Below are 56,996 nucleotides of genomic sequence, written 5' to 3' on the forward strand. Positions count from 1 at the left end.
GCTGATCCTCGTGGAGGACGACGGCCAGGGCATCCCGCGCGAAGAATTGCCGGTGGCCCTGCGGCGCCACGCCACCAGCAAGATCGCCTCGCTGCAGGACCTCGAAGCCGTGGGCACCATGGGCTTTCGGGGTGAGGCGCTGGCCGCCATCAACTCGATTGCCGACATGAGCCTGCTGTCAAGAACACTTGACGGAGCCAGCGGGAACGCCGGCGAAGCCGCCCATGCCTGGCAACTCGATGGCCGCACCGGCGAGTTGAAGCCGGCCGCGCGCTCCCGCGGCACCAGCGTGGAAGTGCGCGAACTCTTTTATGCCACCCCGGCGCGCCGCAAGTTTTTGAAAACCGACGCCACCGAACTGGCCCATTGCATTGAAGCCGTGCGCCGCCATGCGCTGGTGCGGCCAGACGTCGGCTTTGCCATCTGGCACGAGGGCAAGCTGGTGGAGCAATGGCGCGCCTGCCCTGGTGAACCGGCTGCGGCCCACACGCAGCGTCTGGCCGATGTGCTGGGCAGCGACTTTGTCGAGCAATCCGTCGCGGTCTATTACGAAAGCGCGGCGCGGCGGACCGACGGGCTGCCCGCAGTGCGCGTGTGGGGCCGCGCCGGCATTCCGGATGCTGCGCGCTCGCGCGCCGACCAGCAGTTTGCCTATGTCAATGGCCGCTATGTACGCGACAAGGTGCTGACCCACGCGGCACGCAGCGCCTATGAAGACGTGCTGCACGGCCATCGCCAGCCGGTGTATGCGCTGTATGTCGAGATGGACCCGGCCCGCGTCGACGTGAACGTGCACCCGACCAAAATCGAAGTGCGCTTTCGCGACAGCCGCGAGGTGCACCAGGCAGTGCGCCACGCCACCGAAAACGCACTGGCCACGCCTCGCTCGGCCGCTGCGGCCAGCCCCGACGGTGCTGCAGCCGACACTGCCGCCCCCCTGATTTCCAGCGAATTTTCAGCATCAAATACCGGCTTTACCCAGAAAACCTGGGGGCAGCCAACGATCAACTTCGCAGCAAATGGTGGCCACCGGGCGTCGGACTTCGAGGCGATGTGGCCGGTACCGGTGCAGCCTGGCAGGCCAGCGGCAAGCGACGGCTTTTCACCCTCGCCAAGCCTCCCCCAAGGCGCCTCCTCCGCCGGCCCGGCAGACAGCCTGCCGCCCGGCGACTGGCCGCTGGGCCGCGCCATCGCCCAACTGCAGGGCATTTACGTACTGGCCGAGAACGCGCAGGGCCTGGTCATCGTGGACATGCACGCGGCCCACGAGCGCATCGTCTATGAACGCCTGAAAAGCCAGATGGACAGCAGCGAAGGCGCGCACATTGCCAGCCAGCCCCTGCTGATTCCGGCCACCTTTGCCGCCAGCCCGCAGGAAGTGGCCACCGCCGAGGCTTGCATTGAAACGCTGGCCACCCTGGGCCTGGAAATCACGCCGTTTTCCCCCAGGACCCTGGCGGTGCGCGCCGTGCCGACCAGCCTGGCACAGGGGGACGCGGTGGAACTGGCGCGTAGCGTGCTGGCCGAGCTGGCCCAGCACGACGCCAGCACCGTGATCCAGCGGGCCCAGAATGAGCTGCTCTCTACCATGGCCTGCCATGGCGCCGTGCGGGCCAACCGCAAGCTCACGATTGACGAGATGAACGCCCTGCTGCGCCAGATGGAAGCCACCGAGCGCTCCGACCAGTGCAACCACGGGCGGCCCACCTGGCGGCAGGTGAGCATCCGGGAGCTGGACGCCCTGTTTCTGCGCGGGCGCTGAACTTTCCGCCCGCCCGCGTATCACTTATCTGCATGAAACGCTGGCACCTCTTCACTTCCTTCTGCGCGGCGCTGGCCTTGATGGCGGGTTGCGCCACGCTCGACGAAAAGCAGCGCGACTGGATCTTCCAGCCCAGCGACCGCACCTGGAGCGGAGGCGCCGCAGCCGCCGAGGGCATGGAGGACGTCTGGATCAAGTTCAATTCCAGAATCAACGACCAGAACATCCGCCTTCATGGGCTCTGGTTGCCCGCCGACACAGACAGGGACAGGCCGCAAGCCGGCAAGGCGCCCGTCATGCTTTACCTGCACGGTGCGCGTTACAACGTCACCGGTTCCGCCCCGCGCATGCGGCGCATGCAGGAACTGGGCTTTTCGGTGCTGGCCATCGACTACCGCGGCTTTGGCAAAAGCACCCACGAGCTGCCTTCGGAGGCCTCGGCCTATGAAGACGCCCGCGTCGCCTGGGACTGGCTGGCACAGAAGTATCCCAACCGGCCGCGCTATATCTTCGGCCACTCGCTGGGCGGGCCGATTGCCATCAACCTGGCCAACGAGGTCGCTGACGAAAGCGGCACCATCGTCGAAGGCACCTTCACCTCGATAGCCGACGTGGTGAGCACGTCCAAATGGGGCTGGATGCCGCTGTCGCTGCTGATCACCCAGCGCTTTGAAGCCGTGCACAAGGTGGCGACGATTGGTTCACCTCTTCTGGTCGTCCATGGCGGCGAAGACCGCCTGATCCTGCCCGACCTGGGGCGCAAGCTGTTTGACGCAGCGACCCAGCCCAAGCTGTTCATGCTGGTCGAGGGCGGCTCGCACCACAATACCAACCTGGTCGGCCAGCCGCAGTACCGGCAGGCGCTGGCGCAGCTTTTCCAGCTGAAATAAGTCAGCCGCGCGCCCAGGCTGCCGTGCCTTTGCCACGCCTTGGTGGCGGGCAATCTGATACCCTCGAACGGATGCCCATCTCCTCCCAAAAACTGTCTTCCGAGGCTGCGCCGGCCGGCGCCGTCGTGGTACCGCCATCGATGTCGGCTGGCCTGATCGTGCTGATCCTGTCGATGCTGCTGGGCATCCAGCCGGTCACCACCGACCTCTACCTGCCCGCGCTGCCGGCGCTGACCGAAGGCTTTGCTGCCCCGATGTCGCAGGCGCAGCTCACGCTGAGTGCGCTGCTGCTGGCTTTCGGCGTCTCCCAGCTGATCTGGGGCCCGCTGTCCGACCGCTTTGGCCGGCGTCCCATCCTGTTGTGGGGCCTGGCCACTTACACGCTGGCCTCGATCGGCAGCACGCTGGCCCCCTCCATGGCGCTGCTGATCGTCTGGCGCATTGTGCAGGGCGCGGCCATGGGCGCGGTCGTGATGTGCGCACGCGCCATCGTGCGCGACCTGTACCACCCGGTTGAAGGCGCCCGCATCATGTCCAAGGGCCTGAGCGGCCTGGGCGTTCTGGCCTGCATCAGTGCCCCGCTGGGCGGCTTGCTGTCGGAGTTTTGGGGCTGGCGCGTCGCGCTGATGGCCCTGGCCGTATTTGGCGGCTGCACCCTGGCGCTGGTCGCGCTGCGTTTTGAAGAAACCCTGCGGCAGAAAAACCCGCAGGCGCTGCATCCGGCCACGCTGCTGCGCACCTGGATCCATATCCTCGGCAATCCCACCTTCCTGGTGTTCTCGGCGCTGGCCGCGGCGTCGTATGGCGGGCTGTTTACCTTTCTCGCCACGTCGTCGTTTGTGTTCATCAAGGTGCTGGGGCTGAGCAAAACACAGTACGGCCTGGTGATGTTTTCCATGTGCTTTTGCTACCTGACGGGCACCTTTATCTGCCGCCGCCTGCTGCCGCGTTTTGGCGTGCGCAAGTCGGTGGCGATTGCTGCAGGCCTGAGCGTTGCCGGCGGCACGCTGATGGGCATCTTCGCCTGGGCCGGCCTGAGCAACGTCTGGGCCATCATGCTGCCCTACTACCTCTTCATGCTGGCCCACGGCGTGCACCAGCCCTGCGGCCAGAGCGGTGCGGTGGGGCCCTTTCCGCACGCGGCAGGCGCGGCCTCGGCCATGAACGGCTTCCTGATGATGGTCCTGGCCTTTGGCATGGGCGGCTGGCTGGGCACGCAAATGGATGGCACCGTCCTGCCGCTGACCAACGGCGTATGGTTCTGGAGCGTGCTGGTGGCCGCCACCGCCTGGACCGTGGTGCAGAAATACGGAGAGCCTGCCCATGAGGCCGCCACCAAACCCTGACGTGAAGCCGGAGACAAGCGTGGGAAGGCAATTTTCCGCCGGGCCGCCCCAAGGAAAATTAGCCCCCTCGGGGCTGGAGCCTGCGGCTCCAAGTCTGCTTGAGCAGGCTTGGACAGGCGACAGAGGCGAAGCATCTGGCGAGCCGCGGCCTGCAAGGCCTCGCGCATGAACGAAGTGAAAAGCGTGGGGGCCAAGTACATTGCACTCACCGGGCCAACAGCGTCGGGCAAGACGGCTGCGGCCATGGCCATCGCGCAGCAGCATGACGTCGAGATCATCAGCGTCGATTCAGCGCTGGTCTACCGCGGCATGGACATCGGCACCGCCAAACCCACGGTCGATGAACTCGCGGCCGTGCCGCATCACCTGATCAACATCCGCGACCCGCTGCAGGCCTACAGTGCGGCCGAATTCGTGGCCGATGCCCAGCGGCTGATCGACGACATCGCCGCGCGCGGCAAGCTGCCGCTGCTGGTGGGCGGCACCATGCTGTATTTCAAGGCTCTCTTTTACGGCCTGGACGACATGCCCAAAGCCGACCCGGCGGTGCGAGCCGAGCTGGCCAGCGAAGCCGCCGCCAAAGGCTGGCCTGCGCTGCATGCCGAGCTGGCAACCGTTGACCCGGTCACCGCCGCCCGGCTGGCACCCCATGATTCACAACGCATCTCGCGCGCGCTGGAAGTGTTCCGGGTGTCCGGGCAGCCGCTGTCGTTCTTTCACCAGCAAAACGCTGCAAAAACCATAGCTGATGACGGTCGGGAAGAAAGGACTGAAATCCTTATTTCCCTTGAGCCTCAAGAGCGCAGCTGGCTGCACCACCGCATTGCCGAGCGCTTTGACGCGATGCTGGCGGCCGGCTTTGTCGAGGAAGTCAAAACCCTGCGCGCGCGCGGGGACCTGACGCCGGACTTGCCGTCCATGCGCTGCGTTGGCTACCGCCAGGCCTGGGAACTGCTTGACGCGCAGGAGGCGCGCAGCCCCGGCGGCAGCTTCCCGATGGACGAGCTGCGCGACAAGGGCATCATTGCCACGCGCCAGTTGGCCAAGCGCCAGGTCACCTGGCTGCGCTCCATGCCGCAGCGCCAGATCATCACCTGCGATACCGACCAGGCGCTGCCGCTGGTTCTGCAGGCAGTGGCTCAACACATCGAAAAGTCCAGCCGATAGCCGGCTTGCTTGTGGTGACCGCCGGTGCCAGAATGGGGCGCGCGTGCGGCGCGCGAGTCTTGCCTGCCTCAAGTTATAACAACCAAGGAGCGCGCATCATGGACCTGTCAACCTTCGTCACCTCGCTGCAAGCCAGCCTGGGCGCGAATCTCCCCAAAGTCCTCGGCGCTGTCGCCATCCTGGCCCTGGGCTGGCTGCTGGCTGTTGCGGCGCGCGCGGGCATGCGCAGGCTGCTGCGGCTGCTCCAGGTCAATACCCGCGTCGAGGAAAGCACGGGCGTGCAACTGGATGCTGAATCGCCGGTGGCGGTGGGCGTGTTCTGGCTAATCCTGCTGGCCACGCTGGTCGCCGTGCTCAATGTGCTGGACCTCTCACTGCTGACCAACCCCTTCGCCGCCATGATGGGCGACATCATCGGTTATCTGCCCAAGCTGCTCGCTGGAGCCGTGCTGTCATTGGTAACCTGGTTGCTCGCCACCGTGCTGCGCGCGCTGGCCGCCCGGGCGCTTGCCGCCACGACACTCGACGAAAAACTCTCCACCGAGGCCGGCATGGCGCCCATGAGCCAGAACGTGGGCAATGTGCTGTTCTGGCTTGTGATTCTCATGCTGCTGCCGGCCATCCTGAACGCCTTCCAGCTCAATGCCCTGCTCGAACCGGTGATCGGCATGCTCAACAAGCTGCTGGCCATGGTGCCCAACATGTTCGCGGCCCTGCTGATCGGCGGCGTGGGCTACATCGTGGCCCGCGTGCTGCGCGGCCTGGTGACCAACCTGCTGGCAGCGGCCGGCGCCGACAGCCTGAACCAGCGGGTCGGGCTCGATAGCTCCATTCGCCTGTCGGCCCTGGCGGGCACAGTGGTCTTTATCTTCGTGTTCGTGCCCTCGCTGATCGCTGCGCTCGACGCGCTCAAGATCAATGCCGTGTCGCGTCCGGCCTCGCAAATGCTCGACCTGATGTTTGCCGCCGTGCCGCACATCGTGGCGGCGTCAGTGATCCTGCTGCTGACCTGGTACATCGCGCGCTTCGCCTCGCGCCTGCTGGCCAGCTTGATGGAAAGCGCCGGGGCCGACAATCTACCGCAAAAAATGGGCATACAGCATGTGCTGTCGGGTGCCGCCCGGCCCTCGCGCCTGGCCTCGGCGCTCCTGATGTTCTTTGCCATGCTGTTTGCCGCTACCGAGGCCGCCAGCCAGCTCGGTTTCGGCCAGATGCGGAACATGGTGTCCTCCTTCATCGGGTTCGCTGCGGATGTGCTGCTGGGCGGCGCCATCCTGGCCGTCGGGTTCTGGATTTCCAACCTGGCCTATGACGCCATCCACAAGGCCGGCGGCAAACACGCGGCCGGCCTCGCAGAGATTGCCCGCATTGGCATCCTGGGCCTGGTGATCGCCATGGGGCTGCGCGCCATGGGCCTTGCCAACGAAATCGTGCAACTGGCCTTCGGCCTGACGCTGGGCGCGGTGGCCGTTGCCGTGGCGCTGTCGTTCGGGCTGGGTGGCCGCGAGGCCGCAGGCAAGCTGGCAACGCGTTGGCTGGAGCGCTGGTATAAGGATTAGCCCCCACGTTCGCTCACTTCGTGTAGCTCTCTGCCCCCCGAGGGGGCGCTGCGCCTGCGGCCCGGCGAAGCCGGTTCCGCGGCCCCTGTTGGTGGAAGCGCTCTCACCCCGGTTCACTGCGCTTAGCCCCCACGTTCGCTCACTTCGTGTAGCTCTTTGGCCCCGAGGGGGCGCTGCGCCTGCGGCCCGGCGAAGCCGGTTCCGCGGCCCCGGCTGGTGGAAGAGCTCTCACCCCGGTTCACTGCGGGTAGCATAGGGCGATGCTGCAGGTCCGCAATCTCGCCAAACGGTATGTCGAAACCCCGGTGTTCACCGGCGTTTCGTTCGATGTCGCACCCGGCGAGTTTGTCGCCATCATCGGCGAATCGGGTGTGGGCAAATCCACGCTGCTGAACTGCATGGCCGGGCTGGACACCTGGGATGACGGTTCGGTGTGGCTCAATGGCACGGATCTGGGCACGCTGACCGATGACCAGCGCGCACTGCTGCGTCGCAAACACGTGGGTTTTGTGTTCCAGGCCTTTCATGTGCTGCCGCACCTGGACGTGGCGCAAAACGTCGCACTGCCGCTGCTGTTGCTGGGCCAGCCCGATGACGCCCGGGTGCAGGCCATGCTTGATGCGGTCGGCCTTGCTGGCCTGGGCAAGCGACTGCCGCAGCAACTGAGCGGCGGGCAACTTCAGCGCGTGGCAATTGCCCGGGCGCTGGTGCACCGCCCCACCCTGCTGCTGGCCGATGAGCCCACCGGCAACCTCGACCCCACAACCGCTGCGAAAGTAATGGATGCGCTGATTGCGCAAACCCGCCAGCATGGCGCCTCGCTGGTCCTGGTCACCCATTCGGAGGCAGCCGCCGCACGGGCCGACCGCCGGCTGCACCTGAGCGCCGGCGGCATCGGGGCCTGATGGCCGCCGGGGGAGAAAGTTGCGCAAGTTTGCGTTGACCTTGCGCGGATCAACACGCACTTCCCGTGCGCGGTGGCTCAGGGGTCCGTCAGCGCTCAGCGTGCAGCCAGCAGCTCCGCGTAGCGCGCCAGGTCGACATTGCCGCCGCTCACGATGACGCCAACACGCCTGCCCTTGAGGGCCGCGTCCGCTTCAAGCGCCGCGCAGGCCCCGGCAAACGCCAGGCAACCGGTAGGCTCAACCACCATCTTCATGCGCTCGGCAAAAAAGCGCATGGCCTCGACCAGCTGCGCGTCGCTCACCGTGAGGATGTCATCAACATCGCGTCGAATGATGCCGAAGGTGTACTGACCCAGATGCTGGGTTTGCGCACCGTCGGCAATGGTCTTGGGCGTTTCGATATGAACAATCCGGCCCGCGCGCAGCGACTGCTGGCCATCGTTGCCGGCTTCGGGCTCCACGCCATACACCTTGCATTGCGGCGCCAGGGCCCGCGCGGCCAGCGCCGAGCCGCTGGTCAGCCCGCCACCGCCCAGGCAGACATACAGGCGGTCGAGCGGACCGGTCTCTTCAAGCAGTTCCTTGGCGGCCGTGCCCTGGCCGGCAATCACGTCGGGATGGTCATAGGGCGGAATCAGGGTCATACCCCGCTCGGCCGCCAGCCGCTGCGTGAGCGCCTCGCGGTCTTCGCTGAAGCGGTCGTACAGCACCACCTCGGCGCCGTAGCCACGCGTCGCGGCCAGCTTGGCAGCCGGTGCGTCCTGCGGCATCACGATCAACGCGGGCATGCCGAGCAGCCGCGCCGACAGCGCCACCGCCTGTGCATGGTTGCCCGACGAAAACGCGATCGCCCCGGCCCGGCGCTGGCCCGCGTCGAACTTTGACAGCGCATTGAACGCTCCACGGAACTTAAACGCCCCCATGCGCTGGAAGTTTTCGCACTTGAAGAAAAACTGGGAACCCCAGCGGGCATCGGCCGTGGCGGAGGTCAGTACCGGCGTGCGGTGCGCGTGGCCCTCAAGCCGCGCGGCTGCGGCGAGGACGTCGTCGTAAACGGGAAGTTGCAGCATGGCAGAAAGCGCTTTCGTTCGGATAAGGCGGGAAGAGCCACCAGGAAAAGCCAAAAGGAAAAAACAACAGCGTACCTTAAGGCAAAAAGCGGTGACGTTTCCACCGTAAGGCCGCATTGAAATTTCGCGGGAGCTCTGTTCCGCCAAATACTTGAAATCACCTCCGGGATGCTGCGCCTCGTCACTCGGCGTTGGCAAGCTCCAGCCCCATTTCCTGCAGCGCATCCCGAACCGCTTCCACGGCGCCCGCCATGCCGCGCGCGCCGAGCTGGCCCATGCAACCGACGCGAAAAGTCTCCACCGCGGTCAGTTTTCCGGGGTAAAGAATATAGCCGCGCTGCCTGACCGCGTTGTAAAAGGCTTTGAACTCGTAGGCCGGGCTGGCGGGCGCATGGAAGGTCACGATGATGGGCGCCTGGATCGCCGCGGGCAGGAAGCTGCGCAAGCCCAGCCCGGCCAGGCCACTGATGAGCTCGCGGCAATTCTTGGCATAGGCGCCGCCGCGCGCGGCCAGCCCGCCTTGTTCGAAATACTGCGTGAGCGCGGCGTCCAGCGCGGCCACCACATGGGTCGGCGGGGTAAAGCGCCACTGCGTGGTCTTGTTCATGTAGACCCACTGGTCGTACAGGTCCATCGCCAGCGAATGGCAGTTGCCCTCGCAGCGCTCCAGTGCGGCGCGGCGCGCCAGCACAAAGCCCATACCGGGAACGCCTTCCAGGCACTTGCCCGACGCGGCGACCACGGCGTCGAACGGCGTCTTGCGTGCATCAATCTCCAGCGCGCCGAACGAGCTCATCGCATCGACGATCAAGCCCTTGCCGTGGCGCTGCACGACCAGTGCAATCTCGTGCAGCGGGTTCAGAATACCCGTGCTGGTTTCGCAGTGCACCAGCGCGACGTGGGTGATGGAGGGGTCCTTGGCGAGCAGCCGGTCAATGTCTTCGGGTCGGATTTGCGCATCTTCCGCATACTCGAAGGTGGTGAGCTTGCGGCCCAGCACCTTGCAGATTTTGGCGATGCGCTGGCAATAGGCGCCGTTGACCGGCACCAGCACATGCCCCCCTTTTTCGCCCGGCGGCACCAGCGTGCCAATGGCCGCCTCGACTGAAAAAGTACCGCTGCCCTGCAGGGGAACGCACTCATGCGTGCCTTCGCCGTGCACGATGCGCAGCAGGCCCTGGCGCAGGCGCGCGGTGATGGCATTGAAATCCGTATCCCAGGAGCCCCAGTCACGCAGCATGCTTTGCTTGGTGCGGCTCGACGTGGTCAGCGGTCCGGGGGTCAGAAGAATGGCGTCGGTTGTCATGAAAGCTCCTTGGATGTTTGGCAAATGGAAAAACGGAAAAGTGGCAAGTCGGAAGGGATCGGGCTTCATTGGCGGGCGACGTTTCGCCACGCCTGGGTCTTGCGCAGCAGCACGCGGGTGGCCACCGCATACACCAGGCAGACCGCGACAGAAGTCAGCACGGTCAGGCTGGCCAGCGCCGCCGCCGGGCCGATGTCGCCGGCTTCGTCCAGATTCATGATGGCCACCGCCGCGAGGATGGTGTCGGGCGAGTACAGGAAGACGACGCCCGACAGCGTGGCCATGGACACCACGAAGTAGTAGCGCGCTATGTCCAGCACCGCCGGCAGGCACACCGGCAAGGTCACGCGAAAGAAGGTCTTGTAGAACGGCACCTTCAGCGAAGCCGACACGGCCTCGAATTCATTGTCGATCTGCTTGAGCGCCGTCACCGCAGTCAAATGGCTGGAGGTGTAGTAGTGCACGATGACCGACAGCACAAGTAGGGTCATGGTCGAGTACAGAAAGCCCAGCGGATTGTTGGGATGGTTGAAAAACATGATGTAGCCCAGGCCCAGCACAAGGCCCGGCACGGCCATGGAGAGCATGGCCAGCAGGTGCATCAGCGGGCGGATCAACTCCAGCCCGCGGGTCTTCTCGGTCAGGTAGGCGCCGATGAACACCGTGAGCGAGCCGAAGAAAGCCACGCACACCGCCATCTTCAGGCTGTTGGTGTAGGCCGAGGCCAGGTCGCCGTCGACCAGGGCGAACTCGTAATGGCGCAGGCTCAAGGAGAGGTCATACGGCCAGAGCTTGATGAAGGACGTCCAGATCGCCATGCCCACCACAGCCAACAGCAGTGCGCACACCAGCGCGCAGTAGGCCGTCATCAAGGTATCGAAGCCCCGCCGCGGTTTGGCCGCGTAGGGCACGGAGCGCGCCGACAGCTGGGCCCGCAGCTTGCGCCGCACGCGGCTGTCGATCAGGAAGGAGGCGATCGAGGGCAGCAGCAACAGCAGGCCCACCACCGCGCCGCGGCCGAAGTTCTGCTGGCCGACCACCTGCTTGAACACGTCCAGCGACAGCACGCTGAAGTTGCCGCCTATCACCTTGGGTGCGCCGAAGTCGCTAATCACATAGGTGAAGACGACGGTGGACGCGCTGATCAACCCGTATTTGCAGGACGGCAGCGTGATGGTGAAGAACTTGCGCACGGTCGAGGTGCCGAACGAGTCGGCAGCCTCGTACAGCCGTCCGTCGGCCAGCGACAGCGCGGTCAGCAGGATCATGAGCGCATGCGGAAAGGTGTTGTAGACCTCCGACAGGATGATGCCGGGCGCGCCGTAGATCGAGCCCAGGCCGATCAGCTCGAGCACCGGCTTGAGCACGCCCTGGTTGCCGAACCACTGGATGAAGGCGATAGCCGACAGCAGCGAAGGCGCCAGCAGCGGAATCAGCGCGATCAGCCGGAACGTGCCCTTGAAGGGCGCACAGCTGCGGGCCAGCGCATAGGCGAAGGTGAAGGCCAGGGGCACCGAAATCAGAACCACGGTGGCGGCCACCCAGATCGAGTTCCAGGCTGCGCCCAGCAGCGCCGGCGTCTGCAGGTACTCGACAAAATGGGTAAAGCCGATGAAGTTGCCATCGTTGTCCTGCACCGCCCGGGCAAAGATTGATGCCATTGGCGCCAGCAGGAACAGCATCAGGAACAGCATCACCGTGAGCAGCACGCCGCGCGCAATGAGGTCCTCGCGCGACAGGCCGAGGCGGCGCGCGCCAACGGCCGGCCCGGCCAGCGTAGCGGCGCGGGCGATGATGACCCCCCCACGCCCGGCGATGCCGGGCTGCCCCCCAGGGGGGCGCGAGCTTGCTTGAAGCGGTTCTGCGCGGGCGCTCACAGGGATACCCCAGCCGGAAACACCCGGATGCGTTCGCTGCGCAGCGCCAGGTCAATCCGCGCACCGGCCTGCACACCCAGGTCGTGCAGCTGGTTCAGCGAAAAACACAGGTGCAGCGACTGGCCCTCGAGCTCGTCGATCTGCATTTCCGCCAGGCACGAGCTGCCCAGGAATTCAACCTTCAGGACTTCGCCGCGGACGCGGTTCGGCTGCCCTTCGCGTTCATGGCCCACCGCCCGGTCTTCCGGACGCAGGTAGAGCCTGACCGCCTGGCCGGCCGTGTAATCGCCATGCTCGCCGCTGCAATGCAGCTCCAGGCGGCCGGCGCGAAAACGCCCCTGCCCGAGCGCGATGGCCGGCAACACATTGACCTTGCCGACAAAATCCGCCACGAAGGGCGTGGCGGGGCGCTCATAGATGTCGTTCGGTGTGCCGATCTGCTCGATCACCCCGTGGTTCATCACGACAATGCGGTCGGCCATGGACAGCGCCTCCTCCTGGTCGTGCGTGACCATGATGGCGGTCACGCCCAGTTTCTGCTGCAGCCGGCGGATCTCGCCGCGCAGGCGGATGCGCTCCAGCGCATCCAGCGCCGACAGGGGTTCATCCAGCAGCAACAGGCGCGGCGCGGTCGCCAGCGCACGCGCCAGTGCCACGCGCTGCTGCTGCCCGCCCGACAGCTGGGCCGGATACTTTTCCCCCGACGTCGGCAGGCCCACCAGCTTGAGCAGTTCCGCGACGCGGGCGCTGATTTCAGCCCGCGGTTTTTTCCGGCTCACCAGGCCGTAGGCCACGTTCCCGGCGATGGTGAGGTTGGGAAACAGGGCGTAGGACTGGAACACGATGCCGTAGTCGCGCTTGACCGGCGGCAGCCAGGAAATATCGCGGCCGTTCTGCACGATGCGGCCGCTGGTCTGCGTTTCCAGGCCGGCAATGATGCGCAGCAACGTGGTCTTCCCGCAGCCGGAGGGCCCGAGCAGGCACAGCATCTCGCCCTGCCGGACCTCCAGGTCTATGTGCTGGAGCACCGTGACCTTGTCAAAGCGCTTGTGCACGCCCTCGATACCCAGCGCAATGCCGGTCGTGTGATGCGGCGAGGCAAAGCTCGCCATTTCCGCTGGCAGTCTCATATCCATCTGCTATCTCCTTGTGACGTTATCGGTGGCGTGGAGCATGGGCCGGCCATGCCGGTGGCTGCGTTCGTTTCAGCGGTCTTCCGGGAATTTCCGCAGCACCTTCGGCGAATAGTAAATTGCAGATCGTAATATGTCAATTGTTGACAATCTTCAATTTGCAGGATTTAATCACCGCATCGGCACGAAAAGAAACCGGACTCCTTCATGAGCACCTCACCCGCCCTCTCTTCCTTCTCTCCCTTCTCTCCCCTGTCCCCTCTGCAAATGCTGCAGGCCAATACCCTGCCCTCACTGGTGCAGGCCGAGATCGAGCAAATGATCCTGCGCAGCGAGCTGCCCGGAGGCGCGCGAATCAATGAAAGCGACCTCGCCGCCCGCTTCGGCACCAGCCGCGGCCCGGTGCGCGAGGCACTGCGCGCGCTGGAAGAATGCGGCCTGGTGCGCTCGGAAAAAAACCGCGGGGTCTTCGTGCGCGAAATAACGCTGGCCGAAGCCGACGAGATCTACGACCTGCGCGAGGTGCTGGACGACATGATCGGACGCCGCCTCGCCGTGCAGATCACGGCGCAGCAGCTGAAGGTGCTGAAGAACCTTCTCGCCGAGATGGACGACGCCATGAGCCGCCAGGACATCAAGCGCTACCACGCGCTCAACCTCGAGTTTCACGATGCGCTGGTTGGTTTTGCCGGCAACTCCCGGCTGAGCGACACCTACCGGCGCCTGACCAAGGAGCTGCTGCTGTTCCGCCTGCGCGGCCTGCAGGACGGGGGCGGCTTTGCGGTCTCCAACGCCGAGCACAAGGCCGCCGTGCTGGCCATCGCATCACGCGACCCTGAGCGCGCCGGCCGGACGCTGCGCGCCCATGCGGCCGACAGCCGGGCCCGCATGCACAAGGCTTTTGGCAGAGGCGCCAGTGAGCCAGTCTCTCCCGCAATTTCCCTGAAAAAACCACGGCCCATCATGGCCATCAACCCCTGAGGACATCATGAACAAAGACATTACCGTGAACGACAGGCGCTACCAATGGATGGACCACCCGGTGGTGGTGGTCTGCGTGGACGGCTGCCAGTACGAATACATCACCGCCGCCGTGGCGGCCGGCGTGGCACCCTTCCTGGGCAGGCTGCTGGCCGGGCGCGGCACCTGCTACATGGCGGACTGCGTCATTCCAAGTTTCACCAACCCGAACAACCTGTCCATCGTGACGGGTGCGCCACCCTCGGTGCACGGCATCTGCGGCAACTACTTCTTCGACCGCGAGCGGGGTGAAGAGGTGATGATGAACGACCCCCGCTACCTGCGCGCGGGCACCATCCTGGCAGCCTTCGCCGATGCGGGCGCCAAGGTGGCCGTGATCACGGCGAAGGACAAACTGCGCAAGCTGCTGGGCCACAAAATGGACGGCATCTGCTTTTCCTCGGAAAAGGCCGACCAGGTGAGCGTCGAGGAAAACGGCATTGACGACGTGCTCGGCATGGTCGGCATGCCGGTGCCTTCGGTCTACAGCGCCGAGCTGTCGGAGTTCGTGTTTGTCGCCGGCGTCAAGCTGATGGAGCGCGAGCGGCCTGACCTGATGTATTTGTCCACTACCGACTACATCCAGCACAAGGCAGCCCCCGGCACCACGATGGCAAACGACTTCTACGCCATGATGGATCGCAACCTCGCCCGTCTGGACATGCTGGGCGCCACCATTGTGCTCACCGCGGACCACGGCATGAACGACAAGCACGGCCGGGACGGGCAGCCCAATGTGATTTACCTGCAGGACACGCTGGACGAATGGATTGGCCAGGACCATGCCCGCGTCATCCTGCCCATCACCGACCCGTATGTGGTGCACCACGGCGCGCTCGGCTCATTCGCGCTCGTCTATGTGCCGGAAGATGTGGACGCCAGCGCGCTGCGTGACCGCATTGCCGCGCTGCCAGGCATTGAGACGGTGCTGTCGCGCCTGGAGGCCTGCGACCATTTCGAGCTGCCGTTCGACCGGGTTGGAGACATCGTGGTGGTGGCAAGCCAGGACACAGTGATCGGCACCAACGCCGAGCGCCATGACCTCTCGGGGCTGGACGTGCCGCTGCGCTCCCACGGGGGCGTGTCGGAGCAGAAAGTGCCGCTGGTCGTCAACCGCCAGGTGCCCCAGGCCTTCCCCGACCGGCGCTGGCGCAATTTTGACGCCTTCGAGCTCGGCCTCAACCTGGCCCGCTGATCCACCGCAAAAACATCACCGAACCGCCACAGAAACAGAAACAAGGAACCAACATGTCTGCCGTACTTGCCGATGCTCCTTCCCAGGCACTTCCTTCCCGGGTGCTTCATGAATCGCTGCGCATTGCCGGTGAAAAAGTTTCGCGTGACCGCGTCATCGAGGTGAAACATCCCTATAGCGGCAAGATCGTCGCGACCGTACCCAAGGCCACGCTGGACGACGTCCGGCGTGCCTTGCGCATCGCGCGCGACTACCGTTCCACGCTGACCCGCCACGACCGCTACCGCATCCTGATGAAAGCCGGCGAGCTGGTCGCCCATCGCCGCGACGAGATTGCACGCCTGATCACGCTGGAATCGGGCCTGTGCCTGAAGGACACGCAGTATGAAGTCGGCCGCGCTTCCGATGTGATGCTGTTCGCGGCGAACCAGGCCCTGGTGGACGACGGCCAGGTGTTCTCGTGCGACCTGACGGCGCACGGCAAGAGCCGCAAGGTCTACACGCTGAAAGAGCCGCTGCTCGGCGCCATCACCGCCATCACCCCGTTCAACCACCCGCTTAACCAGGTGATCCACAAGATCGCGCCGGCGGTAGCGACCAACAACCGCGTGGTGCTCAAGCCCAGCGAGAAAACGCCGCTGGCGGCCTACTTGATTGCCGACATCCTGTACGAGGCGGGCCTGCCGCCGCAGATGCTGTCGGTGGTGACCGGCGATCCGGCCGAGATCGCCGACGAGCTGCTGACCAGCCCCGATGTGGACCTGGTGACGTTCACCGGCGGCGTGGCCATTGGCAAATACATCGCCGGCAAGGCCATCTACAAGCGCCAGATCCTTGAGCTCGGCGGCAACGATCCCATCATCGTGATGGACGATGCCGACATCGAGGAAGCGGCCACCCTCGCAGCCAGCGGCTCGTACAAGAATTCGGGCCAGCGCTGCACCGCCATCAAGCGCATCCTAGTGCAGGAGAGCGTGGCCGACCGCTTCGTCGAGTTGCTGGTGGAAAAAACCCGGGCGCTGAAGTACGGTGACCCGTTTGACCCGGCCATGGACATGGGCACCGTGATCGACGAGCCCGCAGCCATCCATTTTGAAAAGGTGGTCAACGAGGCCATTGCCCAGGGCGCGAAGCTGCTGGTGGGCAATGTGCGGCGCGGCGCGCTGTATGCGCCCACCGTGCTGGACCATGTGCGGCCCGGCATGACCGTGGTCAGGGAGGAGACCTTTGGCCCGGTGTCGCCGGTGATCCGCTTCAAGACACTGGATGAAGCGATCGCCATCGTCAATGGCACGGCCTACGGCCTGTCTTCGTCGCTCTGCACCAACCGGCTCGACACCATCACCCGCGTGGTGCAGGAACTGCATGTGGGCAGCGTCAATGTGCGCGAGGTGCCCGGTTACCGCCTGGAAATGACACCCTTCGGCGGCATCAAGGACTCGGGGCTGGGCTACAAGGAAGGTGTGCTTGAAGCGATGAAGAGTTTTTGCAACACCAAGACCTACTCGCTGCCCTGGTAAGCCGCGGCCGCCGCTTATCCCTGCCCTTACCCGTGCCCTTATCTGTGCCTCTGCCTTTGCCTTTGCCCCTTTTTTTAGCCCCTTCTTGCTTTATTGCTTTTATTGCCTTATTACTTCATTGACTTCATTGACTTCATTGATCCAGGAGACAAACACCATGCTCATCGGAATTCCCAAGGAAATCAAGAACCATGAATACCGTGTCGGCCTGACACCGTCGTCCGTGCGTGAGCTGGCGGCGGCCGGCCACCGCGTGATCGTGGAGCACAACGCAGGCTCCGGCATCGGTGCCAGCGACGCCGAGTACGAAAAAGCGGGTGCCGGCATTGTCCAGGGGGCAGATGAAGTGTTTGCGCGCGCCGACATGGTGGTGAAGGTCAAGGAGCCGCAAGCCGCGGAGCGCGCACAGCTTCGGCCCGGCCAGTTGCTGTTCACTTACCTGCATCTGGCGCCCGACCCGCAGCAATGCAAGGAACTGGTCGACAGCGGCGCGGTCTGCATCGCCTACGAAACCGTGACCCAGGCCGGTGGCGGCCTGCCCTTGCTGGCGCCGATGTCCGAAGTGGCCGGCCGCATGTCGGTGCAGGCGGCTGCGCACAGCCTGGAGCGGGCCCATGGCGGCCGCGGCATACTGCTCGGAGGCGTGCCCGGTGTGGCGCCCGCCAAAATCGTGATCCTCGGCGCGGGCGTGGTCGGCTCCAACGCGGCACAGATCGCCGTGGGCACCGGTGCCCAGGTGGTGGTGATAGACCGCAGCCTCGATGCGCTGCGCCGCATGGACCGCCTGCTGGGGGCGCGCGTGATCACCCTGTTCTCGAACCGCGACAACATCGAGGAGCAGGTGCTGTCGGCAGACGCGGTGATCGGCGGCGTGCTGATTCCCGGCGCGGCCGCCCCCAAGCTCGTGTCGCGCGAGCTGCTGTCGCGCATGAAGCCGGGCTCGGTGGTGGTTGATGTGGCCATCGACCAGGGCGGCTGCTTCGAAACCTCGCACGCCACCACCCACGCCGACCCCACCTACGTGGTGGACGGCGTCGTGCACTACTGCGTGGCCAACATGCCGGGCGGCGTGCCGCGCACCTCCACCTATGCCCTGAACAACGCCACCCTGCCCTTTGTGCTGGCCTTGGCGAACAAAGGGTGGCGGCAGGCACTGAAGGACGACGTGCACCTGCGCAACGGCCTCAACGTCGCTGACGGCAAGGTCACCTGCCTGGAGGTGGCGAATGACCTGCGCTACGTCTACCATGCCCCGCAAACCCTGCTGGCGGCCTGAACGATGGAGCAACGCCCCTATTGGCTGTCGCAGGCACTCGCCGCCGAGCAAGGCGGCCCGGCCCCGGCGCTGGTGAGCGACACGCGTGCCCAGTTGTGCATCATCGGCGGCGGCTTCACCGGCCTGTGGACTGCCATCCTCGCCAAGCGCGCCAGGCCCGAACTCGATGTGCTCGTGCTCGAAGCCGATGTCTGCGGCGGCGGCGCCAGCGGACGCAACGGCGGCTGCGCACTGACCTGGTCGACGAAGTTCTTCACCCTGCAGCGGCTGTTCGGTGACGCCGAAGCCGTGCGCCTGGTGCGCGCTTCTGAGCAGGCGCTGCTGGATATCGAGGCGTTTTGCGCCGAGCACAACATCGACTGCGAATGGCGTCGCCACGGCACGCTGTTCACCGCCACATCGGCCGCGCAGCTGGGGGCGTCCGATGCGGTGGTGGCCGCGCTCGAATCGCGCGGCATCAACTCCTGGCAGAAGATGTCCCCGCACGAGCTGCAGCGCCGCGCCGGATCCCGCGCCCACCTGGAGGGCTGGTACTCGCCAGTGGCCGCCAGCGTGCAGCCCGGCAAGCTGGTGCGCGGGCTGCGCAGGGTGGCGCTCGGCCTGGGCGTGCGGCTGCATGAAGGAACGCCGATGCGGGGCCTGGAAGAGGGCTCGCCCCCGGTGATTCGCACACCGCACTGCAAGGTAACGGCCGACCGCGTGGTGATTGCCATCAATGCCTGGATGGCCAGCAGCTTCCGCGAATTCGAGCGCAGCATCGCCATTGTGTCCAGCGACATGGTGATCACCGAGCCGGCCGCGGCCGCGCTGGCCGCCTCGGGCCTGGACGGCGGCATCTCGGTGCTCGACTCGCGCATCTTTGTGCACTACTACCGCAGCACACCGGACGGCCGGCTGATGTTTGGCAAGGGCGGCAACACCTTTGCCTACGGCGGGCGCATGCTGCCCGTGTTCAACCAGCCTTCGCCCTACCGCGAGGAACTGACCGGACGCCTGCGGGGCTTCATCCCGGAACTGGCCGGCACGCCGATTGCCGCCAGCTGGAACGGCGCCTCCGACCGCTCGGTCACCGGCTTGCCCTTCTTCGGCCGCCTGCGCGACCGCCCCGACGTGTTCTACGGCTTCGGCTACTCGGGCAACGGCGTCGGCCCCAGCCGCATGGGCGGCGAACTGCTGTCCTCGCTGGCGCTGGGACTGGACAACGAATGGACGCGCAGCCCGCTCCTTCGCGGACCGCTCGGCCGTTTTCCGCCGGAGCCGATCCGCTACGTCGGCTCGCTGATGGTGCGCAATGCCATACGGCGCAAGGAAGCCGCCGAAGACAGTGGACGACGCCCCTTTCTGCCAGACGTGATGCTGTCGCGCTTCGCCGCGGCAGCCGGCAAGGCGGACAAGGCCTGAGCCACCGTCCCGGCGCTGCCAGTGGCAACGGCAGTGACTGCGGCAATGGTGCGCCGGAGCGCGCGCCCCGCCACCGACCGTCCAGTCATCATCGGGCCATCACGCGGCGGCGCATCCCTCACAATGCAGGAACCGTGTTCGCCCTTTTGCAAACCTTTTCCTGGAAGGAACTGCGCTACCACCCCTGGCGCAATGCCGCCGCCGTGGTCGCCGTCATGCTGGGCGTGGCCCTGGCGTTTTCAGTGCACCTGATCAATGCCTCGGCGCTCAGCGAGTTTTCCCAGGCGGTGCGCGCCGTCAACGGCCAGCCTGACCTGGAACTGCGGGCCGTGCAGGGCGGCTTTGACGAAGCGCTTTACCGCCAGGTGGCCAACCATCCGCAGGTCGCGCTTGCCAGCCCGGTGCTGGAACTGGCCACCTACGCACTGGGCGGCAAGGGGGAGCGGCAGGCCCTGCGCATCGTTGGCGTCGATGCACTGGTGGTGGCCGGCATTGCCCCGGCGCTGATGCCCGTTCCGGCTTCGGATGCCGCGGTGACGGACCGCTTTGCGCTGTTTGCGCCGGACACGATTTTTCTCAATCCCGCCGCCCGCCAGGTTTTCAAGGCTGACCAGCTGCAACTGCAAAGTGGCCTGCAATGGAAAAGCGTCACCGTGGCTGGCAGCGTGAGTACGGGCGGAGGCCCGCTGGGCGTGATGGACATCGCTGCCGCACAGGATCTGTTTGGCAAAGGCGGCCAGCTGTCGCGCATTGACGTGCGCCTGAAAGCCGGCAGTGATGCGGCAAGCTTCGCCGCCTCGCTGCGGCTGCCACCCCACATCACCGCGACCGCGCCCGGCGATGCGGCAGAGCGCGTGAGCAACCTGTCGCGCGCCTACCGGGTCAACCTGACCGTACTGGCGCTGGTGGCCCTGTTCACCGGTGCGTTTCTGGTGTTCTCGGTGCTCTCGCTCAGCGTGGCCAAGCGCGCCCAGCAGTTCGCGCTGCTCGGCGTGCTCGGCCTGACAGGCCGCGAACGTTTGCAACTGGTACTGGCCGAATCGCTGTTGCTGGGCGGGGTGGGCAGTGCCGCGGGCATTGCGCTGGGCAGCGCGCTGGCCGCACTGGCGCTGCGTCTTCTGGGCGGTGACCTGGGCGGCGGCTACTTCGCCGGCGTGGCACCCAGCCTGCAATGGAACGGCTGGGCAGCCCTGGTCTATGGCGCGCTCGGCGTGGCGGCGGCCGGCGTGGGCGGCTGGTGGCCGGCGCGCGCCGCCCAGCAGCTGCCGCCGGCGCAAACCCTGAAGGGGCTGGGCCTGGCCGCCGGCACCGGCTCCGCACGCTGGCTCAGTATCGTTTTGATCGCTGCCAGCGCCCTTTTGGCATTGGCTCCGCCGGTATTTGGCATTCCGCTGGCGGCTTATCTGTCTGTCGGCGCGTTGCTGGTGGGCGGCATCACCGCCCTGCCCTGGCTGATTGCGCTGCTCTACGGCAGGCTCAGCCCCTGGGTGGCCCACCGCCTGCTGCCGCTGCTGGCCGTGGAGCGCGCGCGCCGGGTGCGCGAAAGCGCGGCCGTGGCCGTCAGCGGCGTGGTGGCGTCGCTGAGCCTGGCCGTGGCGCTGACCGTGATGGTGGCCAGTTTCCGCGACTCGGTCACGCACTGGCTGGACGTGGTGCTGCCCGCCGATTTGTATGTGCGCACGGGTCTTGGTGGCCCGGCCAGCGACACCGCCTATTTCCCGCCCGGCTTTGTCGAGACGCTGGCCCGGCTGCCTGGCGTCGCGCGCGTGAGCGCACTGCGCACCCGGCAGCTGTTGCTGGACCCGGGCAAACCTGCCGTCACCCTGATTGCGCGCGCCATCGGCGACGCAGCCACCACGCTGCCGCTGGTGGGCAGCCCGCTGCCGGTGCCGCCCGGGCATGCCGGCATCTATGTCAGTGAAGCCATGGTGGACCTGTATGGCGCCCGGCCGGGCAGCGTTTTTCTTCCCCTTTCGCAGGCTTTTGGGGCCTATACCCAGGAAAACAGCGCGCCACCGGCTCCTGATTCAACGTCAGCGGCAAACGCACCTCGCCCGGCTGCGCCGGCTGCCACGCCGTTTTTTGTGGCCGGTGTCTGGCGTGATTACGCACGCCAGTTTGGCGCAATCGTGATGGCGCAGCAGGACTTTGAGCGCCTGACCGGCGACCGGCGCGTCAATGACGTGGCGCTGTGGCTGAACGGTGATGTGGGCGAGGCCCAGGTGCAGCAGGCAATACGCCGGCTGGCCGAGCAGCAGCCGGGGGCGGGCGCTCTGCTGGAGCTGGCGTCCGTCAGCCAGCTTCGCGCCATCTCGCTCAGGATTTTTGACCGCAGTTTTGCAGTGACCTACTGGCTGCAGGCCGTGGCGATTGCCATCGGCCTGTTTGGCGTGGCCGCGAGCTTCAGCGCGCAGGTTCTGGCGCGCCGCAAGGAGTTTGGCCTGCTGGCACATCTGGGCTTGACCCGGCGACAAATCCTGACGGTGGTGGCTGGCGAGGGCGCGGCCTGGACGGCGATCGGCGCGCTGGCTGGGCTGGCGCTGGGCCTGGCGGTGTCCACCATACTGGTTCACGTGGTCAACCCGCAGAGCTTTCACTGGACCATGGACCTGATGCTGCCCTGGCTTCGCCTGCTGGCCTTGTGCGCGGCGGTGGTAATTGCCGGCACACTGACCGCCTGGCTGGCGGGGCGAGCAGCCGCCGGCAAGGATGCCGTGCTGGCCGTCAAGGAAGACTGGTAGCCCGCCGGGTAGTCCGTCCCTGGCAGCCCGGCGCGGCCGCCATGCTGCCCGTGCCCTCGCCGTCTAGTGGTGACTATCCGCCTTTTCAGGCGTATCCTCGTTTTCCTTTGTTTACGCCCGTCACAGTTTTGACGCCGAATTGTCATCATGGCATCGCCTGATGGTTTCACAATGGCGGTGACGCGCAGGTTTTCATACCTTTGAGTCTTGTCTGGTTTTGAGATGGTTTTTTGAGGAGGTCTTCGTCATGTCGTCCGCCCAATTCCGCATTGAAAGCAGAGACCCGCTCAGCGGCAGCCTGCTGCCGTGCTCTTCGTTCAAGCCTCTGTACGGGAACTGCTCGCTGGCGGTCGCCGTGGCAGTCAAAAGCGTGGCCGATCCGACGCGCCAGCAAGTCCGGGTCGTCCATGTGCCCAGCGGAGAAATTGTTTTCCAGACCACGCCCCCAAGCCAGGGCGCGTAAGGCTCAAAAGGAAGGCGCCGGAGCGCAAAATTGGGGGAGTGCAAAACCGCGCCAACAGGGGTAGCATGCGGGAATCTGCCACAGCATGCAGATCAAGCTGCTGGTTGTTGGCTTTTGGCTTCTTGGAAGGCGTGCAATGAACATCCTGTTCGCGGCAATTGTTCTGGCCCTGATTTGCCTGCTGGTCATCTGGCTGGTGCCGAACTGGGACGCGCTGAGCGCGCAGCTGAAGGCTTATTTTTCGGGCCCTCCCCGGACCCGGGTCGACGAGGCCAGAATCCAGCCGGTGCCGCCACCGCGCTCGCGCGAACACCCCCATGACGACCAGCCGACGAGGCCGCAGACCGGCCAGCGGCACACCGTGGTGCCTCACCAGGCGCGGGGACGCTAAGACCAGCGCAGAGCTGCAGACTCAGCGGGTCAGTGAACGATGACCACGAGCACACTGCAGGGTGCGTGCTCGATCAGCGATTTGGAAACCGAGCCCCGCCACCAGCGGGCAGCCCACCCATCCAGATGCTTGTGGCCCACCACGATCAGATCGGCCTCGATCTTCTTGGCATATTTGGTGATTTCATCGACGGTTTCACCCAGCAGAACCTCCCCACGGGCCTGGTAGCCGGCGCTGACCAACTGGCGCAAACCTTCATCCAGAATGCCCTGGTACTTTTCTTTCTCCTGCTCGGCAAGGCCGCTGTCGTAAATGCCGCCTTCGACGCCCATCACCTGCATGTAGAGCGGCGTGACGGCAATCAGGTTCACTGACGCCTGGCTCCACTGCGCAATGTCCCGGCAGTCGAGCAACGCTTTTTGCCCGGACTTGGAGCCGTCGTACGCCAGCAAAATCCGCTTGTACATGGTGCACCTCCTGACTAGAGTGACTCGTGCAGTTTCAAGCATAGACCTTCCGGTGGCGCCATGCAACTACACCGCCCGGTCGCTGCCACGCCAGGCGCACTGCTGCGAGAATCAAGACATGAGCCCTCCCACGACGCCCGCCTGCATCACGCACGGCATGCCGCGGCGCCGCTTCCTGCTGGCGACCGGCCTGGCGGGCCTGGCCTGGACCGGGCCGGCGTGTGCCTTGCCGGCCAGGACCATGCAGTTTCCGCGCGACTTCGGCTCCCACCCGGACTTTCGCACCGAGTGGTGGTACATCACCGGGCACACGGCAGCAGGCGGACGGGAGTTCGGTTTCCAGCTCACATTTTTCCGCTCGCGGGTGGAGGGCACCCAGGCCATGGTGTCAAGGTTTGCGGCCAGGCAATTGCTCTTCGCCCATGCGGCCATCACCGACGTGCAGGGCAAGAAACTCTGGCATGACCAGCGCATCGCGCGTGACGGCTTTGGCGTGGCTTTTGCCAGCGAAGCGGACATGCACATCAAGCTGCGCGACTGGTCGCTGCAGGGCCGGGGCAGCCGCTACACCGCGGAGCTGCCGGCCACGGACTTTGCACTGAAGCTGCAATTTGAAGAAACCCAGGCCGTGCTGCTGCAAGGCAGGCAGGGCCTGTCGCGCAAGGGGCCACAGGAAAAGCAGGCAAGCTACTACTACAGCCAGCCGCAGCTGGCCACCCGAGGAACCTTGCAACTCAAGGGCCAGGCGTTTGAAGTCACGGGCAAAGCCTGGCTGGACCATGAGTGGAGCGAGGAAGTGCTGCACCCCAGCGCGACCGGCTGGGACTGGATAGGCATGAACCTGGACGATGGCAGCGCCCTCACCGCCTTCCGCCTGCGGGACAAGGACGGCAGCGCGCTGTGGGACGGCGGCTCTTTCAGGTCGCCGAAAGCCGGGCTGTATACCTTCAACCGCGGCGAAGTGATCTTCAAACCAGTGCGCAGCTGGAAGAGTCCGCTCACGCAGGCGAGCTACCCGGTTGAATGGATTGTCCGCACACCCGCTGACTATTACACCGTCAGGGCCGTGATAGACAACCAGGAACTCGACAGCCGCCAGTCAACCGGCGCGGTGTATTGGGAAGGCCTGAGCGAGCTGATCGACAGCAACGGCAAGCGCGTGGGCAGCGGTTACCTGGAGATGACAGGTTACGCACAGCGGCTTCGGCTGTAGCGGGCCGGCGTGTTCTGGTCAGCAGCCCTCAACGGCAATGAGATGATCGGTTGCTGCCGGCTGACGCATGGCGAGCAAGGGCGCGTACTCCGGCGAGTGGTACCAGGCCTTCAGCACTTCCATGCTCGGGAACTCAATCATCACGAGGCGCTGCACCGCAAGATTCCCCTCGAGAACCTCGTGGTGACCGCCGCGCACCAGAAACCTCCCGCCGAACTTTGCAACCAAAGGCGCCACTTGTCGCTTGTATTCGTCGTAGATCTGAGGGTTGGTGATGTGGGTGTCGGCAATGAGGTAGGCAGACATGATTTTTCTCCCGAAAGAAAGCCATACATCGTGCGGCAAACCAGGTTGGCTGTCCAGCGCGGCTGCCCACGGGTTGATGCACTGTTGAATGCAGTACTCGGTACCTGGCTCAGCACTTGTCGACAAGCGCGGCACGTCTCTCTTGCGGCATACCCTGCATGCCCTGCGTTATGGCTTGATGGATCATTTCGGCGCCGTCACCTGTCATGGACAGACAAGCACGCTCAGCCGGGAACGATTCGAGCTGTTGCGCCGAATCAGGGTTGAGCCCTTTGGCATTGGGCCTTTTTTTCGAACCAGTAGGCAACATTGCCTGCGACAACGATGGGGCCGGAAATCACCACCGAGGCTGCGGTGAAGATGCCGGCGCCCACAATGAGGGCGATGCAGGCTTCATTGGCGCAGCTATGGATGGCCGCCACCTGGACTTCCTGTAGGACCATGTGGTTGGACACCCTCTGGCACTCCGGGTCGAAGACCTGCGTCGTTCGAGGCACATACACGCAGCCTTGCAGCACAGCGGCGAGGGTGAGAGTGAAAGCGAGCGTGAGGAGTTGCAGGATTCGATACTTCAAGACGGAGTGATTTTCTGTAGCCTGCCGCAAAACCTGCGGAATTTGACCGTATAGGTGAAACCTGCGCCGCACCTGTGCCACGTTTTGCGCTTACTTCATGTCGCAGCAGCGAGGAAGCACCATCACCAGGGAAAAAGGATCGAATGCCACGCCCGACTGCGTGGAGCATGCCAGAAAACAGAAAATGGGTCAGGCGGCGACTCTGGCTATGACGTCGATCTCCACCAGCGCGCCCAGCGGCAAACGGGACACTTCAACACATGACCGGGCAGGAAATGCACTCGGAAAGTACCGGGCATAGACTGCATTCACCGCGGCAAAGTCGTCCATGTTCGTCAAATACGCCGTGGCACGGACGACTTGCCCGAGACTGGACCCACCGGCCTTCAGAATGGCCTCGATGCCGCACAAACCGGTCCGGGGACGACAAACAGCGCAAAGAGCCGCGTTCATGACGCCTCGGGGAGGGTCATCACGAACATTATTCCCATTCCGGCGGGCATCGCCAAGATGCGTTCGCAGGCTGCCTGACCCCGGCCCAAACACCGTCACCGGCCCGTGAGCTACAACGGGAAGAAAGGCAGGAAGGTGCGCAAAGGCCGGCCAGCGGCACCATGCGCGGTCAGAAACGGCGGAAAACGTTCAGTAATCTGCGCGCATCAAGCGGCGGGCGCGGGCGCCCATGTTGCGCTGGATACGGTCAGACAGCCAGGGATGGGCTTGGCTGGCATCCCGCTGGCGTGGCGCCAGCGCAACAAGCAGGCCCTTGTTGATGAGTTGCGCGGCCTTGCGGACGAGCAGGGAAGCCGCCGAAGGCTGGCCCAAAGACACATGGTCGACCGGGGCATTGCTGGCGAAGGTTACGGTGCGGGTCATGAAAAGTCCTTTCTTGTGGGCATGACGGCTACGGGGCGTTGCCGAACAGGGGCCACATGGCAACTATAGGGTTTACCATTATAAAAGTAAACCGACTTATATTGCATTTCAGTGCATAAAATTTGCTGGATGTAGCCGCATTTGCCGGCGCTGAAGGCCCTCCATGGATATCAACCTCGCCCGCACTTTCCTGGAGATCGTCTCCTGCCACAGCTTTGCCCAGGCCGCTGATCGCCTGCATGTGACCCAGACGGCGATCAGCGCACGGGTGAAGACGCTGGAGGACCTGCTGGGACGCAAGCTCTTCGTGCGAAACCGGGCCGGGGCCTCGCTGACGTCAGCCGGTGAGCAGTTCGTTCGCCACGCCATGACGATGGTGCAGGTCTGGGAGCGGGCCCGGCAGCAGATGGCGGTGCCGCCGGGACGCCGCGCGCTGGTCACGGTGGGCTGTGAAATCAGCCTGTGGGATCCGCTCATGCTCGACTGGCTGCTCGGGATGCGCGAAAGTGCGTCGGATCTCGCGCTGCGCGCAGAAGTGGGCGTTGCGGAGGACCTGCTGGAGCGCGTGGCCAACGGAACGCTGGACATCGTCGTTGCCTATGCGCCGCGGCAGCGGCCCGGCCTGCGGATCGAACTATTGATCGAGGAAAAGCTGGTGCTGGTTACAACGACCCGCGGCTCCCAGGCGCCGCAGGCGGCCGACTATGTGTACGTGGACTGGGGCAGCGAGTTTGCGGCGCAGCACAGCCTGGCTTTTCCCGAACTATCAAGCGTGGGCGTGTCGTCCAGCCTCGGGCCGCTGGGACTGGGCTACCTGCTTACCGTCGGCGGGGCGGGCTATTTCCGGCAGAACGTCGTGCGTAGCCACCTGAAGGAAGGACGACTGCACCGGGTGCCCGGGGCGCCCGAATTCCTGTACCCGGCTTACGCCGTCTATGCGGCAGACGCAGACATGGCGGTGCTGGAACCCGCTCTGGCCGGCCTGCGGCAGGCCGCCAAAGGCGCCGTGGGCAACCAGCAGGCGGCCCGGCCTTCAAAAACGGGAAATGTCGGGAAAGCCTGAAAAAAAAGTAACCGTTTGCCAATGTCGTTCCTCAATGCGCCCCAGCCGCAGCATCCGAACTCCCTGCCCCGACCCTGGTGTGCCGCGTCAAATACACCAGCGGAATCAGCAACAGGAAAATCAGCGCGGACACATAGAACACATCGTTCGCCGCCAGCATGTAGGCCTGCTGATCCACCAGGCGATTGATGGTGCCCAGTGCCTGGTCGGGTGTAAGCCCGGCCCCGGCCAGGCCCGTCAGTGCGCTGCTGGTGGCGGTGCTTCCCTGGTTGACGTATTCGCTCACTTGGGCATGGTGCATGGCGGCGCGGTCTTGCCAGATGGTGGTGGCGATTGACGTGCCGAAGGAGCCCGCCGTGATGCGCACGAAGTTCGACAGGCCCGAAGCCGCCGGAATCTTCTCGGGCGAGATGCCCGACAGCGTGATGGTGACCAACGGGATGAAGAAGAAAGCCATGGCCACACCCTGGATAATGGTGGGTATCAGGATGGTGTTGAAATCAGCCTGGGTGTTGAAGTTGGAACGCATCCACAGCACCAGCGCAAACACCAGAAAGGCAAACACGGCGAAGCGGCGCGGGTCGACCTTGGCGATGTTTTTGCCGACCAGCGGTGACAGCAGCAGAGCCATGGCCCCCACCGGCGCCATCACCATGCCGGCCTGTGTGGCGGTGTAGCCCATGTACTGCTGCAGCCACAGCGGCAGCAGCACCACGTTGCCAAAAAAGAGGCCGTACCCCACCGACAGCGCCACCGCACCCGCCCAGAAGTTGCGCCGCTTGAACAGCGTCAGGTCAACCACCGGATGCTCTTCGGTGAGCTCCCAGATGACGAAGGCAATCAGGCCCACCAGCGAAACAATGCCCAGGGCCACCACCTCACCGGAGTGAAACCAGTCGAGCTCCTTGCCCTTGTCGAGCATGATCTGCAGCGCACCCACCCAGATCACCAGCAGCGCCAGGCCGACCGAGTCGATCGGCAGCTTGCGCGTCACGCTTTCACGCTTCCTGAAGATGCTCCAGGTGATGAAGGCGGCGCCAAAGCCCACGGGAATGTTGATGTAAAAAATCCAGGGCCAGGAAATGTTGTCGGTGATCCAGCCGCCCAGCAGCGGCCCCATGACAGGCGCGACCAGCGTGGTCATGGACCAGAGCGCCATGGCCAGTCCCGCCAGCGCCTTGGGGTAGCTTGACAGCAGCAGTGACTGCGACAACGGAATCATCGGGCCCGCCACCAGCCCCTGCAGGACACGAAAAAAAATCAGCGTGGTCATGTTGGGGGCCAGGCCGCACAGCCATGATGTGAGCACAAACAGCATGACGCTGGCCGTGAACAGGCGAACCTGGCCGAAACGCTGCGACAGCCAGCCGGTGAGCGGCACGGCGATCGCGTTGGCCACGCCAAAGCTGGTGATGACCCAGGTGCCCTGGTTGGGGCTCACGCCCAGGTCGCCGGCAATGGCCGGCAGGGAGACGTTGGCAATCGACGTGTCGAGCACGTTCATGAAGGTGGCGGCCGACAGCGCCAGCGTGCCCCACAGGCGGGCAGAGCCCGTCAGCGGCGGCGGCTGGATGTAGGCAGGGGCAGGTGCTGAAGCCATGAAAACCTAATGAGTAAGCAGCAGGACAAGGCCGTGGAGGTGCGCGCCGTGCGAAGCTGCGGGTAATGCAATGACCGGCGAACGGGGCTTAGTGCGCCTGCTGTGGTGCCGCGCGGCTGCCGGCAATCGACAGGGTCTGCGTCTGCGCCATCGCAAGGCCCTGCCCTTCGCTGCCGGTCTGATCCGCTGTGGTGGGGCCGCCCGGCGGTTGGGCCGGCGAGCCGATGGCGGCGGCTTTGGCCGGTTTGAGTGCCTTGCCGCTGTTGGCGGCAATCACGCGCCGCACATACACGTTGGCGGCATCGTCCTGCTTGCCATAAGTCTGCGTGTGCGCCTGGGCCGCGTCGCGCGGCGCATCGGCCAGCGTTTTGCCGTCCTTGTGGCTGACGTCGACTTCCGCATCCATCGACAAGCCCACCCGCAGCGGGTTGTCGGCCAGTTGCCTGGCGTCGAGCGCAATGCGCACCGGCACGCGCTGCACCACCTTGATCCAGTTGCCGGTGGCGTTTTGCGCCGGCAGCAGCGAAAAGGCCGCGCCCGTGCCGACACCCAGCCCCGCTACCGTGCCTTTGTATTGGATTTTTTTGCCATACAGGTCGGCCACCAGCGTCACCGGCTGGCCGATGCGGATATTGCGCAGTTGCACTTCCTTGAAGTTGGCATCAACCCAGACCTGGTTGAGCGGAATGATCGACATCATGGGCGTGCCGGCCGCCACGCGCTGGCCCAGCTGCACCGTGCGCTTGGCCACGTAGCCATCCACCGGAGCCTGCAGACCGGCGCGCTGTGTGGCGAGGTAGGCCTCGCGCACCTTGGCGGCCGCCACCTGCACGCTGGGGTGCTGCTCGATGCTGGTCCCCTCGGTCAAGGCCTGGTTGCTGGTGAGCTGCTCGCGCGCGGCCACCACGCCGGCCTGCGCTGCGGCCAGCGCGCTTTTGGCGTTGGCCAGCTGCGTCTGCGCATGGTTGAGTTCTTCTTTCGACACCGCCCCGTTGCCGGTGAGCGACTGGCGGCGGTTGAGGTCATCGGTGGCGCGGGCAATATCGCTGCGGGCCCTGGCCACGTCGGCATCACGCAGCGCGATCTGGGCGGCCAGCGTGCCGTTGTTGGCGTAGAGCGTGCGCACCTGGCGCACCGCCTGGGCCAGCGCGGCTTCGGCCTGCTCCAGCGCGATTCTGGCGTCTGCCGGGTCCAGTTGCACCAGCGTCTGACCGGCTTTCACGAAGTCGGTGTCGTCGGCCATGATGGCCATGACGGTGCCGCCGATCTGCGGCGTGATCTGGATCACGTTGCCTTGCACGTAAGCGTTGTCGGTCGACTCGTAATGGCTGGCCACGAGGTACTCGTAGGCGGCCCAGCCCAGGCCGGCGACCACCACCACGCTGGCCAGCGCGGTCAGCGCTTTCTTGCGCCGGGGGTTGCCGGCGGCCGGTTGCAAGGGTGCGTCAGAAGAAGCTGCGGATAGCGAGGGTTCTGGAGTTGTCATGATGTTCCTGATCAATTAAGTCAATTAGGTCAATTAGGTCTACCAGGCCTCTGGCCCAACAAACACGGGCGAAAGAAGCTACGGGTTTTTATAGCGTTTGGGAAGCGGTTGCCGACGTTGGCGTGTAACCACCACCCAGTGCGCGCATCAGCGCTACCTGCGTGTCCAGCGCGCGGGCGGCCAGGTCAACCGCCAGGCGGCGCTGGGTCAGCACACTGGTTTCGGCCGTCAGCACATTGAGGTAGTTGCCCAGGCCAGCCCTGTAACGCTGCACGGCAATCTCGTAAGCGCCCTCTGCGGCCTCCTGCGCGGACCGCTGCTCGGCCTGCTGACGACCAATGGCCTGCGATGAGGCTACCTGGTCGGCCACGTCACGCACCGCATCAATCACGGCGGCGTTGTAGCTTTCGACGGCGGCATCAAGGTCGGCGGTCTTGCCGCGCAGGTTGGCGCGCAGCCGGCCCGCATCAAAAATCGGCAGGCGCAGCGCCGGGCCTACGCCCCACTGCTGGCTGCCGGCGTCAAGCAGACGGCCCAGGCCAATGCTGGAAAAACCGGCGAAGGCAACCAGGTTGATATTGGGATAGAACTGTGTCTTCGCATTCACCACATCTTTGGACGCAGCTTCGACACGCCAGCGCGCGGCGGCAATGTCGGCCCGGCGGCCCAGCAGGTCGGCCGGAATGCTGGACGTTAACGCAACGTTTTTGATTGCTGCCAATGCGGGTGGATTCTGGGCCAGGGCGCTGCTGCCGGCTTGCCCAACCAGGGCAGCCAGTGCGTTGCGCGTCAGCGCGATCTGCTCCTGCACCGTCTCCAGTTGCAGGCGCGCCTCCGGCAGGCCGCCCTCGCTCTGGCGCAACTCGAGCCGGGTGTCGAGCCCGGCGGCCACGCGGTCCTGCACCAGCTTGAGGGTTTCTTCCCGCTGCGCCAGCGTGCGGCGCGCAACAAAGGCCTGCTCGTGGAGGCGAGCCAGCTGAAAGTAGCTGCGGGCTACATTGCTGGCAAGCAGCACGCGCGCGGCCTGTGCGTCGGCCTCGGCCGCATGGGCGCTGCCCAGGGCGGCATCCAGTGCGGCTCGGTTTTTTCCAAAGAAATCAAGTTCCCAGCTGGCGTTGAGCTGAACCGTGCCGCTGTCGCGGATGGCGCCCGCCAGCGGTGGGGGCACCGCGCCGTTAGCGGTGTAGCGCTGCCGTGTCAGGTCGATCTGGCCATTGAGCTGCGGCAAAGTGGCGGCATCCGCCACTTCCATCACGGCCCGGGCCCGTGCCAGGCGGGCCTGTGCAAGCTTCAGGCTGGGGCTGCTTTGCAGCGCCTGGGCAATCAGGCCATTGAGCTGCTCGTCGCCAAAGTCGCGCCACCACTCGGCGGCAACGCCTGCCTGCCCTGCTGCCGCATCGGCGTTCAGGCCCAGCGAAGGCGCATCGCGCAGGCTGGACTGCGGCGCGATGCCGGACATGTCGGCGCAGCCGGTGAGGCCCGTGGCCATCAGGCTTGCAGCCACCAGGCCGGCCGCCGTTACCAGGGCCATGCGTACGGACGCATGCCAGAGCGGCAAACGCTTCGACCTGCCCGCGGGCGCAGTCACCGGGCCGGTTATTGAAGGTAAAGAGGCGTTTGTTTCACTTCTCATTTTTTTCCACCGAGGCTTGAAGGGTTTGCGCGGTGTCAAGAATGCGGCGCAAATAGCTTTTGAGGATTTGCCATTCCTCGACCGAGAAGCCGGCAAGATGGGCGTTCTGGACGCGGCTGAGGATGGCGGGGATTTCCTGGGCGGCGGCGCGGCCCGCGTCGGTCAACTCCAGGTTGACCACCCGCCGGTCGTCCGAGGAACGAACCCGGCGGCACAGCTGCTTGGCCTCCAGCCGGTCCAGCAGGCGCGTCATGGAGCCGGCATCCAGCTCGCACGTGCGCGCCAGTTCGGCCACCGTCGAAGCCCGGCCCATGTAGAGCTTGAGCAGCGGCACCCACTGCGCGTTGGTCAGGCCCGTAGGCTCGAGTTCGCGCTCCACGCCCTGGGCAATCAGGGCAATGATGCGGCGCATCAGGTAGCCGATGCTGTCATCCGGCTTGTAGCCTTCGGCACGGTAAAACTCGATCAGCGGGCACGAAAGCGCGTCGACGAATGGGTTTGAGTTGTCGCTTGATTTGCTTTTTGAAGCCATAAGCAAATAATACATGCCTAGACAAATATTGTCAAGGCTGTGTTTGCGATGGCATCTTTAACGGCTAGACTTGCAGCATGGCTACTTCCTCCTCATCGATGACCTCTTCTGCGTCTTCTGCGCCCCCCAAGGGCTCGCCCCGCTCCCTGTCGGGCCTCGTGCCCTTTCTGCGCCCTTACCGCGGCCGGATTGCGCTGGCGCTATTTTTTCTCGTCATGGCGGCCGTGGCCACGCTGGTCTTTCCGCTGGCGCTGCGCAGCCTCATCGACGGCGGCCTGAGCGTGGCGGACAAGGGCGCCCAACTGATGGCGCTGCGCACCCACTTTTTCGAGCTGTTTGCCGTTGCCGCCGCACTGGGGCTTTTTTCAGCGGGCCGCTTTTACATGGTCAGCTGGCTCGGCGAACGGGTCACGGCCGACCTGCGCAATGCGGTGTATTCGCATGTGGTGCGGCAAAGCCCGGAGTTCTTTGAAACCACGCAAACCGGCGAGGTGCTGTCGCGCCTGACCGGCGACACGACGCTGGTGCAAACCGTGGTGGGTTCGTCGCTGAGCATGGGTTTGCGCAACGCCGTGATGGGCGTCGGCGCGCTGGGCATGCTGGTCTATACCAACCCCTACCTGATGGTTCAGGTGCTGGGGATTCTGGTGCTGATTGTGGCGCCCTCGGTGTGGTTTGGGCGGCGCGTGCGCAAGCTCTCGCGCGCCAGCCAGGACCGGGTGGCCGACTCCAGCGCGATCGCGGCCGAGGTGCTCAATGCCATTCCCGTGGTGCAGAGCTACACCGCTGAAGCGCGCGAGGCCGCGCGCTTCGATGCCTCGACCACCACCGCATTCAACACCGCCATCCGGCGCACCAGGGCGCGTTCGGTGTTGGTGGCCTTCATCATCATTGCCACGTCGGCGGCCCTGCTCTGGGGCCTGTACCAGGGCACGCAGGCGGTGATGCGCGGCGACATCAGCGCCGGCCACCTGGGCCAGACGGTGGTCTATGTGATCATTCTGGCCAGCGCCACGGCGGTGCTCGGCGAGGTCTATGGCGACCTGTTGCGCGCGGCCGGTGCGACTGAGCGACTGATGGAGCTGCTGGAAACACGCTCGCCCGTGGTTTCTCCATCAAAACCTGCTTCAGCCCCCGAAATACGGTCAGGAAGCGCTGTTAAATTTGAAGCAGTGACGTTTCATTACCCGTCACGCCCGGCGCAGGCGGCCTTGAGCAACTTCGACTTGAGCGTGGCCCCGGGTGAAACCGTGGCCCTTGTGGGGCCCAGCGGCGCCGGCAAAAGCACGGTGTTCCAGTTGCTGCTGCGCTTTTACGATCCAGCCTCGGGCCGCATTGAACTGGACGGCATGCGAACGGCGGACATGGCGCTGGAAGATTTGCGCCATCGCGTCGGCATCGTGCCGCAGGATGCCGTGATTTTCTCCACCAGCGCGCTGGAAAACATCCGCTACGGCAAGCCCGATGCCACCGACGAAGAAACCAGAGCCGCAGCCAAAGCGGCGTTTGCGCACGAGTTCATCACGGCCCTGCCCGAAGGCTACGACACCTTTCTGGGTGAGCGCGGCGTGCGCCTGTCGGGCGGGCAGCGCCAGCGCATTGCGATTGCGCGGGCCATGCTGAAGAACTCTCCGCTGCTGCTGCTGGATGAGGCCACCAGCGCGCTCGATGCGGAGAGCGAACGCATGGTGCAGGCCGCGCTGGAGTCGGCCATGAAGGGCCGCACGACGCTGGTTATTGCGCACCGGCTGGCCACGGTGCAGAAGGCCGATCGCATCGTCGTGCTCGACCACGGCCGTCTGGTCGAGCAGGGAACGCACGCCGAACTGGTGAGCCGTGGCGGGGTCTACGCACGGCTGGCGGCGCTGCAGTTCAACGCCTGAACAGGGCTCGCTCGCTACCTGAGCCGGACCGGCCAGGACCGCCCGTCCAGGCTTGGGAATCGCAGAATCGTAACTATGCATTTTTTGCATGACGATGACCGAACAATGCCTTGGACAGTTTGACTCGCGGCTTCTAAGCTTGGCGACCTGAATGTTCCACAAGGAGATTTCGCATGTCACAAGCACCCATCCCCAGCGCAAGCGCCGCAGCAGGCACCCATCCGCTTCCTTCTTACCTGCAGGCCGACAAGCTCGGGCCCTGGGGCAACTACCTGCAGCAGGTGGACCGCGTCATACCGCACCTGGGCAGCCTGGGTCGGTGGGCAGAAACGCTCAAGCGGCCCAAGCGCATCCTGGTTGTCGATGTGCCCATCAACATGGACGACGGCACCATTGCGCACTTTGAAGGCTACAGGGTTCAGCACAACGTGTCGCGCGGCCCGGGCAAGGGCGGCGTGCGTTTTCACCAGGATGTGACGCTGTCGGAGGTGATGGCGCTGTCGGCCTGGATGTCCATCAAGAATGCTGCTGTGAATGTTCCTTTCGGGGGTGCCAAGGGCGGCATACGCGTGGACCCAAAAACAGTTTCCCAGGGCGAACTGGAACGCATCACGCGGCGCTACACGAGCGAGATCGGCATCATCATCGGCCCCACCAAGGACATCCCGGCGCCCGATGTGAATACCAACGAGCAGGTCATGGCGTGGATGATGGACACCTACTCGATGAACACGGGCTCCACGTCAACCGGGGTGGTCACTGGCAAACCGGTCGACCTGGGGGGCTCACTGGGTCGCCGGGATGCCACCGGGCGCGGCGTTTTCACGGTGGGCGTGGAAGCGGCCAGGCACATTGACCTGGACATCAGCACGTCGCGGGTTGCGGTACAGGGTTTCGGCAACGTGGGCGGCGTCGCCGGCAGGCTGTTCCATGAAACGGGGGCGCGTATCGTGGCCGTGCAGGATCATGGCGGCACGATTTACCGCGAAGCCGGCCTGGACGTGCCAGCCCTGATCAGGCATGTGGCCGAGACCGGCAGCGTGGGAGGCTTCCCGAACGCGGAAGTGATTGCCAATGAGCTGTTCTGGGAAGTCGACTGCGACATCATGATTCCGGCTGCGCTGGAAGAGCAGATCAATGCCGCCAACGCCGGCCGCATCAAGGCCCGCATGATCATCGAAGGCGCCAACGGCCCGACCACACCCGAGGCCGACGACATCCTGCAGGAACGCAACGTGCTGGTGCTGCCTGATGTGATCGCCAATGCGGGCGGCGTGACCGTCAGTTATTTTGAATGGGTGCAGGACTTTTCCAGCTTTTTCTGGGATGAAGCGGAGATCAATGCACGCCTGGTCCGCATCATGAAAGAAGCTTTCGCCGGCGTCTGGCAAGTCGCGCAGGACCACAAGGTGACGCTGCGCACCGCCACGTTCATCGTGGCTTGCAAACGCATCCTGCATACCCGCCAGCTGCGCGGCCTGTACCCCTGAGTCGCTGAGTCAAGAGGAGCCCATCGCGCCAAAGAGCTGAGTGCAATGAACGACTTTGGCGGCTCGACATTTCAAGCAAGGGCCGCGGAACCGGCTTTGCCGGGCCGCAGGCGCAACGGCCCCCTCGGGGGCAACCCTAGACCCTTCGACGGCTCAGGACAGGCCAAACTCAGGACGACCGGGTGTGAAGTGAGCGACTGAGGCGGCCGCCCCTGTCTTCACCAGCAGGGGCCGCGGGACTGGCTTTGCCAGACCGCAGGCGCAGCGGCCCCCTCGGGGGGCAGGGAGCTACACGAAGTGAGCGACCGTGGGGGCCAATTTCACTGCAGGGTTTCCTTGACGGCCAGCGGCAGCGGCAAGGGCATGACATCAATGCCCTCTTCCACCAGCTCCACGGCTTCACGCGCGCTGGCCTGGCCGCGAATGCTGCGGGCTTCGGCCTCGCCATAATGCATGCGGCGTGCCTCGTCGGCAAAGCGCTCGCCGACATCTTCGGTGTGGGCCACCACATGGCGCAGCGCTTTGAGAAAGGCCGCCTGCTCGGCAGGGCTTGCACCGGCCACCACACTGGTCAGGGCGTCCGCGCGAGATGCTGCAACGCCTTCCCGGACGCGCGTGGCAGGCGCGGTGGGTGGAGCATCCTGCGCGACCTGGCCCAATGCGGCGCCCTGGGCCGGGTGCCCACCGAGATTGAGCCGCGGCGCGCTGGGTAGCTTATGAATGCCTTTGTCGGCACACATCGGACATTCAACCAATCCACGCGTCAGTTGCGTCTGAAAATCGTCTTCAGACGCAAACCAGCCTTCAAAGGAATGCTGCTGCGCGCACTGGAGATTCAGGACTTTCATGGGCAGATTATCGCAAGTCCCGCTCCGGCGCGGTAGTTTGCCAGTCCAATGCCCATACCCCCGACAGCACGTTTTGCAGCCACAGGGCTCCGGTGAGGGTCTTGGCATCGGTGACCTGCCCATTGCCGCACCAGGCCAACAGCTCGGCCGGCGTGGCGGTGAAAACTTCGAGGAATTCGCCGCTGTCCAGCTGGCGGGCTCCCAACGTGAGGTCGCGCGCAAACCAGATATCAATGAACTCGGTGGAGTAGGAAATCACCGGGTGCAGCACGCCGGCTCTTGCCCACTGCCGCGCGGTATAGCCGGTTTCTTCCAGCAGCTCGCGCTGCGCGCAGGCCAGCGACGCCTCGCCGGCATCCAGCTTGCCGGCCGGAAACTCGATCATCACGGCACCCATGGGATACCGGAACTGCCGCTCCAGCACCAGCCTGCCATCGTCGAGTTGCGCCACGATCATCACGGCGCCCGGATGAATGACATACTCGCGCGCCGTGGGGGTGCCGTCGGGCAGTCTCACGGTGTCGCGGCGAACGTGAAGAAAGTTTCCTTTGAGGATGTCTTCGGAGCTGACCAGTGTCTCGATCAGATGGCTGGATTCGCTGGAGTTCATGCTATTTTCCTTGCCCGCACCAGGCAGGCTCATGAGCGATGCTTGAACAGGTAACGCCAGGTGAAACCGGGGAATGCAAAGGTGATGAAGAGCGTGCCCGTGATGGCGTAGAACTCCCATCCCTGCGGCGCAATTTGGCCGGCGCGGTGTTCCAGAAACAGCCCCACAGCACCCGTGATCAGGTACCAGACCAGCAGCTCCAGCAATCGCACCGCCAGGTTCTTGGGGGTCTTGAGTGCAATCACCCCGAAAAGGCGGTTGCTGACGAAGGGCAGATTGGCCAACAGCAACGCCAGCAATACAACCACCCAGACTGAAGCAGTCTGACTCATGGGGGAGGTCTAGTTTCCGAGCGACTTGACGATGCTGTTGATGGACTGCGCACACAGAGTCATCAGGCCACCGGGAAGCATGCCCAGCAGCAGAATGAGCGCGCCGTTGATAGCCAGCACCGCCTTGGCATCTGTGGGTGCCGAGATCGGTTGCGCATTGTGGGCCTCGGGCGCATCAAAGTACATCACCTTGACCACGCGCAGGTAGTAAAACGCGCCAATCAGCGACATCATCACGGCAAAGATGGCGAGCAGAATATAGCTGGTCTGCTGCGATGAAATCAGCGCCTGCAACACGGCCAGCTTGGCATAAAAGCCCACGAGCGGAGGCAGGCCAGCCAGCGAGAACATCGCAATGGCCATGACCCCGGCATACAGCGGGCTGCGCTGGTTGAGACCGGCCAGGTCGGTGATTTCTTCAGACTCGTGCCCGACACGGGCCAGCAGCAAGATGATGCCGAAGGCACCCAGCGTGGTGAGTACATAGGTCACCGCATAGAACATCGCAGCACTGTAGGCTGATTCCGTGTTCATCTGGTTGCCGTTGACCACCCCGGCCAGCAAGCCAAGCAGCAGGAAACCCATTTGCGAAATCGTTGAAAACGCCAGCATGCGCTTGAGGTTGGACTGCGCGACGGCGGCCAGATTGCCAATGATCAGCGAGCCGATGGCCATCAGCGCAAGCATCTGCTGCCAGTCAATGGCCAGGGGCAGCAGGCCCTCCACCAGCAGACGGATACAGATCGCAAAAGCCGCCAGCTGCGGTGCACCGCCAATCAGCAGGGTGATGGCCGTCGGCGCGCCGTGGTAGACGTCGGGCAACCACATGTGGAAAGGCACGGCGCCCAGTTTGAACGCCAGGCCGGCCACAATGAACACCAGGCCAAAGACCAGCACCTGATGCTTGACCTGGCGGCTGGCAATCGCATTGAACACTTCATTGAGGTCCAGCGAGCCGGTCGCACCATACAGCATCGACAGGCCGTAGAGCAGGAAGCCGGAAGCCAGCGCACCCAGCACAAAGTACTTCATCGCGGCTTCCGTGGCGGTGGCATTGTCGCGGCGCAGGGCCACCAGGGCGTAGCTGGACAGCGTCATCAGCTCCAGACCCATGTAGATCACGAGGAAGTTGTGGCCCGAGATCATCACGAACATGCCCAGCAAGGCAAACAGGCTCAGCGTGAACAGTTCACCGCCGCGCAGCATCTCGCGGTCGGCCGCATAAGGCCGGCCATAGACCAGCGTCACCATCAGGCTGATACTGGAAAAACACTTGAGCCAACCCCCCATCGGGTCGCTGACCACCATGCCGCCAAAGCCGTAGAAAGTCTGGCCGCCCAGCGCGTAGAAGGCCTCCATGGCAGCAACCACGGCCAGCGTCAACAAGGTCAGCACATAGGTGCCGGTGCGGCGCGGGGTTTTCACCCCGAGATCCAGCAGCGCGATCACGCAGGCCATGATCACGAGGACGATTTCAGGATAAACCGTGATCCAGGAGAGTTTGTCAATCATCTGAATTCTTTGCCTAGTTCAGTTTCGATGCCGCGACATGCTTGAGCAGGTCGGCCACCGACGGGTTCATCACATCGGTAAACGGCTTGGGATAAATGCCCATGTACAACACGGCGATAGCCAGCATGGAGAGCATCAGGAATTCACGGCTGTTGATATCCGTCAGAGCCTTGACGTCATCGTTGGCGACCGGTCCGAGATACACGCGCTTGAACATCCACAGCGTGTAGGCCGCACCAAAGATCAATGCTGTCGCCGCGGCGGCACCCAGCCAGAAGTTGGACTTGACCGCGCCCAGAATGACCATCCACTCGCCAACAAAACCTGCGGTGCCTGGCAGGCCGCAGTTGGCCATGGCAAACAGCAGGGCAAACGCTGCGAACTTCGGCATGGTGTTGACCACACCGCCGTAGCTGGCAATTTCGCGCGAGTGAACCCGGTCGTACAGCACACCAATGCACAGGAACATGGCGCCCGACACAAAGCCGTGCGCAATCATCTGCACAATGCCGCCGGACACGCCGATGTCGTTGAAGATGAAAAAGCCCAGCGTGACAAAACCCATGTGAGCGACGGACGAATACGCCACCAGTTTTTTCATGTCCTGCTGCACCAGGGCGACCAATCCCACATAAATGACGGCGATCACGGACAGCGCGATCATCACCCAGGCCCATTCCCGCGAAGCATCCGGTGCAATAGGCATCGAGAAACGGAGAAAACCGTAGGCCCCGAGCTTGAGCATGATGGCCGCCAGCACGGCAGAGCCGCCGGTGGGCGCCTCAACGTGCACGTCCGGCAGCCAGGTGTGAACCGGCCACATCGGCACCTTCACGGCGAACGCAGCAAAGAAGGCAAAGAACAGCACGGTCTGCACCGCACTGCCGAGCGGCAGCTTGTGCCATGTCAGGATGTCAAAACTGCCACCCGACTTGTTATACAGGTAGATCAGCGCCACCAGCAGCAGCAAAGAGCCGAGCAGTGTGTACAGGAAAAACTTGAATGCCGCATAGATCTTGTTCGGTCCGCCCCAGATACCGATGATCAGGTACATCGGAATGAGGGTTGCCTCGAAGAAGACGTAAAACAAAATGCCGTCCAGCGCGGAAAACACCCCGATCATCAGACCGCTGAGCATCATGAAGGCGGCCATGTACTGGCTGACGCGAGTCGTAATCGCCTCCCAGCTGGCGATGATCACCACGACATTGATGAAGGCGGTCAGCAGGACGAACCAGAGCGAAATACCGTCCACACCCACGTGGTAGCTGACATTGAAGCGCTGGATCCAGCTTCCCTTCTCGACGAACTGCATGGCCGATGTACCCAGCTGAAAGCCGTCATACAGCGGCAGGGTCACCAGAAAGCTGACGACAGCGCCTATCAGTGCGATCCAGCGCACACTGCGTGCCTGCTCGTCACGACCCAGCGCCAACAACACGGCACCGAAAATAATCGGCGTCCAGATGGCAAGGCTCAACAAACCCATTCTCGTTTTTCCTTCTTATTATTCGCGTGTTATTGGTTCAGCCAAACGAAATACGTCATCAATAAAAAGACGCCGATGATCATGCCAAAAGCGTAGTGGTAGATGTAACCCGACTGCAGCCTTCGCACCACGCTGGACACCCAGCCCACCAGTTTCCAGGAGCCGTTGACCAGCGCACCATCGATCAGTGCCTCGTCGCCGCCCTTCCACAGACCGGTACCCATCGCACGCGTTGCGCGGGCCAGCACGTTCTCGTTGAACCAGTCGAAGTAGTATTTGTTCTCGAGCAACGTGTAGAGGGGTTGCACCGCGCGCTTGATGCGCGCAGGCAGCGCGGGGTTGACCAGGTACATGTAATACGCCAGCACCACGCCCGCCAGCGCCAGCCAGAACGGTGCTGTCATCAGGCCGTGCAAGGCCATTTGCGCCGGGCCGTGGAAGGCCTTGGCCAACTCGGCCATCGCGGGATGTTTCTCGGCATTGAAGAAAATCGCATCCTTAAAGAATTCACCAAACAGCATGGGCTGAATCGTCATGAAGCCGATGACCACAGACGGAATGGCCAGCAGGATCAGTGGGACGGTGACCACCCACGGTGACTCGTGCGGAGCCTGATGTTCTTCGCGATGGTGGTGCGGATCCGGTTCCTCGCTGGCGTCATGGTGGTGTCCATCGGGGTTCTGGTCAAAACGCTCCTTGCCGTGGAATACCAGGAAGTACATGCGGAAGGAATAGAACGCCGTGACAAACACACCGGCCAGCACCGCGAAATGCGCGAAACCGGCACCCGCCAGGTGGCTCTCATGCACCGCTTCAATGATGCTGTCCTTGGAGTAAAAACCTGCGAACAGCGGCGTACCGATCAGTGCAAGCGATCCGAGCAGCGAGGTGATCCAGGTGATGGGCATGTACTTGCGCACGCCCCCCATCCAGCGGATATCCTGGTTGTGATGCATGCCGATGATCACCGAGCCGGCAGCCAGGAACAGTAGTGCCTTGAAGAACGCGTGCGTCATCAGGTGGAACACGGCCACGGAGTAGGCGGAAGCACCCAGGGCCACCGTCATGTAGCCGAGCTGCGACAAGGTGGAATAAGCCACCACGCGCTTGATGTCGTTCTGGATGATGCCGAGGAAGCCCATGAACAGGGCCGTGATCGCCCCGATCACCATGATGAAGCTGAGGGCGGTATCGCTGAGTTCAAACAGCGGTGACATGCGTGCCACCATGAAGATGCCGGCAGTCACCATGGTCGCGGCGTGAATCAACGCGGAAATCGGGGTCGGGCCTTCCATGGAGTCGGGCAACCACACATGCAGCGGGAACTGGGCCGACTTGCCCATGGCGCCAATAAAGAGGCAGATGCAGATCACGGTAATCAGCATCCAGCCGGTCCCCGGGAACGCCAGTTTGGACAGCTCATCCGCCTTGGCAAACGCTTCGGCATAGTTGAGCGTACCGGCGTAGGCTGCAATGAGGCCAATACCCAGGATGAAGCCGAAGTCCCCCACACGGTTGACGATGAAGGCCTTCATGTTGGCAAAAATGGCGCTCGGCTTGTTGAACCAGAAGCCGATCAGCAGGTAGGACACCAGGCCCACCGCTTCCCAGCCAAAGAACAGCTGCAGCATGTTGTTGCTCATCACCAGCATCAGCATGGAGAAAGTGAAGAGCGAAATATAGGCAAAGAAGCGGTTGTAACCGTCGTCTTCTTCCATATAGCCAATCGTGTAGATATGCACCATCAGCGAGACAAAAGTCACCACGCACATCATCATGGCCGTCAGGCCATCGACAAGAAAGCCGACTTCCATTTTCAGGCCGCCCACCACCATCCAGGTGTAGAGCGTTTCATTGAAGCGCGCACCCTCGAGAACCACGCTCTTGAGCGTCATGGCAGAAATGATGAAGGCTACCAGCACGCCGAGGATGGTGAGGCTATGGGACAGCCGGCGGCCTATCCAGTTGCCACCAAAGGAAGTACCCAGAATACCAGCCAGCATGGCGCCAGCCAGAGGTGCCAGCGGAACGGCCAGCAATGTTGATGCAGAAAGGGTTGCGCTCATTGTTTAACCGCCCGTAGGGCTGCCTTAATTAGAAGTGCGCCCCAAACGTCGTTCAAAGGGCTGCGCGCCGAAGGCTCGAAGTGAAAAGCGTGGGGGTACATGTTTTTCCGCCGGGCAGCCCCAAGGAAAAATACGCCCCCTCGGGGGGCAGCGTAGTACGCGAAGCGACAAGCGTGGGGGCTCATGTTCATCCCTGGAGCGTGTTGAGTTCGTCGACGTTGATGCTGGACTTGTTACGGAACAGCAGCACCAGGATGGCCAGGCCGATCGCGGATTCGGCCGCGGCGACGGTCAGGATGAAAAACACAAACACCTGCCCGGCCATATCGTTCAGGTAGTAGGAAAACGCCACAAAATTCATGTTGACGGCCAGCAGCATGAGCTCAATGGCCATGAGCAAAATAATCAGATTTTTTCGGTTCAAAAAAATACCGATAACCGACAGCGCAAACAGCATGGCGCCCAGCGAAAGAAAATGTCCCAGCGTGAGCATCATGATTGTTTTTCCTCGACGGGAGCTGTCGTACCCAGGGTAGCAGGTGCGGCGACCACAGACTTCATCTTGACCAGGCTGACCCGGTCTCCCCGTTTGACCCGGATCTGGTCGGAAGGATTGATGTATTTGGTGTCCTTGCGTTGACGCAAGGTCAGGGCGATGGCGGCGATCATGGCCACCAGCAGAATCACCGCGGCGACTTCCAGCGGATAAAGGTATTCAGAGTACAGGAGCTTGCCCAGTTCTTTGGTGTTCGACACCTGGGCACCTATCTGGCCCGGCGCGGAAGCTGCTTTGGGAGGCTCGCGGAATCCGCCCATCAGCACATAAGACATCTCCAGCGCGATGATGGCGCCGACTGTGCCGGCCAGCGGAAAATGCTTCCAGAAACCCTTGCGCACGCTGTCAATGTTGATGTCCAGCATCATGACCACGAACAGGAAGAGCACCATCACCGCGCCCACATAGACAAGCACCAGCGTGATGGCCAGAAACTCGGCTTTGAGCAAAATCCAGACGGCGGCCGCCTGGAAAAATGCCAGCACCAGATACAGCGCCGCATGCACCGGGTTACGCGCGGTAATCACCCGAAATGCCGCGAACAGCAGCACCGCGGCAAAAACATAAAAGAGACCTGTTTTAGCGTCCATGTTATTGTGGATTCTTTCTTGAGCCGACTTGCGTGGCGAGGTAATTCAACGGTATTTGGCGTCAGCCGCCTTGTTGGCGGCAATTTCGGCCTCGTAGCGGTCGCCCACTGCCAGCAACATCTCCTTGGTGAAATACAGGTCACCGCGCTTTTCACCGTGGTATTCAAAAATATGGGTCTCGACAATCGCGTCGACCGGGCAGGCTTCCTCACAGAAGCCGCAAAAAATGCATTTGGTCAGGTCAATGTCGTAACGCGAGGTGCGGCGGCTGCCGTCGTCACGCACTTCAGACTCGATTGTGATGGCCAGCGCCGGGCACACGGCTTCGCAGAGCTTGCAGGCAATGCAGCGCTCTTCGCCGTTGTCATAGCGGCGCAAGGCGTGAAGCCCTCGAAAACGCGGGCTCAGCGGGGTTTTCTCTTCGGGAAACTGGACCGTGATCTTGCGGCTGAACATGTACTTGCCGGTCAGGGCCATGCCCTTGAACAGCTCGGTGAGCATGAAGCTCGAAACAAAATCCTTGACGGAGGCTACGGTAGACATATCAGTTTCCTGCGGGAGTGGAGCTCGCTGGCGACACGTTGATGCAAGCAGGGGCCGCGGAACCGGCTTTGCCGGGCCGCAGGCGCAGCGCCCCCCGGGGGGGGCAGAGAGCTACACGAAGTGAGCGAACGTGGGGGCTCATGTTATTTCCAGATGTTGTAGGGGGTCTGCATCCAGGCCCCAACGACCACCAGCCAGACCAGGGTCACAGGTATGAAGATCTTCCAGCCCAGACGCATGATCTGGTCGTAACGGAAGCGTGGGAAGGTAGCGCGCACCCAGAGGAACATGGTGACGACGACAAAGGTTTTGGCACCCAACCAGATCCAGCCTGGAATCAAATTGAACAGCCACCAGTCCACTGGCGACAACCAGCCGCCCAGGAAAAGAATGACGGCCAGGATGGCGACCAGCCACATGTTGGCGTACTCGGCCAGGAAGAACATGGCAAAGGCCATGCCCGAATACTCGACCATATGGCCCGCCACAATTTCCGACTCGCCCTCAACCACGTCAAACGGATGACGATTGGTTTCGGCCAGCCCGGAGATGAAATACACGACAAAAATCGGCAGCAGCGGCAACCAATTCCAGGACAGGAAATTCAGGCCATAACCGACAGCGATACCTTTGGCCTGGCTCATCACGATGTCGGTCATGTTCAGACTGGCTGAGACCATCAGCACCACCACCAGACAGAAACCCATGGCGATCTCGTAGCTCACCATTTGCGCCGAAGCGCGCATGGCGCCCAGAAACGCGTATTTGGAATTCGAGGCCCAGCCCGCAATGATCACGCCGTACACCTCCATCGAGGTGATGGCCATCAGGAACAGCAGGCCAGCATTGATGTTGGACAGTGCAATGTCGGGGCCAAAAGGAATCACCGCCCATGCGGCCAGTGCCGGCATGATGGTCATGATGGGGCCCAATACAAACAGGCCTTTGCTGGCCGCCGTCGGCATGATGATCTCTTTGGTCAGCAGCTTGAGCGCATCGGCAATCGGCTGCAGCAGGCCGAAGGGACCGACGCGATTGGGGCCGAAGCGAATCTGGGTAAAACCGATGGCCTTGCGCTCCCACAAGGTGAGGTAGGCCACACAGCCCATCAGCGGCAGCAGGACACAGACAATCTTGATGAGCGCCCAGAGCACGGGCCAGACCGTCGCCGGCCAGATGCCACCCATCAAGCCCTGGCCAAAACCATATACCGTATCGATCATGCGCCTGCTCCTTCCAGCCTGGATTGCAGCCCGGCACCCTGCCGCGCATCGGCTGTCAGCTGCAACGACGTGGCGCGCCGGACCAGTCCGTCCAGCTGATAGATTTTGGCGACGGCGGGTAGAGGGCCTGCTGCGGACAAGGTGATATTGGCGTCGCTGGCGTTGCCCAGCCTGTCGGCTGGAACCAGAGCAGCGTCCACGCCGGCAATCTGCTTGAGCACATCCTGCGAGGACTCAAAATCAAAACCAGGCAAACCGAGCAGGTTGGCCAGGACGCGCAAGACTTTCCAGGCCGGACGCGTCTCGCCCAGAGGTTTGACGACCGCATGGAATCCCTGCACACGGCCTTCTGCATTGACAAACGTACCGGAAGTTTCCGTGAACGGAGCGATCGGCAACAGCACGTCGCTGAAGTCCATATTGGCCTTGAAGGGGCTCAGCGTGACAACCATCTGGGCGGCATTCAGCGACGCTTTGGCCCGGGCGCCTGTCGCCGAATCAAACTCGGGTTCGTTGTTCAGCAGGATGACCGCTTTCAGCTTGCCGTCCAGCATCTGCGCGGCATTGAGGCCATGGTTGCCCGGCAAGGCACCGGCCAGCTGGGCGCCTACCGTATTGGCTGCTTCCGTCAGGTAGCCGACGGTGGCGCCGGTTTGTTTGGCAATCCAGCCGGCCAGGGCCAGCAGGCTGGAGGCATTGGCATGGTGGGCCGCTGCGCTGCCCAGCAGGATGGCCTTGCGCTCACCACCCAGCAAGGACGCGGCAATCGCTTTGGCGCTGTCGGTGGCCTGCCCGGCCGCAGGTGCTGGCACACCCTTTTCGGCGGCAATCGCCGTGGCCACATTGGCCAGAGACTGCGCCCAGGCGTCGGGGCCCGCCATCACCGCGTGGGTCACCGGCATGGCCCAGGCATCTGCCGACACCAGCTCGGCCACCGAATTGATGGTGCTCATCACACAACCCTTGCGAACCGACTGACGAATGCGCTGCGCAAACAAGGGGTGGTCCTTGCGCAGGTTGGAACCAACCACCAGCACGCGCTGCAATTGCGACAGCGAGGCGATGGAGGTGCCCAGCCAGCGGATGGACGGGGAGGCGGAAAATTCGGCATGGCGCAGGCGGTAATCGATGTTCTCGCTGCCGAGGCCACGCATGAGCGTAGCGGCCAGGTACAGCTCTTCCAGCGTACTGTGGGGGCTGGCCAGCGTGCCGATGCTGCCGGCGCCATGGTCAGCCTTGATCTGTTTCAAGCCATTGGCCACGTATTCGAGGGCGGTCTGCCAGTCGACGGTCTTCCACACCCCGCCCTGCTTGAGCATCGGTGTGGTCAGCCGCTCGTCGCTGTTGAGTGCCTCATACGAGAACCGGTCACGGTCCGCGATCCAGCATTCGTTGATGTCTTCATTCTCCAGCGGCACCACGCGCATGACCTTGTTGCTTTTGACCTGGACAATCAGGTTGGCTCCGGTGGAGTCGTGCGGGCTGATTGACTTGCGACGCGACAGCTCCCAGGTACGGGCGCTGTAGCGAAAGGGTTTGCTCGTCAGCGCACCAACCGGGCAGAGGTCGATCATGTTGCCAGACAGTTCGGAATCCACCGACATGCCAACAAAGGTTTCAATTTCTGCATGCTCGCCGCGGTGCGACATACCCAACTCCATCACGCCGGCCATTTCCTGGCCGAAACGGACGCACCGGGTGCAGTGAATGCAGCGGCTCATCTCCTCCATGGAAATCAGCGGGCCGACGTCCTTGTGGAAGACGACGCGTTTTTCTTCTTCGTAACGCGACTCGCTGCCACCGTAGCCCACGGCCAGGTCCTGCAGCTGGCACTCGCCGCCCTGGTCGCAAATGGGGCAGTCCAGCGGGTGGTTGATCAGCAGGAACTCCATCACGCCCTTCTGGGCCTTGATGGCTTTTTCATTCTTGGTGTGCACGATCATGCCCTGCGTCACCGGCGTGGCGCAGGCCGGCATGGGCTTGGGCGCCTTTTCGATGTCAACCAGGCACATGCGGCAGTTCGCCGCAATGGAGAGTTTCTTGTGGTAGCAGAAATGCGGAATATAGGTGCCGGCTTTTTCAGCAGCATGCATGACTGTGCTGCCTTCGAGCACTTCCACCTTCTGGCCGTCGAGTTCTATTTCAACCATATTTTTTCTTTCAGCGATCAGGCCTGGGCAGCCTGAGCTGGTATGTGGGATGCAGCAGGTTGAGGCGTCTTTTGCGGAATCATGGCCTCAAATTCATGGCGGAAATGCTTGATCATGGCGCGGACCGGCATCGCAGCGGCATCACCCAGCGCGCAAATCGTGCGGCCCTGAATGTTGTCGGCCACCGAGTTGAGCAGGTCCATGTCGGTTTGCTTGCCGTGGCCGTTATGGATACGGTCCACCACGCGCCACAGCCAGCCCGTGCCTTCGCGGCAGGGCGTGCATTGCCCGCAGGACTCATGCATGTAGAAGTACGACAGGCGCTTGAGCGACTCGACCATGCAACGGCTGTCGTCCATCACGATCACCGCGCCCGAGCCCAGCATGGAGCCAGCCTTGGCGATGGAGTCGTAGTCCATCGTGCAATCCATCATGATGGAAGCCGGCAGCACCGGCGCGGATGAACCACCGGGAATAACCGCCTTGAGCGTGCGGCCCTTGCGCACGCCGCCCGCCAGTTCCAGCAGCCTGGCAAATGGCGTACCCATGGGCACCTCGTAGTTGCCGGGCAACTCGACGTCACCGGAAACCGAGTAAATCTTGGTGCCGCCGTTGTTGGGCTTGCCGCACTCCAGGTAGGCCTGGCCGCCATTGCGGATGATCCACGGCACGGCAGCGAACGTTTCGGTGTTGTTGATGGTGGTGGGTTTGCCGTACAAACCAAAGCTGGCCGGGAACGGCGGCTTGAAGCGGGGTTGGCCTTTTTTGCCTTCCAGCGATTCCAGCAAGGCGGTTTCTTCGCCGCAAATATAGGCACCAAAACCATGCGACGCATGAAGCTGGAAAGTGAAGCTGCTGCCGAGAATCTTCTCGCCGATCAGGCCGGCAGCCCGGGCCTCGTCGAGCGCTTCTTCAAAACGCCGGTAGGTCGCAAAGATCTCGCCATGGATGTAGTTGTAGCCGATGCTGATGCCCATCGCATAAGCCGCAATCGCCATGCCCTCGATCACGCTGTGCGGGTTGTACTGCATGATGTCGCGGTCTTTGCAGGTGCCCGGCTCACCTTCGTCCGAATTGCAGACCAGGTATTTCTGCCCGGGGAACTGGCGCGGCATGAAGCTCCACTTCAAGCCCGTCGGGAAACCCGCGCCGCCACGGCCGCGCAGGCTGCTGGCCTTGACCTCGGCAATCACCTGGTCCGGCGTCAGTCCTTCGCCGCCATCCTTGCCGAGGATCTTGCGCAGGGCCTGGTAGCCACCGCGCGCCTCGTAGTCCTTCAGGCGCCAGTTGCTGCCGTCAAGGTCTGCCAGAATTTGCGGCGCGATATGCCGGCCATGAAAACAGGTCTGCACGCCCGTGGCCGCAAATTGCGCCAGCACGTTTTGCGCCGCAGTGTCAGGGGTATTGCTTGAAAGCGTCATGCTTACTTCGCCTCGGCGGATTTGAGACCATCGATGAGTTGGTCCAGTTTCTCATCGCTCATGAAGCTGCACATCGTGAGGTCGTTGACCAGCATCACCGGGGAGTCCGCGCAGGCCCCCAGGCATTCGGACTGCTGCAGCGTGAACAGGCCGTCGGCCGTTGTCTGGCCCATGGAAATGCCCAGCTTGTGCTCCAGATGCTTGAGCGCCCTGGCGCCATCGCGCAACTGGCACGGCAGGTTGGTGCAGACATTGAGCTTGTACTTGCCCACCGGCTGCTGGTTGTACATGTTGTAGAAGGTGGTGACTTCGTGCACGGCAATCGGCGTCATGCCCAGGTACTCGGCCACCAGCTTCTCGCTCTCGGCGCTGACAAAGCCCTGCTCTTCCTGCACGATCGTGAGGCAGGCCATCACGGCCGACTGCTTCTGGTCCGCCGGGTACTTGGCAACCTCGCGGTCAAAACGGGCTTTGGTTTGTTCAGAAATCATGGTTGAAATCATCAGTTTTAGCGATCAATTTCACCGAACACAATGTCCATGGTGCCGATCACGGCGACGGCGTCGGCAATCATGTGGCCGCGCGACATTTCGTCCATGGCCGCCAGGTGCGGAAAGCCGGGCGGGCGGATTTTCAGGCGGTATGGCTTGTTGGCACCATCGCTGACGATGTAGATGCCGAACTCGCCCTTGGGATGCTCGACCGCGGCATAGGCCTCGCCTTCGGGCACGTGAAAACCTTCAGTGAAAAGCTTGAAGTGGTGAATCAGCTCTTCCATGTTGGTCTTCATGGATTCACGGTCAGGCGCCGCGACCTTGTGGTTGCTGGTGATCACCGGGCCAGGGTTGACGCGCAGCCAGTCGATGCACTGCTTGATGATGCGGTTGGACTGGCGCATCTCTTCGATGCGAACCAGGTAGCGGTCGTAGCAATCGCCGGTCTTTCCAACGGGAATGTCGAAATCCATACGGTCGTAGACATCGTAGGGCTGCTGCTTGCGCAGGTCCCAGGCGAAGCCGGAGCCCCGGAGCATAGGGCCGGTGAAACCGAGGTTGAGCGCGCGCTCGGGCGACACGACCCCGACGCCCACCGTGCGCTGCTTCCAGATGCGGTTGTCGGTCAGCAGCGTTTCGTACTCGTCCACCAGCCGCGGGAACTTGGCCACGAAGTCATCGATGAAATCGAGCAGGGACCCCTGGCGGTTTTCGTTCAGCGCGGCAATGGCCTTGGCGTTCTTGATCTTGCTGACGCGGTACTGCGGCATGGTATCGGGCAGGTCGCGGTAAACGCCCCCCGGCCGGAAGTAGGCCGCATGCATGCGCGCACCCGAAACGGCCTCGTACATGTCAAACAGCGCCTCGCGTTCGCGAAAGCAGTAAATCAGGATGTTCATCGCGCCGCAGTCGAAACCGTGCGCGCCCAACCACAGCAGGTGGTTGAGCAGGCGCGTGATTTCCGCGTACATCACCCGGATGTATTGCGCACGTATGGGCACATCCACGCCCAGCAATTTCTCGATGGCCAGGCAATAGGCCTGCTCATTGGACATCATCGACACATAGTCGAGCCTGTCCATGTAGGGCAGTGACTGGATGTAGGTTTTGCTTTCGGCCAGTTTTTCAGTCGCGCGGTGCAGCAGACCGATGTGCGGGTCGGCGCGCTGGATCACCTCGCCGTCAAGCTCCAGCACCAGGCGCAAAACGCCATGTGCCGCCGGATGCTGCGGTCCAAAATTGAGCGTGTAGTTTTTGATTTCAGCCATGGTCTACCAAATTTTTGCAGTGCTAATGCTGCCGCGCCGGGCCGCCCCAAGCAAGGCAGCGCCCCACTCTTTAGTGCAAGGGGCAGCGAACTGCCGCAGGCTCACGCAGTGACGAGCGTGGGGGCTCATTGAAGGCCACCGTAGTTGTCCTCACGAATCACGCGAGGCGTGATCTCGCGGGGCTCGATGGTGACCGGCTGGTAAATCACGCGCTTTTGCTCGGCGTCATAGCGCATTTCCACGTAGCCCGTGGTCGGGAAATCCTTGCGGAAAGGATGGCCGATGAAACCGTAGTCGGTCAGGATGCGGCGCAGATCGTTATGGCCTTCAAAGATGATGCCGTAGAGGTCAAACGCTTCACGCTCGAACCAGTTGGCCGAGTTCCACACACCATTCACTGAGTCAACGACCGGGAAATCGTCATCAGGGCAAAACACCTTGAGCCGCACGCGCTGGTTCAGGCTGACCGACAGCAGATGCGAGGCAACGCAGTAGCGCAGGCCATCGTATTGGCCATCCTTGTATTCGGAGTAGTCCAGGCCGCACAGGTCGATCAGCTGCTCGAAGCGGCAGCCTGCGGCATCGCGCAACAGAACGGCCGACGCGAGGTAATCGGCGGCGCCGACCGTCACGGTCACCTCACCCAGCGCGATCTTCAGGCTCTTGACCTTGTCGCCGAGCACCGCCGCGATGGTGTCGCCAAGCTGCGTGGCGGAAACGGGAAACGAGGACAGCATCAGGCCCTCGCGATCGTGTTGGTGCGGCGGATTTTCTGCTGCAACTGGATGATGCCGTACAACAGCGCTTCGGCGGTGGGCGGGCAGCCCGGCACATAGACATCCACCGGAACGATGCGGTCGCAACCGCGAACCACGGAATAACTGTAGTGGTAGTAACCGCCTCCGTTGGCGCAGGAGCCCATGGAGAGCACCCAGCGCGGCTCGGACATCTGGTCGTACACCTTGCGCAGGGCGGGCCCCATCTTGTTGCACAGCGTGCCGGCAACAATCATCAGGTCGGACTGGCGCGGGCTGGGCCGAAACAGCATGCCGAAACGGTCCATGTCATAACGGGCCGCGCCCGCATGCATCATTTCCACGGCGCAGCAGGCCAGACCAAAAGTCATGGGCCACAGCGAGCCGGTCTTGGCCCAGTTGACCACCGAGTCGTAACTCGTAGTCATGAAGCCTTCGTTGAAAACACCTTCAAGTGACATACCCGTACCTTATTTGGTGGATTTGGTGGCGACCTCGTCGCGAAGAACCCTCGGGATCTTTTCTTATTCCCAGTCCAGCGCACCCTTTTTCCACTCGTAGACAAAGCCCACGACCAGAATGCCCAGGAAAATCATGACCGACCAGAAACCCACCGAACCAACCTCCTTGAGCGCAACCGCCCAGGGAAAGAGGAACGCGATTTCGAGGTCAAAAAGAATGAAGAGGATGGCGATCAGGTAGTAGCGCACATCGAATTTCATGCGGGCATCCTCGAAAGCTTCGAAGCCGCACTCGTAGGGGGAATTTTTTTCGCTGTCGGGACGCACCGGGCCCAGCAAACGACCCAGCACTTGGGGCACCACACCGACACCCACACCGACCAGAATAAACAGGAGAACAGGAAGGTATTGATCGAGGTTCATCGTGGATTCAACTTCTGAAAAGCCACCTGCGCGGTTTATTTCAGCCTGCCGTTTGCCCCGACAGCTTCGCCCAAAGCGCCGCTGCCGATGCTTGTCAATCTGGTGCGGACGGCGAGACTCGAACTCGCACACCTTTCGGCACTACCCCCTCAAGATAGCGTGTCTACCAATTTCACCACGTCCGCGGTATTCAGCTGTCCGGATGGCATGAGGAAACCTCGCGGTTTTGAGCTTTCCAGACAGCTTTAGAGTTTAACCTGAAATCGCGCCCCTCCCGGCCGGGTGCGACACCTTAATCATGTTATTTCGTTGGGATTTGCGCAGCACCTGATGCGGCGGGAGCAGGTGGCGCAGGAACCGCAGGCTGGACAGCTGCAGGTGCCGTGGTACCAGGAATTTGTGCAGCCCCCGACGCGGCAGGCGCGGGTGCAGAAGCCGCCCCCGAGACAGCGGCAGCGTCCAGCACGCTGGAGCTGGTGCGCGGCTGCGCATTGCCGAAATAAGCCAGCAGCAGGGTGCAGGCAAAAAACACCGCAGCCAGTACGCCGGTGGTACGGGACAGAAAATTGGCGCTGCCACTGGCGCCAAACAGGCTGCCCGAGCCGCCACTGCCAAACGCTGCACCCATGTCGGCGCCTTTGCCGTGCTGCACCAGGATCAGGCCAATCATGCCTAAGGCGGCGAGCATTTGCAGGGCAAGGACAATGGTCAATACAACGTTCATATCTACTCCTAAATTAATAGCGTTCTGCAGCCGTCAAATCTGGGCTGCAGCAATAATTTTCAAAAAATCCGGGGCTTTGAGCGAGGCGCCGCCTATCAGGCCGCCGTCGATGTCGGGCTGGCTCAGGAGCGCTGCCGCATTGGCCGCATTCATGCTGCCGCCGTACAGGATTTTCACACGCATCGGATGGTCGGTCGCCGCCCTGAGCTGGGCCCGCAGCACCGCATGAACCGCCTGCGCCTCTTCGGGCGAAGCCGTTTTTCCGGTGCCTATGGCCCAGACGGGTTCGTAGGCCACCACGATCTCGCTGATGCAGTGCCCGTTGACATGGATCACCGCGGCAAGCTGGCGCTTGACCACCTCTTCCGTGTGGCCGCCCTCGCGCTCGGCCAGCGTTTCACCAATGCAGACGATGGGCGTGATCCCTGCCGCCAGTGCCGCCTTGGCCTTGTCGGCCACCAGCGCATCTGATTCGCCGTGGTACTGGCGACGCTCGGAATGGCCCACGATCACATACCGGCAGCCGAAGTCCTGGAGCATGGCCGCACTGACCTCGCCGGTGTAGGCACCCGAGGCTTGCGCCGAAACATCCTGCGCCCCCACTGCCAGGGCTGACAGGCTGGATCGGCTCGATTTCAGGCCTTGAACCTGTGCCAGGTAGGGCGCTGGTACGCACACGGCCACCTCGCAGGTGAGCGGGAGGCTCAGGTCTTTCAGCCCTTCCCCCAGCGCCTCCAGCAACGCGGCATTGGCAGCCAGACTGCCATTCATCTTCCAGTTTCCCGCAATCAGCTTTTTCATCCTGCTTGGCCTTGATTACCAGGTTAAAACGATTTTTCCGACATGCTGGTTGGACTCCATCAGTGCGTGGGCACGGGCCGCGCCGCTACCCGTATCGCTGCCCGCATCCACAGCCGCAAACGTGCTGTGAATCACGGGCTTGATCGCACCGCTGACAATCAGCGGCCAGACTTTTTCCTTGAGCGCATTGGCAATGGCGGTCTTGAACGCCAGCGGACGGGGCCGCAGCGTGGAACCGGTGATGGTGAGCCGCCGGCGCAACACCAGACCGGCGTTGATCTCCGCCCTGGCGCCGCCCTGCACTGCGATGATGACCAGGCGGCCATCTTCCGCCAGGCTATCGACTTCACGCGAGACGTAGCTGCCGGCCACCATGTCAAGAATGACATTGACACCCTGGCCGTTCGTCAGTTTCTTCACTTCCTGGACAAAGTCAGCGGTCTTGTAATTGATCGCATGGTCGGCACCCAGTGCCAGGCAGGCGGCGCATTTTTCGTCGCTGCCCGCTGTCACCAGGACCGTCGCGCCGAGCGCCTTGGCCATCTGGATGGCCGTGACGCCAATGCCGCTGGAGCCGCCCTGAATCAGGAGCGTCTCCCCAGCCTGCAGTCGCGCGCGGTCGAAGACATTGCTCCAGACGGTGAAGAAGGTCTCGGGCAGCGCGGCCGCCTCCACGTCACTCAGCGCCACGCCGTTGCAAGTGGGCACGGGCAGGCATTGGCCCACGGGCGCCACGCAGAGCTCGGCATAGCCGCCGCCGGCGACCAGCGCGCAAACGCGATCACCGATCTTGAAACCGGCCGCCGCCATCGCCGCAGCATCGCCCGCCACGATCTCACCCGCCACTTCCAGGCCGGGAATGTCGGAAGCACCCGGCGGGACCGGGTAATTGCCCGTCCGCTGGAACACATCCGGGCGGTTCACGCCACTGGCCTTGACGCGAATCAACACTTCACCGGCGCCGGCTTGCGCGTCAGGGCGTTCGCCCAGACGCAGCACATCAGGCGCACCATAGGAGGTGATTTCAATGGCTTTCATAGGGATTCCAGATCATTTGCGCCGCCAGTCCGCATATTCAGGGACTAGCGGCTACAAAATCAATAGCAGTTAAAAGATTAACCCCGGTCCTGATCCTGATTTTGGGCAGGACGGTCCAGCAAGGCCTTCATCGACAGCTTGACGCGACCTTTTTCATCGGTCTCCAGAACCTTGACCTTGACGATCTGGCCTTCGCTCAGGTAGTCGGTGACCTTCTCGACACGCTCGTGGGCGATCTGGCTGATGTGCAGCAGGCCGTCCTTGCCGGGCAGCAGGTTGACCAGTGCACCGAAGTCCAGGATCTTGGTGATGGCGCCTTCGTAGACCTTGCCGATTTCGACTTCCGCGGTGATCTCGGCGATGCGGCGCTTGGCCTCGTCGGCCTTGGCGCTGTCGTTCGACGCGATGGTGATCGTGCCATCTTCCTCGATGTTGATCTGCGTGCCGGTTTCTTCGGTCAGCGCACGGATGACGGCGCCGCCCTTGCCGATCACGTCACGGATCTTCTCGGGATTGATCTTCATCACGTAGAGGCGCGGCGCGAAGTCAGACACCTCGGCCTTGGCTTCACCCATGGCTTCCTGCATCTTGCCCAGGATGTGCATGCGGGCTTCCTTGGCCTGGGCCAGCGCAACCTGCATGATCTCTTTCGTGATGCCCTGGATCTTGATGTCCATCTGCAGCGCGGTGATACCGAAGGTGGTACCGGCCACTTTGAAGTCCATGTCGCCCAGATGATCTTCGTCACCCAGGATGTCGGTCAGCACGGCGAAACGGTTTTCTTCCTTGATCAGGCCCATGGCGATACCAGCCACGTGCGCTTTCATCGGAACGCCGGCGTCCATCAGCGACAGGCAGCCGCCGCAGACCGAAGCCATCGACGAGGAGCCGTTGGATTCGGTGATTTCAGACACCACGCGCATGGTGTATGGGAATTCTTCTTTTGTGGGCAGCACGGCAATCAGGGCGCGCTTGGCCAGACGGCCGTGGCCGATCTCGCGGCGTTTCGGGCTGCCGACACGGCCGGTTTCGCCGGTGGCGAACGGAGGCATGTTGTAGTGCAGCATGAAGCGGTCTTCGTAGTCGCCCGACAGTGCGTCGATGCGCTGCGCGTCGCGCTCGGTGCCCAGCGTGGTGACGACCAGCGCCTGGGTTTCGCCGCGCGTGAACAGGGCCGAGCCGTGGGTGCGGGGCAGCACGCTGTTGCGGATTTCAATGGCACGCACGGTTCGCGTGTCGCGGCCGTCAATGCGTGGCTCGCCGGCCAGGATCTGGCTGCGGACGATTTTGGCTTCGATGTCGAACAGCATGCCTTCAACGGTCACGCCGTCAAATGCCACGCCGTCCGCCTTCAGGGCGGCCATCACGTCGGCATAAGCCACGCGGCAAGCCTGGGTGCGCGCCTGCTTGCTGCGGATCTGGTAAGCGGCCTGCAGCTTGGCGCCGGCCAGTTCGTTGACCTTTGCAATCAGCGGCTCGTCTTTCGCCGGCGCCTGCCAGTCCCAGACCGGCTTGCCGGCGTCGCGCACGAGTTCGTGAATTGCGT

At 63.3% G+C, this 56,996-nt stretch carries 52 protein-coding genes and 1 tRNA gene (2 of these 53 only partly in view); 18 read left to right on the forward strand and 35 right to left on the reverse strand.

What is annotated here, in order from left to right:
- The 6 genes from mutL to BPRO_RS16060 form a co-directional block, all read left to right on the forward strand.
- A protein-coding gene (gene mutL, locus BPRO_RS16035) for a DNA mismatch repair endonuclease MutL (RefSeq protein WP_041388880.1) crosses the window boundary here: on the forward strand, positions 1–1,762 show its 3' portion. Its footprint begins 209 nt before the window's first position; only the last 1,762 of its 1,971 coding nucleotides appear in the window; its start codon lies off the left edge, out of view; it ends in the stop codon at positions 1,760–1,762.
- 32 nt (positions 1,763–1,794) lie between these two features.
- Positions 1,795–2,652 (forward strand): alpha/beta hydrolase, encoded by an 858-nt coding sequence (locus tag BPRO_RS16040; protein WP_011484119.1) that lies wholly within the window; start codon positions 1,795–1,797, stop codon positions 2,650–2,652.
- A gap of 71 nt (positions 2,653–2,723) precedes the next feature.
- The gene (locus tag BPRO_RS16045; RefSeq protein ID WP_011484120.1) at positions 2,724–3,998 is read left to right on the forward strand and encodes a multidrug effflux MFS transporter; all 1,275 of its coding nucleotides are present in this window, start codon (positions 2,724–2,726) and stop codon (positions 3,996–3,998) included.
- Between the two features lie 165 nt (positions 3,999–4,163).
- Entirely contained in the window at positions 4,164–5,165 is a 1,002-nt protein-coding gene (miaA, locus tag BPRO_RS16050; protein ID WP_011484121.1) for a tRNA (adenosine(37)-N6)-dimethylallyltransferase MiaA, read from the forward strand.
- Positions 5,166–5,263: 98 nt separating this feature from the next.
- On the forward strand, positions 5,264–6,724 hold the full coding sequence (locus BPRO_RS16055) for a mechanosensitive ion channel (protein WP_011484122.1): 1,461 nt from the start codon (positions 5,264–5,266) through the stop codon (positions 6,722–6,724).
- 260 nt (positions 6,725–6,984) lie between these two features.
- Positions 6,985–7,629: an ABC transporter ATP-binding protein gene (locus BPRO_RS16060; protein WP_011484123.1), complete on the forward strand. Its 645-nt coding sequence runs from the start codon at positions 6,985–6,987 to the stop codon at positions 7,627–7,629.
- Positions 7,630–7,724: 95 nt separating this feature from the next.
- On the opposite strand, the gene BPRO_RS16065 is transcribed toward BPRO_RS16060, so the two are convergent.
- From BPRO_RS16065 to BPRO_RS16080, 4 genes are all read right to left on the reverse strand, one after another.
- A complete protein-coding gene (locus BPRO_RS16065; protein ID WP_011484124.1) occupies positions 7,725–8,699 on the reverse strand; it encodes a threo-3-hydroxy-L-aspartate ammonia-lyase in 975 nt (324 codons plus the stop codon).
- A gap of 181 nt (positions 8,700–8,880) precedes the next feature.
- Positions 8,881–10,005: a 2-aminoethylphosphonate--pyruvate transaminase gene (locus BPRO_RS16070; protein ID WP_011484125.1), complete on the reverse strand. Its 1,125-nt coding sequence runs from the start codon at positions 10,003–10,005 to the stop codon at positions 8,881–8,883.
- 65 nt (positions 10,006–10,070) lie between these two features.
- Positions 10,071–11,882, reverse strand: coding sequence for a putative 2-aminoethylphosphonate ABC transporter permease subunit (locus tag BPRO_RS16075; RefSeq protein ID WP_011484126.1), 1,812 nt, complete (start codon positions 11,880–11,882; stop codon positions 10,071–10,073).
- Entirely contained in the window at positions 11,879–13,012 is a 1,134-nt protein-coding gene (locus tag BPRO_RS16080; protein WP_232291573.1) for a putative 2-aminoethylphosphonate ABC transporter ATP-binding protein, read from the reverse strand. The genes BPRO_RS16075 and BPRO_RS16080 overlap by 4 nt, the downstream gene beginning before the upstream one ends.
- Before the next feature lie 210 nt (positions 13,013–13,222).
- Between BPRO_RS16080 and BPRO_RS16085 the strand changes: the two genes are divergently transcribed.
- The 8 genes from BPRO_RS16085 (at position 13,223) to BPRO_RS16120 (ending at position 23,022) form a co-directional block, all read left to right on the forward strand.
- The gene (locus BPRO_RS16085) at positions 13,223–13,996 is read left to right on the forward strand and encodes a phosphonate utilization associated transcriptional regulator (RefSeq protein WP_011484128.1); all 774 of its coding nucleotides are present in this window, start codon (positions 13,223–13,225) and stop codon (positions 13,994–13,996) included.
- A 7-nt stretch (positions 13,997–14,003) separates the two neighbouring features.
- Positions 14,004–15,230 (forward strand): phosphonoacetate hydrolase, encoded by a 1,227-nt coding sequence (phnA, locus tag BPRO_RS16090; protein ID WP_011484129.1) that lies wholly within the window; start codon positions 14,004–14,006, stop codon positions 15,228–15,230.
- 53 nt (positions 15,231–15,283) lie between these two features.
- Entirely contained in the window at positions 15,284–16,750 is a 1,467-nt protein-coding gene (gene phnY, locus BPRO_RS16095; RefSeq protein ID WP_011484130.1) for a phosphonoacetaldehyde dehydrogenase, read from the forward strand.
- 157 nt (positions 16,751–16,907) lie between these two features.
- Positions 16,908–18,026 carry an alanine dehydrogenase gene (gene ald, locus BPRO_RS16100; protein WP_011484131.1) on the forward strand — a complete coding sequence of 373 codons (1,119 nt, stop codon included), beginning with the start codon at positions 16,908–16,910 and terminating at the stop codon, positions 18,024–18,026.
- Positions 18,027–18,029: 3 nt separating this feature from the next.
- The gene (locus tag BPRO_RS16105) at positions 18,030–19,427 is read left to right on the forward strand and encodes an FAD-dependent oxidoreductase (RefSeq protein WP_011484132.1); all 1,398 of its coding nucleotides are present in this window, start codon (positions 18,030–18,032) and stop codon (positions 19,425–19,427) included.
- A 134-nt stretch (positions 19,428–19,561) separates the two neighbouring features.
- Positions 19,562–22,168 carry an ABC transporter permease gene (locus tag BPRO_RS16110; RefSeq protein ID WP_011484133.1) on the forward strand — a complete coding sequence of 869 codons (2,607 nt, stop codon included), beginning with the start codon at positions 19,562–19,564 and terminating at the stop codon, positions 22,166–22,168.
- 247 nt (positions 22,169–22,415) lie between these two features.
- Entirely contained in the window at positions 22,416–22,631 is a 216-nt protein-coding gene (locus tag BPRO_RS16115; protein ID WP_041388881.1) for a hypothetical protein, read from the forward strand.
- A gap of 136 nt (positions 22,632–22,767) precedes the next feature.
- The gene (locus tag BPRO_RS16120; RefSeq protein ID WP_041388882.1) at positions 22,768–23,022 is read left to right on the forward strand and encodes a hypothetical protein; all 255 of its coding nucleotides are present in this window, start codon (positions 22,768–22,770) and stop codon (positions 23,020–23,022) included.
- A 29-nt stretch (positions 23,023–23,051) separates the two neighbouring features.
- On the opposite strand, the gene BPRO_RS16125 is transcribed toward BPRO_RS16120, so the two are convergent.
- Positions 23,052–23,489: a universal stress protein gene (locus BPRO_RS16125; RefSeq protein WP_011484136.1), complete on the reverse strand. Its 438-nt coding sequence runs from the start codon at positions 23,487–23,489 to the stop codon at positions 23,052–23,054.
- 118 nt (positions 23,490–23,607) lie between these two features.
- Here BPRO_RS16125 and BPRO_RS16130 point away from each other — a divergent pair, with 118 nt between their 5' ends.
- Positions 23,608–24,702, forward strand: coding sequence for a lipocalin-like domain-containing protein (locus BPRO_RS16130; protein WP_011484137.1), 1,095 nt, complete (start codon positions 23,608–23,610; stop codon positions 24,700–24,702).
- Positions 24,703–24,720: 18 nt separating this feature from the next.
- Here the strand turns inward: BPRO_RS16130 and BPRO_RS16135 are convergent, their stop codons facing one another.
- The 4 genes from BPRO_RS16135 to BPRO_RS16150 form a co-directional block, all read right to left on the reverse strand.
- Positions 24,721–25,008, reverse strand: a complete 288-nt coding sequence (locus BPRO_RS16135) for a DUF1330 domain-containing protein (RefSeq protein ID WP_011484138.1) — start codon at positions 25,006–25,008, stop codon at positions 24,721–24,723.
- A 257-nt stretch (positions 25,009–25,265) separates the two neighbouring features.
- Entirely contained in the window at positions 25,266–25,583 is a 318-nt protein-coding gene (locus BPRO_RS16140) for a hypothetical protein (protein ID WP_198140938.1), read from the reverse strand.
- 189 nt (positions 25,584–25,772) lie between these two features.
- Positions 25,773–26,036: a Rid family hydrolase gene (locus tag BPRO_RS16145; protein ID WP_011484140.1), complete on the reverse strand. Its 264-nt coding sequence runs from the start codon at positions 26,034–26,036 to the stop codon at positions 25,773–25,775.
- A 189-nt stretch (positions 26,037–26,225) separates the two neighbouring features.
- Complete coding sequence (locus tag BPRO_RS16150) at positions 26,226–26,459, reverse strand: hypothetical protein (protein ID WP_041388883.1); 234 nt, start codon at positions 26,457–26,459, stop codon at positions 26,226–26,228.
- 163 nt (positions 26,460–26,622) lie between these two features.
- Here BPRO_RS16150 and BPRO_RS16155 point away from each other — a divergent pair, with 163 nt between their 5' ends.
- The gene (locus BPRO_RS16155; RefSeq protein WP_011484142.1) at positions 26,623–27,522 is read left to right on the forward strand and encodes a LysR family transcriptional regulator; all 900 of its coding nucleotides are present in this window, start codon (positions 26,623–26,625) and stop codon (positions 27,520–27,522) included.
- Positions 27,523–27,553: 31 nt separating this feature from the next.
- Here BPRO_RS16155 and BPRO_RS16160 read toward each other — a convergent pair whose 3' ends face one another.
- The 4 genes from BPRO_RS16160 to BPRO_RS16175 all read right to left on the reverse strand — a co-directional run bounded on the left by BPRO_RS16160 (position 27,554) and on the right by BPRO_RS16175 (position 32,773).
- A complete protein-coding gene (locus BPRO_RS16160) occupies positions 27,554–29,122 on the reverse strand; it encodes a DHA2 family efflux MFS transporter permease subunit (protein WP_011484143.1) in 1,569 nt (522 codons plus the stop codon).
- Positions 29,123–29,210: 88 nt separating this feature from the next.
- Positions 29,211–30,608 carry an HlyD family efflux transporter periplasmic adaptor subunit gene (locus BPRO_RS16165; RefSeq protein WP_011484144.1) on the reverse strand — a complete coding sequence of 466 codons (1,398 nt, stop codon included), beginning with the start codon at positions 30,606–30,608 and terminating at the stop codon, positions 29,211–29,213.
- 88 nt (positions 30,609–30,696) lie between these two features.
- Entirely contained in the window at positions 30,697–32,139 is a 1,443-nt protein-coding gene (locus BPRO_RS16170) for an efflux transporter outer membrane subunit (protein WP_011484145.1), read from the reverse strand.
- Positions 32,140–32,230: 91 nt separating this feature from the next.
- Entirely contained in the window at positions 32,231–32,773 is a 543-nt protein-coding gene (locus BPRO_RS16175; protein ID WP_041388884.1) for a MarR family winged helix-turn-helix transcriptional regulator, read from the reverse strand.
- A gap of 98 nt (positions 32,774–32,871) precedes the next feature.
- On the opposite strand from BPRO_RS16175, the gene BPRO_RS16180 reads away from it, so the two are divergent.
- Together BPRO_RS16180 and BPRO_RS16185 are read left to right on the forward strand one after the other, a co-directional pair.
- Positions 32,872–34,656: an ABC transporter transmembrane domain-containing protein gene (locus BPRO_RS16180; protein WP_011484147.1), complete on the forward strand. Its 1,785-nt coding sequence runs from the start codon at positions 32,872–32,874 to the stop codon at positions 34,654–34,656.
- 173 nt (positions 34,657–34,829) lie between these two features.
- On the forward strand, positions 34,830–36,146 hold the full coding sequence (locus BPRO_RS16185; RefSeq protein ID WP_011484148.1) for a Glu/Leu/Phe/Val family dehydrogenase: 1,317 nt from the start codon (positions 34,830–34,832) through the stop codon (positions 36,144–36,146).
- Between the two features lie 320 nt (positions 36,147–36,466).
- Here the strand turns inward: BPRO_RS16185 and BPRO_RS16190 are convergent, their stop codons facing one another.
- The 22 genes from BPRO_RS16190 to pnp form a co-directional block, all read right to left on the reverse strand.
- Positions 36,467–36,994, reverse strand: coding sequence for a DUF1178 family protein (locus tag BPRO_RS16190; RefSeq protein WP_011484149.1), 528 nt, complete (start codon positions 36,992–36,994; stop codon positions 36,467–36,469).
- A gap of 7 nt (positions 36,995–37,001) precedes the next feature.
- Positions 37,002–37,604, reverse strand: coding sequence for an NUDIX domain-containing protein (locus BPRO_RS16195; protein WP_011484150.1), 603 nt, complete (start codon positions 37,602–37,604; stop codon positions 37,002–37,004).
- Between the two features lie 29 nt (positions 37,605–37,633).
- Positions 37,634–37,936: a DUF2818 family protein gene (locus tag BPRO_RS16200; protein ID WP_011484151.1), complete on the reverse strand. Its 303-nt coding sequence runs from the start codon at positions 37,934–37,936 to the stop codon at positions 37,634–37,636.
- Positions 37,937–37,945: 9 nt separating this feature from the next.
- A complete protein-coding gene (gene nuoN / locus BPRO_RS16205) occupies positions 37,946–39,448 on the reverse strand; it encodes an NADH-quinone oxidoreductase subunit NuoN (RefSeq protein WP_011484152.1) in 1,503 nt (500 codons plus the stop codon).
- A 13-nt stretch (positions 39,449–39,461) separates the two neighbouring features.
- Complete coding sequence (locus tag BPRO_RS16210) at positions 39,462–40,937, reverse strand: NADH-quinone oxidoreductase subunit M (protein ID WP_011484153.1); 1,476 nt, start codon at positions 40,935–40,937, stop codon at positions 39,462–39,464.
- Positions 40,938–40,966: 29 nt separating this feature from the next.
- Complete coding sequence (gene nuoL / locus BPRO_RS16215; protein WP_011484154.1) at positions 40,967–43,003, reverse strand: NADH-quinone oxidoreductase subunit L; 2,037 nt, start codon at positions 43,001–43,003, stop codon at positions 40,967–40,969.
- Positions 43,004–43,190: 187 nt separating this feature from the next.
- Positions 43,191–43,499: an NADH-quinone oxidoreductase subunit NuoK gene (gene nuoK, locus BPRO_RS16220; RefSeq protein ID WP_011484155.1), complete on the reverse strand. Its 309-nt coding sequence runs from the start codon at positions 43,497–43,499 to the stop codon at positions 43,191–43,193.
- Positions 43,496–44,149: an NADH-quinone oxidoreductase subunit J gene (locus BPRO_RS16225; RefSeq protein WP_011484156.1), complete on the reverse strand. Its 654-nt coding sequence runs from the start codon at positions 44,147–44,149 to the stop codon at positions 43,496–43,498. The genes nuoK and BPRO_RS16225 overlap by 4 nt, the downstream gene beginning before the upstream one ends.
- Before the next feature lie 45 nt (positions 44,150–44,194).
- The gene (gene nuoI / locus BPRO_RS16230; RefSeq protein WP_011484157.1) at positions 44,195–44,692 is read right to left on the reverse strand and encodes an NADH-quinone oxidoreductase subunit NuoI; all 498 of its coding nucleotides are present in this window, start codon (positions 44,690–44,692) and stop codon (positions 44,195–44,197) included.
- Between the two features lie 143 nt (positions 44,693–44,835).
- Positions 44,836–45,915 (reverse strand): NADH-quinone oxidoreductase subunit NuoH, encoded by a 1,080-nt coding sequence (gene nuoH, locus BPRO_RS16235; protein WP_011484158.1) that lies wholly within the window; start codon positions 45,913–45,915, stop codon positions 44,836–44,838.
- Positions 45,912–48,065: an NADH-quinone oxidoreductase subunit NuoG gene (nuoG, locus tag BPRO_RS16240; RefSeq protein ID WP_011484159.1), complete on the reverse strand. Its 2,154-nt coding sequence runs from the start codon at positions 48,063–48,065 to the stop codon at positions 45,912–45,914. Before nuoG ends, nuoH begins: the two co-directional genes overlap by 4 nt.
- A gap of 17 nt (positions 48,066–48,082) precedes the next feature.
- On the reverse strand, positions 48,083–49,486 hold the full coding sequence (nuoF, locus tag BPRO_RS16245) for an NADH-quinone oxidoreductase subunit NuoF (RefSeq protein ID WP_011484160.1): 1,404 nt from the start codon (positions 49,484–49,486) through the stop codon (positions 48,083–48,085).
- Positions 49,487–49,488: 2 nt separating this feature from the next.
- Complete coding sequence (nuoE, locus tag BPRO_RS16250) at positions 49,489–49,977, reverse strand: NADH-quinone oxidoreductase subunit NuoE (RefSeq protein ID WP_041389945.1); 489 nt, start codon at positions 49,975–49,977, stop codon at positions 49,489–49,491.
- 17 nt (positions 49,978–49,994) lie between these two features.
- Positions 49,995–51,248: an NADH-quinone oxidoreductase subunit D gene (locus BPRO_RS16255; protein ID WP_011484162.1), complete on the reverse strand. Its 1,254-nt coding sequence runs from the start codon at positions 51,246–51,248 to the stop codon at positions 49,995–49,997.
- Between the two features lie 125 nt (positions 51,249–51,373).
- Positions 51,374–51,985 (reverse strand): NADH-quinone oxidoreductase subunit C, encoded by a 612-nt coding sequence (locus tag BPRO_RS16260; RefSeq protein ID WP_011484163.1) that lies wholly within the window; start codon positions 51,983–51,985, stop codon positions 51,374–51,376.
- Positions 51,985–52,464: a NuoB/complex I 20 kDa subunit family protein gene (locus BPRO_RS16265; RefSeq protein ID WP_011484164.1), complete on the reverse strand. Its 480-nt coding sequence runs from the start codon at positions 52,462–52,464 to the stop codon at positions 51,985–51,987. The genes BPRO_RS16260 and BPRO_RS16265 overlap by 1 nt, the downstream gene beginning before the upstream one ends.
- A gap of 63 nt (positions 52,465–52,527) precedes the next feature.
- On the reverse strand, positions 52,528–52,887 hold the full coding sequence (locus BPRO_RS16270) for an NADH-quinone oxidoreductase subunit A (protein ID WP_011484165.1): 360 nt from the start codon (positions 52,885–52,887) through the stop codon (positions 52,528–52,530).
- 100 nt (positions 52,888–52,987) lie between these two features.
- Positions 52,988–53,072, reverse strand: a tRNA-Leu gene (locus BPRO_RS16275).
- Between the two features lie 116 nt (positions 53,073–53,188).
- Positions 53,189–53,611 carry a preprotein translocase subunit SecG gene (secG, locus tag BPRO_RS16280; RefSeq protein ID WP_011484166.1) on the reverse strand — a complete coding sequence of 141 codons (423 nt, stop codon included), beginning with the start codon at positions 53,609–53,611 and terminating at the stop codon, positions 53,189–53,191.
- 33 nt (positions 53,612–53,644) lie between these two features.
- Complete coding sequence (tpiA, locus tag BPRO_RS16285) at positions 53,645–54,382, reverse strand: triose-phosphate isomerase (RefSeq protein ID WP_011484167.1); 738 nt, start codon at positions 54,380–54,382, stop codon at positions 53,645–53,647.
- A gap of 45 nt (positions 54,383–54,427) precedes the next feature.
- The gene (locus BPRO_RS16290) at positions 54,428–55,450 is read right to left on the reverse strand and encodes an NAD(P)H-quinone oxidoreductase (RefSeq protein WP_011484168.1); all 1,023 of its coding nucleotides are present in this window, start codon (positions 55,448–55,450) and stop codon (positions 54,428–54,430) included.
- Between the two features lie 77 nt (positions 55,451–55,527).
- Positions 55,528–56,996, reverse strand: the 3' portion of a protein-coding gene (gene pnp, locus BPRO_RS16295; protein WP_011484169.1) for a polyribonucleotide nucleotidyltransferase. Its footprint extends 655 nt past the window's final position; only the last 1,469 of its 2,124 coding nucleotides appear in the window; its start codon lies off the right edge, out of view — the gene reads right to left on this strand; it ends in the stop codon at positions 55,528–55,530.

It is taken from the genome of Polaromonas sp. JS666 (assembly GCF_000013865.1).
Classification (GTDB): domain Bacteria; phylum Pseudomonadota; class Gammaproteobacteria; order Burkholderiales; family Burkholderiaceae_C; genus Polaromonas.

Bases quoted from the DNA above. Each gene is read 5' to 3' on its own strand.
- BPRO_RS16145 (WP_011484140.1), bottom strand. From the start codon at position 26,036: ATGAACGCGGCTCTTTGCGCTGTTTGTCGTCCCCGGACCGGTTTGTGC.
- BPRO_RS16190 (WP_011484149.1), bottom strand. From the start codon at position 36,994: ATGAAAGTCCTGAATCTCCAGTGCGCGCAGCAGCATTCCTTTGAAGGC.
- BPRO_RS16155 (WP_011484142.1), top strand. From the start codon at position 26,623: ATGGATATCAACCTCGCCCGCACTTTCCTGGAGATCGTCTCCTGCCAC.
- BPRO_RS16120 (WP_041388882.1), top strand. From the start codon at position 22,768: ATGAACATCCTGTTCGCGGCAATTGTTCTGGCCCTGATTTGCCTGCTG.
- nuoK (WP_011484155.1), bottom strand. From the start codon at position 43,499: ATGATGCTCACGCTGGGACATTTTCTTTCGCTGGGCGCCATGCTGTTT.
- BPRO_RS16165 (WP_011484144.1), bottom strand. From the start codon at position 30,608: ATGACAACTCCAGAACCCTCGCTATCCGCAGCTTCTTCTGACGCACCC.
- BPRO_RS16160 (WP_011484143.1), bottom strand. From the start codon at position 29,122: ATGGCTTCAGCACCTGCCCCTGCCTACATCCAGCCGCCGCCGCTGACG.
- BPRO_RS16175 (WP_041388884.1), bottom strand. From the start codon at position 32,773: ATGGCTTCAAAAAGCAAATCAAGCGACAACTCAAACCCATTCGTCGAC.
- ald (WP_011484131.1), top strand. From the start codon at position 16,908: ATGCTCATCGGAATTCCCAAGGAAATCAAGAACCATGAATACCGTGTC.
- nuoF (WP_011484160.1), bottom strand. From the start codon at position 49,486: ATGACGCTTTCAAGCAATACCCCTGACACTGCGGCGCAAAACGTGCTG.
- BPRO_RS16290 (WP_011484168.1), bottom strand. From the start codon at position 55,450: ATGAAAGCCATTGAAATCACCTCCTATGGTGCGCCTGATGTGCTGCGT.
- BPRO_RS16265 (WP_011484164.1), bottom strand. From the start codon at position 52,464: ATGTCACTTGAAGGTGTTTTCAACGAAGGCTTCATGACTACGAGTTAC.
- nuoL (WP_011484154.1), bottom strand. From the start codon at position 43,003: ATGAGCGCAACCCTTTCTGCATCAACATTGCTGGCCGTTCCGCTGGCA.
- BPRO_RS16195 (WP_011484150.1), bottom strand. From the start codon at position 37,604: ATGAACTCCAGCGAATCCAGCCATCTGATCGAGACACTGGTCAGCTCC.
- nuoH (WP_011484158.1), bottom strand. From the start codon at position 45,915: ATGATCGATACGGTATATGGTTTTGGCCAGGGCTTGATGGGTGGCATC.
- BPRO_RS16255 (WP_011484162.1), bottom strand. From the start codon at position 51,248: ATGGCTGAAATCAAAAACTACACGCTCAATTTTGGACCGCAGCATCCG.
- BPRO_RS16080 (WP_232291573.1), bottom strand. From the start codon at position 13,012: ATGAGACTGCCAGCGGAAATGGCGAGCTTTGCCTCGCCGCATCACACG.
- nuoG (WP_011484159.1), bottom strand. From the start codon at position 48,065: ATGGTTGAAATAGAACTCGACGGCCAGAAGGTGGAAGTGCTCGAAGGC.
- BPRO_RS16125 (WP_011484136.1), bottom strand. From the start codon at position 23,489: ATGTACAAGCGGATTTTGCTGGCGTACGACGGCTCCAAGTCCGGGCAA.
- BPRO_RS16270 (WP_011484165.1), bottom strand. From the start codon at position 52,887: ATGAACCTCGATCAATACCTTCCTGTTCTCCTGTTTATTCTGGTCGGT.
- BPRO_RS16150 (WP_041388883.1), bottom strand. From the start codon at position 26,459: ATGACCCGCACCGTAACCTTCGCCAGCAATGCCCCGGTCGACCATGTG.
- secG (WP_011484166.1), bottom strand. From the start codon at position 53,611: ATGAACGTTGTATTGACCATTGTCCTTGCCCTGCAAATGCTCGCCGCC.
- BPRO_RS16130 (WP_011484137.1), top strand. From the start codon at position 23,608: ATGAGCCCTCCCACGACGCCCGCCTGCATCACGCACGGCATGCCGCGG.
- BPRO_RS16115 (WP_041388881.1), top strand. From the start codon at position 22,416: ATGTCGTCCGCCCAATTCCGCATTGAAAGCAGAGACCCGCTCAGCGGC.
- BPRO_RS16200 (WP_011484151.1), bottom strand. From the start codon at position 37,936: ATGAGTCAGACTGCTTCAGTCTGGGTGGTTGTATTGCTGGCGTTGCTG.
- BPRO_RS16170 (WP_011484145.1), bottom strand. From the start codon at position 32,139: ATGGCCCTGGTAACGGCGGCCGGCCTGGTGGCTGCAAGCCTGATGGCC.
- BPRO_RS16055 (WP_011484122.1), top strand. From the start codon at position 5,264: ATGGACCTGTCAACCTTCGTCACCTCGCTGCAAGCCAGCCTGGGCGCG.
- BPRO_RS16045 (WP_011484120.1), top strand. From the start codon at position 2,724: ATGCCCATCTCCTCCCAAAAACTGTCTTCCGAGGCTGCGCCGGCCGGC.
- BPRO_RS16040 (WP_011484119.1), top strand. From the start codon at position 1,795: ATGAAACGCTGGCACCTCTTCACTTCCTTCTGCGCGGCGCTGGCCTTG.
- BPRO_RS16135 (WP_011484138.1), bottom strand. From the start codon at position 25,008: ATGTCTGCCTACCTCATTGCCGACACCCACATCACCAACCCTCAGATC.
- BPRO_RS16085 (WP_011484128.1), top strand. From the start codon at position 13,223: ATGAGCACCTCACCCGCCCTCTCTTCCTTCTCTCCCTTCTCTCCCCTG.
- BPRO_RS16070 (WP_011484125.1), bottom strand. From the start codon at position 10,005: ATGACAACCGACGCCATTCTTCTGACCCCCGGACCGCTGACCACGTCG.
- tpiA (WP_011484167.1), bottom strand. From the start codon at position 54,382: ATGAATGGCAGTCTGGCTGCCAATGCCGCGTTGCTGGAGGCGCTGGGG.
- phnY (WP_011484130.1), top strand. From the start codon at position 15,284: ATGTCTGCCGTACTTGCCGATGCTCCTTCCCAGGCACTTCCTTCCCGG.
- nuoI (WP_011484157.1), bottom strand. From the start codon at position 44,692: ATGTCTACCGTAGCCTCCGTCAAGGATTTTGTTTCGAGCTTCATGCTC.
- BPRO_RS16105 (WP_011484132.1), top strand. From the start codon at position 18,030: ATGGAGCAACGCCCCTATTGGCTGTCGCAGGCACTCGCCGCCGAGCAA.
- BPRO_RS16185 (WP_011484148.1), top strand. From the start codon at position 34,830: ATGTCACAAGCACCCATCCCCAGCGCAAGCGCCGCAGCAGGCACCCAT.
- phnA (WP_011484129.1), top strand. From the start codon at position 14,004: ATGAACAAAGACATTACCGTGAACGACAGGCGCTACCAATGGATGGAC.
- nuoN (WP_011484152.1), bottom strand. From the start codon at position 39,448: ATGATTGACAAACTCTCCTGGATCACGGTTTATCCTGAAATCGTCCTC.
- BPRO_RS16260 (WP_011484163.1), bottom strand. From the start codon at position 51,985: ATGCTGTCCTCGTTTCCCGTTTCCGCCACGCAGCTTGGCGACACCATC.
- nuoE (WP_041389945.1), bottom strand. From the start codon at position 49,977: ATGATTTCTGAACAAACCAAAGCCCGTTTTGACCGCGAGGTTGCCAAG.
- BPRO_RS16225 (WP_011484156.1), bottom strand. From the start codon at position 44,149: ATGGACGCTAAAACAGGTCTCTTTTATGTTTTTGCCGCGGTGCTGCTG.
- BPRO_RS16210 (WP_011484153.1), bottom strand. From the start codon at position 40,937: ATGGGTTTGTTGAGCCTTGCCATCTGGACGCCGATTATTTTCGGTGCC.
- miaA (WP_011484121.1), top strand. From the start codon at position 4,164: ATGAACGAAGTGAAAAGCGTGGGGGCCAAGTACATTGCACTCACCGGG.
- BPRO_RS16060 (WP_011484123.1), top strand. From the start codon at position 6,985: ATGCTGCAGGTCCGCAATCTCGCCAAACGGTATGTCGAAACCCCGGTG.
- BPRO_RS16180 (WP_011484147.1), top strand. From the start codon at position 32,872: ATGACCTCTTCTGCGTCTTCTGCGCCCCCCAAGGGCTCGCCCCGCTCC.
- BPRO_RS16065 (WP_011484124.1), bottom strand. From the start codon at position 8,699: ATGCTGCAACTTCCCGTTTACGACGACGTCCTCGCCGCAGCCGCGCGG.